Origin of the sequence: Lentzea sp. NPDC058436 (assembly GCF_042721515.1) — a bacterium.
Taxonomy (GTDB): domain Bacteria; phylum Actinomycetota; class Actinomycetes; order Mycobacteriales; family Pseudonocardiaceae; genus Lentzea.
On the sequence record NZ_JBHXLF010000002.1, the window covers coordinates 1 to 57,671 of the forward strand.

General features: G+C 70.7%; 47 protein-coding genes (1 of these 47 running past the window's edge). 22 read left to right on the plus strand and 25 right to left on the minus strand.

Annotated elements, in window-relative coordinates:
* Positions 1-338: 338 nt before the first annotated feature.
* Genes ACFWN2_RS07525 through ACFWN2_RS07540 form a run of 4 tightly spaced genes read right to left on the minus strand, consistent with a single transcriptional unit; the run spans position 339 to position 4,863 of the window.
* Complete coding sequence (locus ACFWN2_RS07525) at positions 339-974, minus strand: alpha/beta fold hydrolase (protein ID WP_382425621.1); 636 nt, start codon at positions 972-974, stop codon at positions 339-341.
* Positions 975-983: 9 nt separating this feature from the next.
* Entirely contained in the window at positions 984-3,620 is a 2,637-nt protein-coding gene (locus ACFWN2_RS07530) for an FtsX-like permease family protein (protein ID WP_382425623.1), read from the minus strand.
* Positions 3,617-4,321 carry an ABC transporter ATP-binding protein gene (locus tag ACFWN2_RS07535; RefSeq protein ID WP_382425624.1) on the minus strand — a complete coding sequence of 235 codons (705 nt, stop codon included), beginning with the start codon at positions 4,319-4,321 and terminating at the stop codon, positions 3,617-3,619. Before ACFWN2_RS07535 ends, ACFWN2_RS07530 begins: the two co-directional genes overlap by 4 nt.
* Positions 4,318-4,863: a PadR family transcriptional regulator gene (locus ACFWN2_RS07540; RefSeq protein WP_382425625.1), complete on the minus strand. Its 546-nt coding sequence runs from the start codon at positions 4,861-4,863 to the stop codon at positions 4,318-4,320. Before ACFWN2_RS07540 ends, ACFWN2_RS07535 begins: the two co-directional genes overlap by 4 nt.
* 188 nt (positions 4,864-5,051) lie before the next feature.
* Between ACFWN2_RS07540 and ACFWN2_RS07545 the strand changes: the two genes are divergently transcribed.
* A complete protein-coding gene (locus ACFWN2_RS07545; RefSeq protein WP_382425626.1) occupies positions 5,052-5,687 on the plus strand; it encodes a GNAT family N-acetyltransferase in 636 nt (211 codons plus the stop codon).
* A 120-nt stretch (positions 5,688-5,807) separates the two neighbouring features.
* Here the strand turns inward: ACFWN2_RS07545 and ACFWN2_RS07550 are convergent, their stop codons facing one another.
* A complete protein-coding gene (locus tag ACFWN2_RS07550; RefSeq protein ID WP_382425627.1) occupies positions 5,808-6,416 on the minus strand; it encodes a maleylpyruvate isomerase family mycothiol-dependent enzyme in 609 nt (202 codons plus the stop codon).
* 72 nt (positions 6,417-6,488) lie between these two features.
* Here ACFWN2_RS07550 and ACFWN2_RS07555 point away from each other — a divergent pair, with 72 nt between their 5' ends.
* The gene (locus ACFWN2_RS07555) at positions 6,489-6,914 is read left to right on the plus strand and encodes a MarR family winged helix-turn-helix transcriptional regulator (protein ID WP_382425628.1); all 426 of its coding nucleotides are present in this window, start codon (positions 6,489-6,491) and stop codon (positions 6,912-6,914) included.
* Between the two features lie 26 nt (positions 6,915-6,940).
* On the opposite strand, the gene ACFWN2_RS07560 is transcribed toward ACFWN2_RS07555, so the two are convergent.
* Entirely contained in the window at positions 6,941-8,305 is a 1,365-nt protein-coding gene (locus ACFWN2_RS07560; protein WP_382427409.1) for a bifunctional phosphatase PAP2/diacylglycerol kinase family protein, read from the minus strand.
* 116 nt (positions 8,306-8,421) lie between these two features.
* Here ACFWN2_RS07560 and pafA point away from each other — a divergent pair, with 116 nt between their 5' ends.
* A complete protein-coding gene (gene pafA / locus ACFWN2_RS07565) occupies positions 8,422-9,780 on the plus strand; it encodes a Pup--protein ligase (RefSeq protein WP_382425630.1) in 1,359 nt (452 codons plus the stop codon).
* Between the two features lie 54 nt (positions 9,781-9,834).
* Here pafA and ACFWN2_RS07570 read toward each other — a convergent pair whose 3' ends face one another.
* The 11 genes from ACFWN2_RS07570 to ACFWN2_RS07620 form a co-directional block, all read right to left on the minus strand.
* On the minus strand, positions 9,835-11,022 hold the full coding sequence (locus ACFWN2_RS07570; RefSeq protein ID WP_382425632.1) for a methyltransferase: 1,188 nt from the start codon (positions 11,020-11,022) through the stop codon (positions 9,835-9,837).
* A gap of 37 nt (positions 11,023-11,059) precedes the next feature.
* Complete coding sequence (locus ACFWN2_RS07575; protein WP_382425633.1) at positions 11,060-12,664, minus strand: FAD-dependent monooxygenase; 1,605 nt, start codon at positions 12,662-12,664, stop codon at positions 11,060-11,062.
* A 66-nt stretch (positions 12,665-12,730) separates the two neighbouring features.
* A complete protein-coding gene (locus tag ACFWN2_RS07580) occupies positions 12,731-13,564 on the minus strand; it encodes an SAM-dependent methyltransferase (protein ID WP_382425634.1) in 834 nt (277 codons plus the stop codon).
* Positions 13,565-13,584: 20 nt separating this feature from the next.
* Positions 13,585-14,202, minus strand: coding sequence for a dTDP-4-dehydrorhamnose 3,5-epimerase family protein (locus ACFWN2_RS07585; RefSeq protein ID WP_382425636.1), 618 nt, complete (start codon positions 14,200-14,202; stop codon positions 13,585-13,587).
* Positions 14,203-14,218: 16 nt separating this feature from the next.
* A complete protein-coding gene (locus ACFWN2_RS07590; RefSeq protein ID WP_382425638.1) occupies positions 14,219-15,328 on the minus strand; it encodes a DegT/DnrJ/EryC1/StrS family aminotransferase in 1,110 nt (369 codons plus the stop codon).
* Positions 15,325-16,278, minus strand: a complete 954-nt coding sequence (locus ACFWN2_RS07595; RefSeq protein WP_382425640.1) for an NAD-dependent epimerase/dehydratase family protein — start codon at positions 16,276-16,278, stop codon at positions 15,325-15,327. Before ACFWN2_RS07595 ends, ACFWN2_RS07590 begins: the two co-directional genes overlap by 4 nt.
* Before the next feature lies 1 nt (position 16,279).
* A complete protein-coding gene (locus tag ACFWN2_RS07600) occupies positions 16,280-17,701 on the minus strand; it encodes an NDP-hexose 2,3-dehydratase family protein (protein ID WP_382425642.1) in 1,422 nt (473 codons plus the stop codon).
* A gap of 15 nt (positions 17,702-17,716) precedes the next feature.
* Positions 17,717-18,535 (minus strand): SAM-dependent methyltransferase, encoded by an 819-nt coding sequence (locus ACFWN2_RS07605; RefSeq protein ID WP_382425644.1) that lies wholly within the window; start codon positions 18,533-18,535, stop codon positions 17,717-17,719.
* Entirely contained in the window at positions 18,532-19,782 is a 1,251-nt protein-coding gene (locus ACFWN2_RS07610) for a cytochrome P450 (RefSeq protein WP_382425646.1), read from the minus strand. Before ACFWN2_RS07610 ends, ACFWN2_RS07605 begins: the two co-directional genes overlap by 4 nt.
* Before the next feature lies 1 nt (position 19,783).
* Entirely contained in the window at positions 19,784-22,852 is a 3,069-nt protein-coding gene (locus ACFWN2_RS07615) for a ferritin-like domain-containing protein (protein WP_382425648.1), read from the minus strand.
* The gene (locus ACFWN2_RS07620) at positions 22,849-24,702 is read right to left on the minus strand and encodes a flavin monoamine oxidase family protein (protein WP_382425650.1); all 1,854 of its coding nucleotides are present in this window, start codon (positions 24,700-24,702) and stop codon (positions 22,849-22,851) included. The genes ACFWN2_RS07615 and ACFWN2_RS07620 overlap by 4 nt, the downstream gene beginning before the upstream one ends.
* On the opposite strand from ACFWN2_RS07620, the gene ACFWN2_RS07625 reads away from it, so the two are divergent.
* The 16 genes from ACFWN2_RS07625 to ACFWN2_RS07700 all read left to right on the plus strand — a co-directional run bounded on the left by ACFWN2_RS07625 (position 24,684) and on the right by ACFWN2_RS07700 (position 44,659).
* Positions 24,684-25,985, plus strand: a complete 1,302-nt coding sequence (locus tag ACFWN2_RS07625; protein WP_382427411.1) for a glycosyltransferase — start codon at positions 24,684-24,686, stop codon at positions 25,983-25,985. The two genes, ACFWN2_RS07620 and ACFWN2_RS07625, sit on opposite strands and share 19 nt — an antisense overlap.
* Positions 25,982-27,193, plus strand: coding sequence for a cytochrome P450 (locus ACFWN2_RS07630; RefSeq protein WP_382425651.1), 1,212 nt, complete (start codon positions 25,982-25,984; stop codon positions 27,191-27,193). Before ACFWN2_RS07625 ends, ACFWN2_RS07630 begins: the two co-directional genes overlap by 4 nt.
* Before the next feature lie 497 nt (positions 27,194-27,690).
* On the plus strand, positions 27,691-30,474 hold the full coding sequence (locus ACFWN2_RS07635; protein ID WP_382425653.1) for a LuxR C-terminal-related transcriptional regulator: 2,784 nt from the start codon (positions 27,691-27,693) through the stop codon (positions 30,472-30,474).
* A 143-nt stretch (positions 30,475-30,617) separates the two neighbouring features.
* Positions 30,618-31,628 carry a WD40/YVTN/BNR-like repeat-containing protein gene (locus tag ACFWN2_RS07640; RefSeq protein WP_382425654.1) on the plus strand — a complete coding sequence of 337 codons (1,011 nt, stop codon included), beginning with the start codon at positions 30,618-30,620 and terminating at the stop codon, positions 31,626-31,628.
* Positions 31,628-32,257 carry a uridine kinase gene (locus ACFWN2_RS07645; RefSeq protein WP_382425655.1) on the plus strand — a complete coding sequence of 210 codons (630 nt, stop codon included), beginning with the start codon at positions 31,628-31,630 and terminating at the stop codon, positions 32,255-32,257. Before ACFWN2_RS07640 ends, ACFWN2_RS07645 begins: the two co-directional genes overlap by 1 nt.
* 118 nt (positions 32,258-32,375) lie before the next feature.
* Entirely contained in the window at positions 32,376-33,167 is a 792-nt protein-coding gene (locus ACFWN2_RS07650; protein ID WP_382425657.1) for an alpha/beta fold hydrolase, read from the plus strand.
* A 61-nt stretch (positions 33,168-33,228) separates the two neighbouring features.
* On the plus strand, positions 33,229-34,194 hold the full coding sequence (locus ACFWN2_RS07655) for a helix-turn-helix transcriptional regulator (RefSeq protein ID WP_382425659.1): 966 nt from the start codon (positions 33,229-33,231) through the stop codon (positions 34,192-34,194).
* Positions 34,191-35,162: a helix-turn-helix transcriptional regulator gene (locus tag ACFWN2_RS07660; protein ID WP_382425661.1), complete on the plus strand. Its 972-nt coding sequence runs from the start codon at positions 34,191-34,193 to the stop codon at positions 35,160-35,162. Before ACFWN2_RS07655 ends, ACFWN2_RS07660 begins: the two co-directional genes overlap by 4 nt.
* Positions 35,163-35,180: 18 nt before the next feature.
* The gene (locus tag ACFWN2_RS07665) at positions 35,181-35,453 is read left to right on the plus strand and encodes a bacteriophage holin (RefSeq protein ID WP_382425662.1); all 273 of its coding nucleotides are present in this window, start codon (positions 35,181-35,183) and stop codon (positions 35,451-35,453) included.
* Positions 35,446-35,754, plus strand: a complete 309-nt coding sequence (tatA, locus tag ACFWN2_RS07670) for a Sec-independent protein translocase subunit TatA (RefSeq protein ID WP_382425663.1) — start codon at positions 35,446-35,448, stop codon at positions 35,752-35,754. The genes ACFWN2_RS07665 and tatA overlap by 8 nt, the downstream gene beginning before the upstream one ends.
* Positions 35,755-35,866: 112 nt before the next feature.
* A complete protein-coding gene (gene tatC, locus ACFWN2_RS07675; protein WP_382427413.1) occupies positions 35,867-36,775 on the plus strand; it encodes a twin-arginine translocase subunit TatC in 909 nt (302 codons plus the stop codon).
* Entirely contained in the window at positions 36,772-37,632 is an 861-nt protein-coding gene (locus tag ACFWN2_RS07680; RefSeq protein ID WP_382425665.1) for a diacylglycerol kinase family protein, read from the plus strand. Before tatC ends, ACFWN2_RS07680 begins: the two co-directional genes overlap by 4 nt.
* Positions 37,633-37,678: 46 nt before the next feature.
* Positions 37,679-39,532 carry a molecular chaperone HtpG gene (gene htpG, locus ACFWN2_RS07685; protein ID WP_382425667.1) on the plus strand — a complete coding sequence of 618 codons (1,854 nt, stop codon included), beginning with the start codon at positions 37,679-37,681 and terminating at the stop codon, positions 39,530-39,532.
* 115 nt (positions 39,533-39,647) lie between these two features.
* Positions 39,648-42,389, plus strand: a complete 2,742-nt coding sequence (locus ACFWN2_RS07690) for a DEAD/DEAH box helicase (RefSeq protein WP_382425668.1) — start codon at positions 39,648-39,650, stop codon at positions 42,387-42,389.
* Positions 42,390-42,485: 96 nt separating this feature from the next.
* Positions 42,486-43,244, plus strand: a complete 759-nt coding sequence (locus tag ACFWN2_RS07695; RefSeq protein WP_382425669.1) for a DUF4333 domain-containing protein — start codon at positions 42,486-42,488, stop codon at positions 43,242-43,244.
* A 245-nt stretch (positions 43,245-43,489) separates the two neighbouring features.
* Positions 43,490-44,659, plus strand: coding sequence for a GNAT family N-acetyltransferase (locus tag ACFWN2_RS07700; RefSeq protein ID WP_382425670.1), 1,170 nt, complete (start codon positions 43,490-43,492; stop codon positions 44,657-44,659).
* Here the strand turns inward: ACFWN2_RS07700 and ACFWN2_RS07705 are convergent.
* Positions 44,656-45,600 (minus strand): 5'-3' exonuclease H3TH domain-containing protein, encoded by a 945-nt coding sequence (locus ACFWN2_RS07705; RefSeq protein ID WP_382425671.1) that lies wholly within the window; start codon positions 45,598-45,600, stop codon positions 44,656-44,658. The two genes, ACFWN2_RS07700 and ACFWN2_RS07705, sit on opposite strands and share 4 nt — an antisense overlap.
* A 103-nt stretch (positions 45,601-45,703) precedes the next feature.
* Between ACFWN2_RS07705 and ACFWN2_RS07710 the strand changes: the two genes are divergently transcribed.
* From ACFWN2_RS07710 to ACFWN2_RS07720, 3 genes are all read left to right on the plus strand, one after another.
* The gene (locus ACFWN2_RS07710) at positions 45,704-46,825 is read left to right on the plus strand and encodes a M24 family metallopeptidase (RefSeq protein WP_382425672.1); all 1,122 of its coding nucleotides are present in this window, start codon (positions 45,704-45,706) and stop codon (positions 46,823-46,825) included.
* A complete protein-coding gene (locus ACFWN2_RS07715) occupies positions 46,822-47,268 on the plus strand; it encodes an Lrp/AsnC family transcriptional regulator (RefSeq protein WP_253327072.1) in 447 nt (148 codons plus the stop codon). The genes ACFWN2_RS07710 and ACFWN2_RS07715 overlap by 4 nt, the downstream gene beginning before the upstream one ends.
* 168 nt (positions 47,269-47,436) lie before the next feature.
* Positions 47,437-50,577, plus strand: a complete 3,141-nt coding sequence (locus tag ACFWN2_RS07720; RefSeq protein ID WP_382425675.1) for a S8 family serine peptidase — start codon at positions 47,437-47,439, stop codon at positions 50,575-50,577.
* 42 nt (positions 50,578-50,619) lie between these two features.
* Here ACFWN2_RS07720 and ACFWN2_RS07725 read toward each other — a convergent pair whose 3' ends face one another.
* The 7 genes in view from ACFWN2_RS07725 to ACFWN2_RS07755 are tightly spaced (at most 38 nt apart) and all read right to left on the minus strand, a layout consistent with a single transcriptional unit that may run on beyond the window.
* Positions 50,620-51,237 (minus strand): ATP-binding cassette domain-containing protein, encoded by a 618-nt coding sequence (locus tag ACFWN2_RS07725; protein WP_382425677.1) that lies wholly within the window; start codon positions 51,235-51,237, stop codon positions 50,620-50,622.
* Entirely contained in the window at positions 51,213-51,812 is a 600-nt protein-coding gene (locus tag ACFWN2_RS07730; protein WP_382425679.1) for an ABC transporter ATP-binding protein, read from the minus strand. The genes ACFWN2_RS07725 and ACFWN2_RS07730 overlap by 25 nt, the downstream gene beginning before the upstream one ends.
* Complete coding sequence (locus ACFWN2_RS07735) at positions 51,809-54,253, minus strand: ABC transporter permease (RefSeq protein WP_382425681.1); 2,445 nt, start codon at positions 54,251-54,253, stop codon at positions 51,809-51,811. The genes ACFWN2_RS07730 and ACFWN2_RS07735 overlap by 4 nt, the downstream gene beginning before the upstream one ends.
* A 38-nt stretch (positions 54,254-54,291) precedes the next feature.
* Positions 54,292-54,930 carry a VOC family protein gene (locus ACFWN2_RS07740; protein WP_382425682.1) on the minus strand — a complete coding sequence of 213 codons (639 nt, stop codon included), beginning with the start codon at positions 54,928-54,930 and terminating at the stop codon, positions 54,292-54,294.
* 34 nt (positions 54,931-54,964) lie between these two features.
* Positions 54,965-55,957 carry a proline racemase family protein gene (locus ACFWN2_RS07745; RefSeq protein ID WP_382425683.1) on the minus strand — a complete coding sequence of 331 codons (993 nt, stop codon included), beginning with the start codon at positions 55,955-55,957 and terminating at the stop codon, positions 54,965-54,967.
* A complete protein-coding gene (locus ACFWN2_RS07750; RefSeq protein WP_382425685.1) occupies positions 55,954-56,847 on the minus strand; it encodes a dihydrodipicolinate synthase family protein in 894 nt (297 codons plus the stop codon). The genes ACFWN2_RS07745 and ACFWN2_RS07750 overlap by 4 nt, the downstream gene beginning before the upstream one ends.
* On the minus strand, positions 56,844-57,671 hold the 3' portion of the coding sequence (locus ACFWN2_RS07755; RefSeq protein ID WP_382425686.1) for an FAD-dependent oxidoreductase. The gene runs 522 nt beyond the window's last position; only the last 828 of its 1,350 coding nucleotides appear in the window; its start codon lies beyond the right edge, outside the window; the stop codon is at positions 56,844-56,846. The genes ACFWN2_RS07750 and ACFWN2_RS07755 overlap by 4 nt, the downstream gene beginning before the upstream one ends.

The window sequence follows — 57,671 nt, forward strand, 5'->3', positions numbered from 1 at the left end:
CGGGCCACACCTGGTCAGGGGTGTCAAGCGGACGAAAAGCGTGTCCGCTTGACACCCCTGACCAGGTGCAGCAAGAGCTATGGCGCGACTCGTGATGGGACCCCACCGCCTGGCCAGCTTGCTAAGGACGGCTCGCCTGCGGCATCGCACCGATCATGCGACTCGCCTTCGGCATCGCACCGATCATGCGACTCGCCTCCGGCATCGCACCGATCATGCGGCTCGCCTCCGGCATCGCGCGATCCCCGACCGCTTGCCTTCGTTTCGCCCTGCCGGAGTGTCAGACCTGCTCTGTACGTTGGGTCGCGGGGGACCTTCCTGCGAAGGGGACCCTTGCGTCAGCGTGCGTACGCCGCCAGCAGGGTTGCCAGTTCGTCCGGTTTGCTCAGTGAGGCGCAGTGGCCCGCCGCCAGCTCCACCGGCACCACGCCGTCCAGGCGGTCTGCGATCACCTTGCGCATGAAGGCCGGGGTGAAGAAGCGGTCCTCTGTGCACAGGATGAAGTGCGTTGGCACGTCTGGCCACTTGCTCAGGGGCCACGGCTTCGCCATCGGGGCCTCGGCCATGCCTCGTTCCCGTTTCTGCGCCTCCGCTGCCAGGTCTGGTGGGACGTCGTGGAAGAACGCGTCCTCCAGGCCTGGGTCCTCGTAGCCCGTGTTGTCCCACCAGTCGCCCGGTGCCTCGCCTGGGCTCGGGATCATGGCTGACACCAGGACCAGTGCTGAGGCGTTGAGGCGTTCTGCTGCCAGTGGGGCCGGGAAGCCGCCGAAAGAGTGGCCGACCACCACCACGTCCTCTGTGGACGGGAGGGCCTCGATGAGGGTGGTGGCCCAGTCCGTCAGGTCCTTGTCCTCGTCTTCGATCGGGAGGTCGGGGGCGACTGCTGTGTGGCCCTTGGCCTGCAAGGCTTGTACTACCAGGTGCCACGACCAGCCCACGTCGCCTCCGCCGTGCGCTATCACGAAGGTCGTCATCTGTGCAGCCTATTCGCGTCGTTCGATCGGGAGGCGGGATCTGGTGAAGAGGGCCGCGCCCAGCATGGCCACCGCTGGGACCAGCAGTAGTGAGATCGCCATGTTCGGCCACGGGATGGTCAGCGGGTTCAGTTCTGGTTGGGGCCAGATGTTCGCGTAGCCGACGTTGAGGGCGGCTAGCAGTGCTAGGGCTGAGGCTGCGCCTGCCGCTGTGCCCAGGAGGCCGCCCAGGCCCGCGATCACGCCTGCCTGGCTGAGGGACAGGAGTTTGCGGAGGGTCGGGGTGGCGCCCACCGCCGCGAGGGTCGTCAGGTCTCTTCGGCCGTCTGCTGCTGCCAGGCCAGTGGCCAGGGCCGCGGCCGCCAGGGTGATCAGGCCTGCCACCAGGCCGAGGATGCTCAGGGCCTGTTGTACGTCGGACTCCGTTGGACGGTCCACGTGCACCTCGTACTCGCCGCCGAGGGCTGCTGTCAGGGCGTCCTGTTCTTGTTCTGTGGGCATGCGGGTCGTGGTGGCGTACGTGATGAACGTGGACACGCCGAAGCCCAGGGCGTGTGCGGTTTCCTCAGTCATCACGGCCAACGGGGCCGGGTGGCGTTGTGGTGTGGCGTGGCCTGGGGCCGGGATCGTGGTGGCCTGCGGGCCGGTGGCGAGAAGGACCTTGCCGTTGGAGAGCAGGGCGGGGTTGTTGACGACGATCTTGCCGTCGCGGAGTGCCTGTTGGGCCGCTGGTACGTCCTCCGGGGTCAGGTGGAGCAGGGACTGGACGGCTTCTGGCTTCGCGACGACGAGGAAGCCGTCCGGGGTGGTGTAGGTGCCGTAGTAGCGGTGGGTCTTGCCCACGCCGGCGCAGCGGGTGTCGGTGAGGGCGGACGCCTGTTCTGCTTCTGTGGGTTCTCTGCGCAGGACGTCGTGTGTGTACGGGCATTCGCGGTCCGCCGGTGGGCGGATGTGGGCGAAGCACTGGCCGCCGTCGCACGCGGGGAGCTTGAGCTCGTGGGTTTCGGCTGCCGGGGTGGTGTTGCGGATGGCGTTGGCCACCGCGGCGGGGATGGGGGTGGTGCCGGGTTTCGAGAGGTCGTCCAGGCGGAAGACGCTGACGTCGCCCATGTTTCCCGCCAGCTGGCCCGCCTCCTGCTCGGCCTGGGAGGTCAGCATGACGCTGACGGCCACCGCGCCGATGACCGCGGCCATGACCGCCGAGATCGCGGGGGCCGCCGCCGTGCGGTTGCGGGAGGCGTCGCGCAGGGCGATGCGCAGTGCCACCGGGAGCCAGCGGCCTGCCTTCGCGAGCAGGCCCAGCAGCGACGGGGTGCAGAGGACCAGGCCCACCTCGGTGAGGATCAGGGCGATCAGGATGCCGACGAACCACATCTGGATCGCGCTGAGGACGCCCACGGCCACGCCCGCCGCGACGAGCGTGAGGCCCAGGACCAGCCAGCGGCGGCGGGAGCGGGTGATGCCTCGTCTGCCTGCCAGGGCCGTCACCACGTCCTGGCGGGACGAGATCCACGCCGGGACGAGCGCGGCCAGCACGCCGGTGACGATCGCCAGCAGTGCCAGGGCGGCCAGTGCGGACGGGAAGAAGCGCTGGGCGCCGAAGCGTTCTGCCAGGAGCCATTCGACCAACGGGCGGGCGGCGGCCGCGGTCGCGACGCCGAGGACCACCCCGCCCAGTGCGGCCAGCGTGCCCATGACCACGCCGTCCGCCAGGACGATGCGGCGGACGTGCGCGGGGGAGCCGCCGACCGCCGCCACCAGGGCCAGGTCGCGTTTGCGGCGGCGGGTGCCCACGGCCATCGCCGAGCCCGCCAGCAGTGCCATCTCCAGCACGGCCAGGCCCGCCACCAGGACGAGGATCTCGGCGCCCAGTTGGTTGGAGTCGGGGAACTCCGGGTACTGCTCGGAGGCGGGTGGGAGATCGCGGAACACGGCGCGGGAGAGGGCCGCGACGCCGGACTTGTTGAGCTCCTTGACCTTCGACCACGGCAGCGGTGTCGTCACCAGCCAGGAGCGGTCGGTCTGCTCGAACGTGCCGGGCAGCGCGACGACGGTCGTGTTGTCGAGCCGGTCCGGTTCCTCGATCACGCCGACGACGGTGAACGTGCGGTCGTCCTCGGTGGTGAGGCTGCCGCCCAGCGTGGCGCCGGTGCGGTCCATCGCCTTGCGGGACAACGCGATCTCGCTGCCGGTGGTGGCGGGACGGCCCTCCAGCACGGTGATCATGCCGTGGGTGAGCGGGTTGTTCAGGTCGAGCATGCGGACTCCCGCGCGGCCGACGCCCGCCGTGGTGCGGATGTTGACGCCGCCGCGTTCGACCGGGACCAATTCGGTGCCGGGGAGCAGGGCGCGGAGGCGTTCCTCGGACGGGGCCGCGCCTTCGGTGTTCGTGGTCGGGATCGCGAAGTCCCTGGTCGGTTGCTGGATGACCGGGCCGCGGTACGGCCAGCTGACCAGGGCCTCGGCGGCGCCCATGCGGCGGGCGGCGTCCTCGTCCGGGGTGAGGGTGGTGGAGTCGTGGACGGTCGCGGTGAACGTCAGCGCGGCCACCGGGACCGCGATGAGGGCGATGACCAGCGCCGAACGGCCGGCGGACCGGCGGGCCTCCCGCGAGGCGATGCGCAGTGCTGCGCGCCATCCGCTCACGGCGTGCTCAGCAGTTCTTCTGGCTGGTCGCGGGACGAGACGTCGACGACGACGCCGTCGCGCAGGAAGACCACGCGGTCCGCCCAGGCGGCGTGGCGGGCGTCGTGCGTGACGAGGACGGCGGCGGCTCCGGAGTCCACTTTGGAGCGGAGCAGGCGCAGCACCGTCTCGCCGGTGCGGGAGTCGAGGGCGCCGGTCGGTTCGTCGGCCAGCACGAGGCGGCGCTCGCCGATCAGGGCGCGGGCGATGGCGACGCGCTGCTGCTGGCCGCCGGACATCTCGTCGGGGAACCGGTCGGCGTAGCCGTCCAGGTCCACTTCGGACAGTGCCTTCTCGGCCTGCTGGCGGGACTTGCGGACGCCGTCGAGATCGAGAGGGAGCGCGACGTTCTCGGCGGCGGTGAGGCTCGCGATGAGGTTGAGGTCCTGGAAGACGTACCCGATCCGCTTGCGGCGCCAGGCGGCGAGCTGCTTGCGGGACAACGACTGCAGGCTCGTGCCGTCGACCAGCACCTGGCCGCTCGTCGGGCTGTCGAGGCCGCCGCAGAGGTTCAGCAGCGTCGACTTGCCGGACCCGGACGGGCCCATGACGGCGACGAGCTCGCCGGGGGCGACGGTGAGGGAGATGCCGTTGAGGGCGGTGACCGCCGTCTCGCCGGTGCCGTGGATCCGGTGGACGTCGCGTAACTCAAGCGCGGTCATCTCGGCACCTCGATGTCCGTCGTCTCGGGTGCGGGCCGCGGTTCGTAGCGCAGCAGGCTCGACTCGCAGTGGTCGAGCCAGCGCAGCTCGGCCTCGGCCTGGAAGATCATCGCGTCGAGCACCAGCAGCCACGGCAGGTCGCCCGGCTGGGTCTTGAGCCGCGTGTACTCCTGCAACGTGCGCATCGTGGCCGTGCGCTGGGTCATCACGACCTTGGCGACGTCGACGCCCGGTGTGGTGATCGCCAGGGCGAGCTTGATCGCCACCTCGTCGCGCGGCCGGTCGCCGCGCTGCACGGGCGTGGCGAACCACTTCTTCAGCTCGGCGCGGCCCGTCGTGGTGATCTCGTAGGGCCGCTGGCCCTCGTTCTCGGGCAGCGCGGCCACCAGGTCGTCGCGCTCCAGGCGCGACAACGTCGTGTAGACCTGCCCGATGTTCAACGGCCACGTGCCGCCGGTGGCCGAGTCGAACGCCACTCGCAGCTGGTAGCCGTACATGGGCCCGCGCTCCAGCAGCGCGAGCAGACCGTGTTTGACCGACATACCTACTGAGTATGCATACCGAGTATGTTCCTGGCAAACGGTGACGGCGAAACACGCGTGCGAGCCGGGCTTGCATCCGGAACCCTGGTGGGTGCCGGGTGGACGAGGCGAGGTGGGGAAGCGTGGTCGGCGCCGCGCGCGGGAGAACGGGAAGGCTGAGCTTGCTGGGGGCGTGGGAGAGACCCGAGGTGCGCCGTGATCCGGGACGGCAGGAGGTCCGCGACTACGAGCAGGCGGACGAGCCGTCGTGGCTGCGCTGCCGGGTGCTCGGGTTGCTGGGAACGACCTGCTACGACGACGTCTGGCCGGCCAAGCGCCGCGCCGACCTGGAACTCGTCGCGGTCGGCGGTGAGGTGACCTGTGGCGGGGTGGCCGGTGGTGAGGTGGCCTGTAGTGGGGTGGCTGGTGGTGGGGTAGCCGGTGGTGGGGTGACCGGCGTGCTCGACGTGTCGGTGCCGGGGGAGGAGGCGACGGTCGAGACCGTCGTCGTGCACCCGGACCACCGGGGGCGGGGGATCGCAACGGCGTTGCTGGCTGAGGCCGTGCGGCGGCTGGAGCGGTGCGGTGTGCGCCGGGTCGACGCGTGGACGCGCGAGGACGAGCCGGCGCTGAAGTGGTTCGCGCGCAACGGGTTCGTCGAGGACTGCCGGTATCTGCAGGTGTACGCGTCGCCCGCCGAGGTCGGCACGGTGCTGAGCGCGAAGTACGGGCTGGAGCCGGTGGGAGCGTTCCTGCACGCCCGGATCGAGCGGGAAGCCGAGATGCGCCAGCGGTTCGAGCGGGTGCACGTGTGCCGGAGGATGGTGCGCGAGCTCGGGGGGTGATGCCGGGAGAGCGCGAGTTCGGGTGTGACCGGCTGGGGGGCGCGAACTCGGGTGTGATGCCGGGAGGGCGCGAAGTCGGGGCGTGACGCCGTGGGTGGGCCGCGACCTCGGGCCGTGGGCTCAGGCCGTGATGCCGGTGAGACGCGGGATCGTCGCGGTGCGCCCGGCGAGCAGCATGACCAGCGCCTCGATCGGCCCGCTGATCTCGGCGCCCTCGCCGGCGGCCCAGTCGGTGTCGGTGGCGACCAGCCGGTGTCCGGCGAGGCGGCGGCGCGCGTGGAACGGGAAACCCATGCGCCACAGGTCGTCGGCCGCGACCACGGCGGCGTCCAGGGGCATGTGGCGCTCGATGCCCAGCGGCACGGCGATGTCCTGGGTGTGGACCAACGTGTCCATCAGCGCGTTCTTCAGTGTCTGGCCGGGGGCCAGGCGGTGGAGTCCGACGGCGCCGCGCAGTTCCGCGACGAGGTCGGCGGGTGGTCTGCGTGCCTCGTCTCGTGCGGTCTGGTCGACCATGCGGTTGAAGCTGCCGCGGGCCCGCACGAACGCCCTGAACGCCGTGCCTGCCTTGATGCGGTGTGCCAGCGACAGGTGGGCGGCCACCTCGCGCACCGTCCAGCCCGCGCACAGCGACGGGTGTGACCACTGCTCGTCGGTGAGGCCGGTGAGCAGGTCCGCCGTGGCCGCGCGTTCGGAGTCGATCGTCTGCCAGGTTCTCGTCTCGTCCATGGCCGGGCTCCCTTGATTTAGTTCGAGAGGCTGACTACTTTAGTCAGAGGATCTGACCAGAACAAGGGGGCCGTGCGAGTGAACATCGGGCTGCTGCTCTTCATCCCGAACCGCGACGTGGAGAACCGCGTGCTGGCGGCGGTCAACGCGGCGGGCTTCGAGGTGACGCAGGCGCAGGCGCGGGTCTTCATGCGCGTCGGCGCGGACGGGTCGCGGCTCACGGAGCTCGCCGAGGCGGCTCAGGTGACCAAGCAGACCGCCGGGTTCCTGGTGGACCAGCTCGTGAAGGCCGGGTACGTCGAACGGGTGCCCGATCCGGCGGACGGCCGGGCGCGGCTCGTGAAGGTCACCGAGAAGGCGCTGGGGGCTGTGCCCGTCGCGAACGCGGAGCTGGCCAAGATCGAGGCGGAGTGGGAGCGGCACCTCGGCAGGCGCCGCATGGCGCAGTTGCGGGAGGCGCTGGAGATGCTCGGTGAGATCACCGACCCGTACCGCTGAGCTGCGGTACGGGTCGGCGCCGGTGGTCAGGGGCGGTAGATGCCCAGGGCCGCCGCCCGCGAACGGAACTTGAAGTGGTTGGCCCGCTCGCGGACCTCGCCGTCGGTCGCGATCGAGATGGGCGCGCCGTGCACCTCGACGTTCAGCGAGGCCACCTCGAAGTGCTTGTACATGCGCGAGTGCTCCAGGGCGCCGAGCAGCGCGCCCAGGAAGAACCTGGTCCGCGAGTACTTCCGGTCCGCCCGGACGTACCGGACGTCGAGCAGGCCGTCGTCCAGGCGCGGGCGCATGGTCGGCGCGAAGCCCTTCGGCCGGTACGGGCCGTTGCCCACGAACAGCATCCACACCAGGTGCTTGTCGCCGTCGATGGTCATGTGCAGCGGCTTGGCGCGCTGCAGGACGCGGAACATCGCGATCGCCGCCGCCGGCCACTTGCCCCAGCGCTTCTCCAGCTTCTCGCGGATCCGCACCATGTCCGGGTAGCCGCCCAGCGAGGCCGTGTTCACGAACCACTGGTCGTTGACCTGCGCCAGGTCGACCCGCACGCCCACGCCGTCGGCTACCGCCTGCGCCGTGTCGTGCAGCCCGGTGATGCCCACGTCCCGCGCGAAGTGGTTCAGCGTGCCGGACGGGATGAGCACCATCGGCAGGTCGCGCTCGGCGGCCACGGCGGCCACCGCGGCGACGGTCCCGTCACCGCCGGCCACGCCCAGCGCCTTCGCGTCGGGCAGGTCGTCGAGCTCCTCGACCGACACGACCTGCGCCTTCGGCCACTCCTCCGTGATCAGCGGCGTCGGGTCGGGGCCGAACCCGGAGAACGGGTTGACGACCACGACCAGGCCGTCGCCGTCCTGCAGCGACGTCAGGTCTGCGTGCTCGTAGGCCGACGCGGGCTCGTTCATCCCGAGCGGCCACCACCGGCGCGTCAGGAACGCGGCACCGACACCGACGGCCGCGCCTGCCGCGACATCCGACGGCCAATGAACGCCCGTGTGCACGCGTGAATAAGCCACGGCGGCGGCGATCGGCGCCACCACAACGCCCGCTCTGGGCGATTCCATGGCCACGGCCGTGGCGAAAGCGGCCGCTGACGCGGAGTGACCGGACGGGAATGACGACGACGTCGGACGTTTGGACAGGCGGCGGTCCATCCCGATCAGATCCGCGGCGGGGCGGCGGCGCGGGAAAAGTGACTTCCCGACCAGGTTCGCGCTGGCAGAGGCCCCGGCGATGGCCGCGAGCCCTCTCAGCGCGCCACGCCGGAACGGCCCTTTCCCCGTTGCCAGAATTGCCGCGATGACGAACCACAGCACGCTGTGGTTGGCGGCTTTCGAAAGCCTCTTCAAACCCCTGTCGAGCCTGCTCGGAGGCAGTCCGGCCGAGGAGCCCATGAGCTTCTTGTCGAGAGCGCTGACCCGTTTCCACACACCTCCGACACTAAACCGCAACCGGCGTGCCGCCCGAACGGATCACCCTGCTCCGCCGTGAAGTCGCCTACTGTTGAGGGATGCAGCGGCGGATCTTCGGCATTGAGACAGAATTCGGGGTGACCTGCACCTTCCACGGGCAGCGTCGTCTGTCCCCGGACGAGGTCGCGCGGTACTTGTTCCGCCGGGTCGTCTCCTGGGGGCGTTCTTCCAACGTCTTCCTGCGCAACGGCTCCCGGCTCTACCTGGACGTCGGCTCTCACCCGGAGTACGCCACGGCCGAGTGCGACGACCTGGCCCAGCTCGTCACGCACGACAAGGCGGGTGAGCGGATCCTCGAGGACCTGCTCGTCGACGCCGAGCGCAGGCTCGCCGACGAGGGCATCGGCGGCGACATCTTCCTGTTCAAGAACAACACCGACTCGGCGGGCAACTCCTACGGCTGCCACGAGAACTACCTGGTCGCACGGGCCGGCGAGTTCTCCCGCATCGCGGACGTGCTGCTGCCGTTCCTCGTCACCCGCCAGCTGATCTGCGGCGCCGGCAAGGTGCTGCAGACCCCGCGCGGCGCCGTGTACTGCCTCTCGCAGCGCGCCGAGCACATCTGGGAGGGCGTGTCGTCGGCGACGACCAGGTCCCGCCCGATCATCAACACCCGCGACGAGCCGCACGCCGACGCCGAGCGCTACCGGCGCCTGCACGTCATCGTCGGCGACTCGAACATGTCCGAGGTGACGACGCTGCTGAAGGTCGGCAGCGCGAACCTGGTGCTGGAGATGATCGAGCAGGGCGTCCAGTTCCGGGACTTCTCGCTGGACAACCCGATCCGCGCGATCCGCGAGATCTCCCACGACCTGACGGGCCGCCGCACGGTGCGCCTGGCGGGCGGCAAGGAGGCCTCGGCGCTCGACATCCAGCGCGAGTACTTCGAGAAGGCCGTCGAGCACTGCGCCAAGCGCTCGCCGGACCCCATGGCCGACCGCGTCCTCGAACTGTGGGGCCGCACGCTCGACGCCGTCGAGTCGCAGGACCTCACCAAGATCGACCGCGAGATCGACTGGGCCATCAAGAACCGCCTGATGGAGCGGTACATGGCCAAGCACAACATGGACCTGTCGAACCCGCGCATCGCCCAGCTCGACCTCGCCTACCACGACATCCGCCGCGGCCGGGGCATCTTCGACCTGCTGCAGCGCAAGGGCCAGGTCGAGCGGGTGACCGACGACGGCGAGATCGAGGCCGCCAAGGACACCCCGCCGCAGACCACGCGGGCCAAGCTGCGCGGTGACTTCATCGCCGCCGCGCAGGCCGCCGGTCGCGACTTCACCGTCGACTGGGTGCACCTGAAGCTGAACGACCAGGCGCAGCGCACGGTGCTGTGCAAGGACCCGTTCCGGGCGGTCGACGAGCGCGTGGAGCGCCTCATCTCCTCGCTCTAGACGACAGACGACGAGGGGCGCGCTCCGGCCTGGAGCGCGCCCCTCGTCGCGTTTCTAGCGTGCGACCGCTTCGAACAGGTACAGCGAATCAGTCGCCGTCGACGCGCGGTACTCCAGCCCGGCCCGTTCGAACAGGCCCGCGTACTCGGCCTCGGTGCGCGCTCTTGGCTGCCGAACAGCACGAACATGCCCATGTCGGCCATCGCGGTGTACGCGTCGGGCGAACCGGGCCGGGCGGCGCGCACAGGACCGAAGGATCCGCACGCAGTCCTCGTCACCCCAGTTGTGCAGGACGAACCGCAGCAGGTAGAGGTCCGCGCCCTCGGGAACGGCGGTCAGCGCGTCCCCGGCGACGGTCTCGCAGCGCGACGCGAGCGGGTCGCTGACCAGCTCGGGCAGGGCGTCGGCGATGACCCCCTCCACGTCGAACAGCACGCCGTGCAGCTCAGGGCGGGCGCGCAGGACGTCCCTCAGCAGCGCGCCTCGGCCGCCACCGACGTCGACCACGAGGCCGGTCGCGGGCAGGCCCAGCGCGGCGATCACGTCGCCGTTGTCCTCCTCGGTCGCGTTGCTCATCGCCTGGTGGAAGTCGGCGGCCTGCTCGGGGTCGTGCTCGCTGACGTAGCTGTAGAAGTCGGTGCTGTGCACGACCGCGAACGGGCCGCGGCCCTCCTTCGTGGCGGCCGCCAGGTTGCTCCAGGCCTGCCACGAGGCGTCGTTCTTGAGGTCCTGGGTGAGGATGCGGCCCACCGGGTGCGTGGAGCACATCGTCCGCGAGAGCGCCGTGTGCGCGTACCGACCGTCATCGGTCGGTGCGAACACACCGGTGCTCGCCAAGGCCGCCAGCAGCCTGCTGAGCACGCCGGAATCGGTGCCCGTGCGCGCGGCGAGGTCCGCCGCGGAGAGGGCTCGTCCTCCAGCACGTCCGCGAGGTCGAGCAGCACCGCCGCGCGCAGCAGGTGCGCCGAGCGCAGCAGCACGAGCATCCGGCTGACCGCGTCGTCCGCCGGAGGTCCTTCGTGGGTCCGCGTCATCTCGTTGCTCCTGGCCGGCGGGGTGCAGGACGACGGGCCCGTCCAGGTCGTCCAGCAGCGCCCCGGCGAGCTTCGCGACCCGCTCACCCCAGTCCGGGACCTTGCGGGCGCGAAGAACCTCGCGTGCAGCTGCCGGGTCCGGGTGCTCCTCGCCCTCGCTCATCACCATCGCCTTGGCGACCTCGGCGCGCGGCTGGGCGTCGGGCACCGCATCCACTCCGGTGCGAGCGCCTCCAGCGGTTCCCTCACCCGTTCGCCCCGCGCACCGTGTCCACGAGGGTGGCCGGGTCGTCCGGCAGGGCGTCGCCCCGCCACGCGACGTGACCGTCCGGCCGGACCAGGACGAACGACCGCTCGTAGAGCTTGACCAGGTCTTCCGCTCCGCCGTGGACGGTCAGCGGCACGCCACGTGCGGCGAACGCGGCCTGGAAGCCCGCAAGCCGTTCGTCCTCGGCGAACCGGAGCAGGACGAAGCCGTCGCCGAAGAGGTCGAGCGTCGACGTCGTGCTGTCCCACCACGCGTGTGCCGCCCGCCTGCCCGGTTCACCGCCGGGACGCCAGGCCGCGTCCGGCACGGTGATCTCCTCGGACTGGCCGGGATCGTCGACGATCACCGGCGACCGGTAGCGGAGTCCGAAGTGGATCTCCGGCGCGTCGAACTCCCGGTGCGCGCCGCTGGAGGCTAGCCGTTCGGCCATGGCCCTGCGGGCTCCTTCGCCGCCGGGGCTGTCGAGGTCGATGTCCTGCGGCACCTCGCGGTCCATCGTGCGCCGCAGGTTCACGTTCGCCTCGTTCAGGCTCGCCTCGGCGATCGGCCTGCGCTCGGCCTCGTAGCTGTCGAGCAGGCCCGGTCCCGCCCAGCCGCCGAGCGTGGCGGCGATCTTCCAGCCGAGGTCGGCCGCGTCGGCGATGCCGGTGTTCAGGCCGAAACCGCCGGAGGGGGACAGGGTGTGCGCGGAGTCGCCCGCGAGGAACACCCTGCCGTGCCGGTAGCGGTCGGCGACGCGGTGCGTGAGGTGCCAGTCGCCGTCGCTGAGCACCTCGACCGGGGTGTCGAACGCGATGGCGTCGCGGATCAGCTCCAGCGCGTCTGTCCTCTCCGCGGACTCGTCCTGGACGCCGACCACCATGTTGAACAACGCGTCGCCGTCCAGTGAGCGCAACGGGAAGCGCAGCACGGGCGAGCGGACGAGGAAGTGCACCAGCGCGGTGTCGGCACCGAGCTTTGCCCGCAGTTCCGGGGCGCGGAACAGGATGTTGCGGAAGATCTGGGGCTGGAAGCGCGCAGGGGAGTCGATGCCGCACGCCTGCCGGATCGGGGACGACGCGCCGTCGCACGCGACCAGGTACCGGGCCTGGACCTCCGTCTTCGCGCCGGTTTCCAGATCGGTCAGCACGGCGTGCACGTGGTCGCCGGTCTGCGTCACGTCGCTGAGCGAGGTCCGCAGCCGCAACGGTGCCCCGGTCGCCCTGGCCAGCACGGGGTTGAGCCAGTGCGCCGGGCAGATCTGGTCGGGTTCGGGGGTGTGCTGGAACACCGGCCGGTCGGCGGCGGTGCCCCGGCGGTAGCGGTGCAGCTCGTACCCGCCGATCTTGGTGACCCAGGCGATGTCGAGCGGGTGGTCCGCAGGCCACCCCGCGCCGCGGATCGCGTCCGCGAGTCCCCAGCGCCGGAACAGTTCCATCGACCGGGGGCCGATCGTGCTCACCTTGGGGTGGCGCACCGCGCCGTCGCCGGCCTCGGCCACCACGCAGTCGATGCCGCGGTGCGCCAGGTCGATCGCCAGTGCCATCCCGACCGGGCCGCCACCCGCGATCAGGACGTCGGTCCGCTCAGTGTTGCCTGTCATCGCGTGCGCGCCCTTCGTCGGAAACGAGGGCAGGGCGGCCGGAACCGCCCTGCCGCTTCAGTGCGTTCAGGGACGGACGGCCACGGCCAGCAGGCAGCCGAAGTCGTCGGCACCGGTCAGGTCGCCCGGCTTGAACGCGTCGTCGGAGAACTCGAAGTTGCCCTCGTCCATCGCCACGGGCCGCTCGTCGAAACCGGCCAGCTTCTCGATCTCGTCGGCCAGGCGCAGCGTGCTCTGCTCGGTGATGTCGGTGATGTTGTGCAGCCGCAGGCCCGCCCGGTGCAGCATCGGGACGTAGTCGTCGATGTCGGCCGTGGTGCACATGAGGTCGCGGCAGAACTTGTCGATGCCGGGGCTGCGCACCTCCTTGCGCGGGTAGCGGTCGAAGATGTCGGTCAGCACGACCCGGCCGCCGGGCTTGAGGACGCGGAAGATCTCGCGGAAGACCTGGTCGCGGTCGGGGATGTGGCAGATCGACTCCAGCGCCATCACCGCGTCGAACGACTGGTCGGCGAACGGCAGGTTCATCGCGTCGGCGTGCTCGAACACGGCCCTGGCGGCGAGACCGCGCTCGGCCGAGAGCTTGTTGGCGGTCTTGATCTGCTCCGCGCTGATGCTGACGCCGGTGACCCGTGCGCCGGTCTTGTCCGCCAGCCGCAGGCCAGGGCCGCCCACACCGCAGCCCAGGTCGAGCACGTGCGACTTCTCGCTCACCTTGAGGTGCCCGATGAACACGTCGGTCAGCGCGTCCATCGCCTCGTCGATCGTGGCGGTGGACTCCGGCGAGTCCCAGTAGCCGATGTGCACGTTGGTGTTGAAGCTGCCGTCGCGCATCGCGCTCAGGGTCAGCTTGTCGTAGAGCGCGCCGACTTCGTGCGGCTGCGGCAAGGTCTGGGTCATGGCGAGCTTCTCCTGGTGGGTCAGAGGGAGGGGACGGTCTGCGTGAGTTCCTGCTCGATCCGCCGGCAGACGTCGTAGTCCGGCAGCAGGCCCTCCTCCGCGGCCTGTGCTAGGCGAATCGCCACACCGTCCCTTTCGGACAGAATGGGCGGGACGTCCTGGGGGATCGGCAGGCCGAGCGCGGGGTCGAGGACGTCGAGGGCCAGTTCGTTCGCCGCGACGTAGGTCGTCGACACCATGTACGACATGACGGTGTTGTCCTGCAGCGCGACGAACGCGTGGCCGACGCCGACCGGGAAGTACATGGTGCGGTGGTGGTCCTGGTCCATCAGCACGGCGTCCCACCTGCCGAACGTGGGCGAGCCGACGCGGATGTCGACGACGATGTCGATCGCCGACCCCGCCGCGCAGTAGACGTACTTGGCGCACCCCGGCGGCGTGGTCGTGTAGTGGATCCCGCGGACCACACCGCGAGCGGAGACGCTGTGGTTCGTCTGCCGCACCGGGAAGAGCGGTGCGCCGTGCGCCTGGGCGAACGCCTCCTCCTGGAACGGCGACAGGAACCGGCCCCGGTCGTCGCCGAACACCTGCGGGCTGAACTCCAGGGCGCCTTCGACTGCGAGCGTGCGGACCTTCATGTGGGCTCCTGCGATCTCAGAGTGCGGCCAGGACTTCGCGCAGCGCGTGGACGACCTTGTCCTGCACGTCGGGCGACAGCGACGGGTACATCGGCAGCGAGAAGATCTCGCCGGCCAGCGCCTCGGTGACGGGCAGCGAGCCGGTGCGCTCGGCGAGGTGCGCGAAGCCGCTCATCGTGTGCGCGGGCCACGGGTAGCTGATGTTCAGGTGGATGTCGTACGACTTGAGGCGCTCGATGATGTCGTCGCGCCGCGGGTGCCGGACCACGTAGACGTAGTAGACGTGCTCGTTGCCCTCGGTGGTGGCCGGCAGCTTGAGGTCGGTGTCCCGCAGACCTTCCACGTACCGTTGCGCGACAGCCCTTCGACCGTCCACATAGGCGTCGAGCCGCGTCAGCTTGCGCCGCAGGATCTCCGCCTGGACCTCGTCGAGACGACTGTTGTGCGCCGGCGTCTGGACCGTGTAGTAGATCTTGTCCATGCCGTAGTAGCGCAGCCTGCGCAGCTGGGCGGCCACGGTGTCGTGCGGGGTCAGCACCGCGCCGCCGTCACCGTAGGCGCCGAGGACCTTGGTGGGGTAGAAGGAGAACGCGGCCGCGTCACCCGTCGAGCCGGCGATCCTGCCGTGCTGACGGGCACCGTGCGCCTGCGCGCAGTCCTCCAGCACGCTGAGCCCGTGCTTGTCCGCGATCGTCTTCACGGCGGCCATGTCGACGCACTGCCCGTAGAGGTGGACCGGCACGATGCAGCGGGTGCGGTCGGTGATCTTCGCCTCGATCTGCGTCGTGTCCATGAGGAAGTCCTCCTCGCGCACGTCGACGAAGACCGGCGTGGCTCCCGCCGCGTCGATCGCGACGACGGTCGGCGCCGCGGTGTTCGACACCGTGATCACCTCGTCGCCCGGCCCGACTCCCAGGGCCTGCAACGCGAGGGTGATCGCGTTGGTGCCGTTGTCGACGCCGACGCCGTGCGGAAGTCCGTGGTAGGCCGCGAACTCCTCCTCGAACCCCTGCACGCTCGCGCCGAGCACGAGTTGCCCGGAGTCGAACACCTTCTCCACCGCGGCCAGGATGTCGAGCCGCTCGGTCTGGTATTCGGCGAGGTAGTCCCAAACGCGCGTGGTCATGGGTGAGCCTTTCGGGCCAGTGCTTCTACGGTTCGGTGGATCCCTTCCCCCAGCGGCATCTCCGGGCGCCAGCCGGTGACGGCCCTGAACGCGGAGGAGTCGATGGTCACGCTGCGGAAGTCGGTCACGGGGGCGTGTGAGGGCGCCTGCACCGACGTCACCTCGACCGGCGGCGCCCCGGTGTGGTCGGACGTCACGGCGGCGATCAGGCGGAACACGTCGCCGAGCGCGTCGCCCCTGCCCGCGCCGAGCAGCCAGTGCCCGCCCGCGAGCTGGTCGGGGTGGTCGAGCGCCGCGGCGAACGCGGCGGCGATGTCGTCGACGTGGACCAGGTCGCGGCGCACGGTGCCGTCGTGCCACATCGTCAGCGGCTGGCCGTCGAGCGCCCTGCGCGCCATCGCGGACACGACACCGCGATCGCCGCCACCGCCCGGTGCGCTCTCCCCGAACACGGTGGGCAGCCGCAGGGTGATGCCCCGCACCCGGCCGGCCGCGGTCGCCTTCTCCAGCAGCTGTTCGGCGCGCAGCTTCTGCCGGTCGTACGCGGTCTCGGGCCTGTCCGGCTCGCTGCCGTCGAGCGGTTCCCGTTGCGGCACACCGACCTGCGAGGCCGCGCCGCCGTAGACGACCACGGTGCCGCTGTCTCCCAGCACGTCGAGCAGGTCCTGCATGACGCCGACGTTGACGCGTTCGGCGGAACCCTCCTCGGCCGCGCGCCACCCGCCGTCGCCGAGCAGCAGGTACACCACGGCGTCCGAGCCGTCGACCGCCTTCGCGAGCGCCTCGCGGTCGGTCAGGTCGGCGGTCACCACCTCGACCTCGGCGGGACCCGGCGGGACCACGGCCGGTTTGCGCGCCACGGCCCGCAGCTGGACTTCTTTCTGCGCCAACGCCTTCAGCACCGCCGAGCCGATGAAGCCCGTAGCGCCGAGCACGGTGATCCTCTTCATGTCACACCACTCCCCGAGGCCAGGCGGAGGCGGCGTTCATGCACGCGAGCAGCGTGCGCGCCTCCACGTTGAGGTAGTGCCCGTGCCGGGCCAGCGTCGTGAGCTGCGCCGGCGTGGCCCAGACGAAGCCGCGCGGCGGTTCGGACGGCACCAGCGAGGGGTCGGCCTCGACGATGAGGTAACGGCACTTGGTGTTCAGGAACCGGCCGCCCTCCTCGGAGTGCACCGCCTCGTACCGGATCCGCGAACGCCCCGCCCGCAGCACCACGTCGAGGAACGGCGGGCGCTCGTCGTGCGGGAGGTGCTCGTAGTTGCGCGGCGTGCACTGGACCGTGGGCGCCAGCTCGACGGTGTCGAGGAAGCCGCCGTCGGCACGGGCGTGCACCAGCACGTGCCGCACACCACCGAAGTCGCGCACCAGGAACGCCGACACGCCCATGTCGACGGACTTCAGCAGCGGCTGGGTCCAGCTGACCTGCTCGCGGTTGCTGCCGTGCACGGCGACTGCCACGACCTGGAAGTACCGGCCGTCCTCGTGCTCGACGGCGTCGGGCCCGCGCTTCCAGCCCTCCACCGACTCCAGCGGGATGCGCGTGGTCCGGATGTCGTGCCGCGCCCGTTCGCCGGTGAACCACGACAGCAGCTGGACGTCGGAGTGCAGCGCGCCGGGATTCGTGTCGTAGTAGGGAAGACAGGACAGAACGCTGCGCGCGTTCATGTTCACCGTCAGGTCCTCGTGCAGCAGCTCCGCGATCTGGCCGAGCGTGAGCCAGCGGAAGTCCTCGTCCTCGGGGATGTCCGCGGTCGTCTCGACGATCATGTTGCGGTTGGACTTGCGGAAGAACCACGACCCCTGCTCGGCCTGCAGCACGTCCACGACGACCTGGTCGCGGTCGAGGTCGACGAAGTGCTCCAGCAGCTTCACGCCCGAACCGCCGTGCGCTCCGGTGTAGTTGCTGCGGGTCGCCTGCACGGTCGGGGACAGCTGCACCAGGTTGGGGTTGCCCGGCTCCATCTTGGCCTGCATCAGGAAGTGCAGGACGCCGTCGATCTCCTTGCACAGGATGCCGAGGATCCCGACCTCGGGTTGCCGGATGACCGGCTGCTGCCACTCGCGGTACGGGCCGTCGCCGTGCGGGCCGTCGTGCTCCACCACGTGCAGGCCCTCGATCGCGAAGAACCGGCCGCTCGCGTGCACGAGGTCCCCGGTGGACTTCACGAAGTGCCACTGGTCGAGGTCGGCGAACGGGACGCGGTCGACGCGCAGGACGTTGGCCTGACGGCGTTCCGCGAGCCAGGCGCGCACGCCGGCGGTGCGCATGTGCGCGCCCTCACGGGTCGCGGCGGACAGGGCGACGCGGTCGGTGTGGGCGGGCCACCCGCGCGGGCGGATGGCGGTGGGCAGGCTCAGGTGGGGCGTCATGGCAGGAACCCCCTTCTACAGCCGTTGTGCGGTGATCAGGACGTAGCCGCTGCTCGGGTTCTCCCCGAACGCCGACATGAGGTTCGCCGCCGTGAGGATCTCCTCGGCCGCGAACGGGGGCAGCGTGGCGGCGATCCCGCGGAACGCCGTGGCGGCGTGCTCGTAGCTCGCCCGCACGTTCTCGCCGACGTCGACGAAGTCGAGCACCTGCCAGCCCGCGCGTTCGAGACCGGACCGGTGCTCCTGCGGGGAGTTGATCCCGGCGATCTCCAGCGTGCGGACCATCCCGGCCAGCACCTCCTCGCCGGCGCCGGTGAACGGCTCGCGCTGGCACAGGTCCGCGATGACGAGCCGGCCTCCCGGCCGCACGAACCGGCGCAGCCGCTGCAACGCGCGGGTCTGGTCGTTCAGGTGCAGCAACGACTCGATGGCGAACACCGCGTCGAACGTGCCGAGATCGGCGGGCAGGTCGGCGGCGTCCGCGAGCTGGAACGCGACGCGGTCCGCCACCTCCGACTCCGCCGCGAGCTCCGTCGCCCTGGTGACCTCCTGCGGCGACACGGTGATGCCGGTGACGTGGACGTCGTGGGTCTGCGCGATGCGCATGGCGGGGAAACCGTTGCCACAGCCCACGTCGAGCACCCGCTGGCCGGGCTGCAGGGCGAGGCGCTCGGCGACCAGGTCGGTCAGCCGGTCGGTCGCGACGGCCATCGGGACGTCCTCGGCGCCGGGGTCCCAGTAGCCCGCGTGGATGTTGCCGCCCAGGGCCTCCGTGGTGCCGGCCTCTGCGAACTGGTCGTACTTGCCGCCGACGGCGTCGGTCTGCGATGTCACGGGTGCGTCCCTCCCGGGCTGGTGGTGGACAGGTCGAGGAGCAGGCGGGCCGGACCGTGGAAGACCATGTCGTCGGCGTACTCGACCCGGTGGTCCGCCTTCTCCCAGCCGGGAAGCCCGTCGAGCAGGGCGTGCAGTCCGATCTCCAGCTCGGCGCGGGCAAGGGTCGCGCCGAGGCAGTAGTGGATGCCGATCCCGAAGCCGAGGTGCCGGTCGGCGGGCCGGTGCACGTCCACGGCGTCCGGTCGCGGGAACCGGGCGTCGTCCCTGTTCGCCGAGCCCAGCAAGGCGATCACGCGGCTGCCGGCCGGAACCGGCACGCCACCGACGACGGTGTCCTCGCGGGCCCATCGCGTCACCGCCTGCACCGGCGGGTCGTGGCGCAGCAGTTCTTCCACGGCGGTGGGCACGAGTTCGGGGTAGTCGCGCAGGTCGGCGAGCAGGTCCGGGTGCGCGCGCAGAGTCAGTGCGGCCTTGGCCAGCGAGTTGGTCGTCGTCTCGTGGCCCGCTGTCATGAGATGGATGCACGTGCCCACCACGCGGTCCGTGCTCAGCGGGGCGCCGTCCTGCCTGATGCCCACCAGCAACGCCAGGAGGTCCTGGTCGCCCGGCTCGCGGCTCGCGGCCTGGTCGCGGAAGTAGTCCGTCAGCTCCCGCGCGGCGACCTCGGCCCTGGTGAACCTGTCGCCCGCGGACCGGGTGGAACTGGCTCCCTGCAACACGACCGCCCGGTCGCGCAGCCACTCGCGGTCGTCGGCGGGGATCCCGAGCAGTTCGCTGATCACCAGGATCGGGAACGGTGCCGCGAACCCCTCGACGAGGTCCACCTGCCGCTGTCCGTCGAGCCGCGCGAGGAGGTTCCGCGCGATCTGGGCGATCCGCGGCCGCAGCGCCGTGACCACCCCGGCGGAGAACTCCTTCTGCAACGGGGAACGCAGCCGGGTGTGCTCGGGCGGGTCCAGGAAGACGAGCCAGTTCTCCACGACCGTGCGCAGGGCGGTGAACTCCGCGGGAACCGGCACGGACGGCACACCGTCCGAAGTGGAGCGCGTCCGTCCGAAGTTCCGGTCGGACAACACCTTCACCACGTCGTCGTAGCCGAAGACGTAGAACGTGCGCGGGCCGTCCTCCGCACCCTCGTGCACGGAACCGGCCTCGCGGTAGCGCCGGTACACCGGGTACGGGTCGGCGATGTCCTCGCGCGGCCAGCCCTGCAGGCTGAACCGCGGCAGCGTCACGGAGCGCATGTCACATCCCCTCTGCCTGCGCGCGGAAGTGGTCGGCCCAGAACGTGCTCAGCTCGCCGACCCGCGCCGGGACGAGCGCGCACTTGGCGCACTGCGCGGCGATGTCGTCCAGCCGCATCGCGATCGCGCGCCTGGCCACGTCGGGCCGCGAGATCGCGGCGGGCACCTCGGACAGCTCGAACGACGGCCCCGCCGTGGTGCCGCGCCGGCCGGACGGCAGCGTCACCAGCAGCTCGCCCAGCGGGCGCATCAGCCCGGCCATGAGGTCGATGGCGCCGTTCATGAGGTCGGACCGGCGCAGGCTCCCGTCCGGGCGTTCGCCGAAGTGCTGCGCCATCAGCTGCAACGTCATGGAGTACGACTGGTTGAAGATCTTCATGACCGTGCGGGCATCTGGGTCGGACACCGACTCGACGGCCGGGCTCGCGGGGTCGAGCGACGGGTTGCGCACCACCGGGTACGCGGGGCTCCACAGCTCGCCGTGCGGGCCCGTCACCGGTGCCGTGCGCAGCAGTTCGCCGATGCGCAGGAACGACGTGTAGTGCGAGTCCTCGGTGGCGTCCTCGTCCAGCACACCGCCCTCGCCCTGCTCGGTGATCACGTCGATCGCGTACAGGGCGCTCGGGAGGTCGTCGACCTCCAGCTGGTAGTCGGGGTGCTCGTGGTTGATCGACTCGCGCAGGAACAGGTGGTGCTCGCCGCCGCCGCGGCCCTTCTTCACCAGGAACAGGTCCGGGATCTGTTGCAGGGCCTCGCGGATGTCGGCGTAGAGCTCGCTCAGCGACGCGTAGCCGTGGTCGGCGTGCTCACCGGTGGGCTCGCCGTCGCGCGAGCGCAGATCGCTGACCTGGTGCTCGGGCTTCTCGATCTGGGTGAAGCGCTCCACGCTGCCCAGGTTCAGCCGCTCCAGGGCGAAGTCCAGCGGTACCGGCAGCTCGTGGTTGATGGTGCCGAAGTCGACCTTCGGCACGTGGAACGGCTCGCCCAGCGCCATCAGGATGTTGTTGACGAGCAGGAAGTGGATCATCTCCTCGCGGGCGATGCCGATCAGCATGCTGCGGATGCCCTCGTCGAGGGTCTCCCCGCCGTCACCGCAGGCGAGCTGGAGCTGTTCGGGCGTCCACAGACCCCGCCGCACGTACTCCAGGCCGGCGCCGTGGGTGGGCACCGAGTAGGCCGCGTAGAGGTACTGGAGCATCACGGCGAGCTCGACCATCGCCGCTTCCCGCAGCACCGCGATCAACCGGTCGCGGGTGGCGATCCGCGTGCGGGGGAGCACCTCCGGATCGGAGGGCAGCAGCAGGTGGCCGGGAACCTGTTGCTGCCGCAGGAACTTCAGCAGCAGCCGCGCCTTCGGTTCGGACAGGTCGCGGGTCGGGGGCATGTAGTACGTCCGCGACTTGTTGCGCGGGTCGCACATCTGCCAGATCAGCTTGGCGTAGGTCTCGGTGCGGCTGCGGTTCGCGAGGCTGAAGACCTCCCTGTCCATGAAGGAGAAGAGGTGCTCGTAGTAGGCGAAGACCTCGCGGTACACCACGTCGTAGTCCACCTGCTCGACCTCGTCGAGGTGCCAGTCGTCCGGGAGCACGCGCACGCTGAGATATCCGGCGCCGGCCCAGAAACCGAGCCTGTCCTCGTTGTCGTGGTCGAGTCCGGAGGGGTCGGGTTCGGACGTCAGCAGAACTCGTGCCGTGCCCGCCGCCTTGCCGCGCAGGGTGAACCGGCCGTGCCCGGTGTCGTCCGTCTCCAGCACGGCGGCGCTCGGCGAGACGATCTCCTCCACGGGACCACTGGGCCGCGCCGCCGGGTTCGCGAACTGCCGGACCTCGATGTCGCGCACAGCCGCCGGACGGCCGCGGACGAACGACCGCACGACGACCTCGACGTCGTGGTCGGCGTCTTCAGCGGAACGGGGGTGCTCCACGATGACGCTCGCGTCGTCGACCTGGAGGTTGATCTCCTTCTCCTGAGCCAGGAGCACGCCGTCGGAGGCGACCAGCCGCAGGCCGGTGACGTCCTCTTCGGACAGTGCGCCCGCGACCGTGATGACGCCGGACGTGAGCGCGGCGTCGTCGCCGGTGTACGCGTGGGCGGGGATCCGGGCGACGAGCCGGTCGGCCGTGCGCAGCTCCAGATCCCGTGCCGCGGCCGCCGGTGCGGGCGCGGTGATCATGTTCAGCGTGACCTGGCCGTCCGCGGCCGCGACGGTGAGGTTGCCCATGCGGTTGCGGCCGGTGGCGTCCGGGACGAGCAGCCGTCCGGACGGGTACGTGCGCAGCTCTTCCGGCCGCCACGGCGCGATCGTGCCGTGCAGCCGCCACGCCGAGGGCTGGTCCGGTGCCTGCGGGGCCGACTGGTCCTCCAGCGCGAACTGCACGACGAGCCCACCGGTCCTCGCGGCGCGCAGCAACCCGGCGACCGGGGACGCGTCGGCCTCGTCCAGCCACCGCAGGTCCTCGTCGGTCACGACGAACTGGTGCACCACCGAGCGTCCCAGCCGCCAGTGCCCGCACCCGCGGCCGGTGGTGTGCCAGCGCGGCGGCGAGAAGCCCCTGACCGAGCCCGTCGCCATGTAGCCGACGTCGTGCGACCGTCCGTCACGGCCGAAGCCGAGCTGGCCGACCATGAGGGTCGTCGTCCAGTCGGAGGCGGGGTCCACGTCGAAGATCCGCGCCCGGTTGACCGTGGTGGCGAGGTACTCGTTGTAGTGGCCCCAGAAGTCGACGGCGCGACCGACCACGGGGTCCGTCGTGTCGGGCGTGCCCGCGACGCGTTCGGCGCTGACGATCCGCGCGTTGATGGAGAAGTGCCCGTTGCCGGCGAAGTCACGGCCCAGGGCGCCGCTGAACGGCCCGGCGGGCGCCTCGCGGCCCTCGCTGTCGTAGCGCGGCCCGGTCTCGTCCAGGTGGGCGTGGTACTCCGAGGGCGGGCGGTGCACGGGGAACGGCTCGCCGTCCGCGGTCAGCGCGGTGTTCGTCGCCAGGTCGACGAGACCGTTGCGCGGGCCGGTGGGCAGGCGCGTGGAGGCCGAGCCGCGGAAGTGCAGCCGCGGCAGGTCGAAGACGCTCATGCGGACTTCTCCGTGTGCGTGAGCCGCCGGACGGGGACCATCGCGCCGGTGCGCTGCTCGGACCACTCGATCTCGTGCGCCGCGTCGATCGCCGACTCGATCGCGCCCTCGATCCACGCGGGCTTCGAGGAGCAGTGCTCGCCGGCGAAGAAGAGCCCCTTCTGCGGCCGCGTCGCCTCCCGGCGTTGCGCCTCGCGCAGCGCGGAGTCCTGCTCCCAGCGGATCGTCGCCGCGCCGAGGGACCAGCGGTGCTCGCCCCAGGCCTTCGTGGCGACGTCCAGGACCATCCCCGGCTCGCCCAGTTCGGGGTGCATCACGCCCAGCTCCTGCGCGATCAGCGCGACCCGCTCGCGTTCGGTGAGCTCGCTGAGCGCGTCGGCGTCGGGACCGATGCTGTAGCTGGCGAGCATCACCGCGCCGTGCGCCGGATCTCCGTCGACGGGCGGGTAGTAGGTCTGCCGGACGTGCCCGCCGGTGAACGAACCTCCGCCGCTGATGCCGTCCTTCTGCCAGAACGCCTCCCGGCAGTGGAACGCGACCTTGGTGGCGGGCCAGTACTTCGTCTCGTGGACGATGTCGAGCTTCTCGTCGTCGAACCCGCTGAGCCGCATGCCGCGCAGCACCGTGAACGGGACCGTGCACACCACGTAGTCGCAGGTCCTGGTGAACGACCTGGTGCCCTGCTTCAGCGTCAGCACCACGTTCTTGTCGCGGACGTCGATCGCGGTCACCTCCTGCCCGGTGCCGACCCGGCCGAGCAGGCGTGCCGCGAGGGTGCGGGGGATGAGGTCCATGCCGTCGCGCAGCCGCACGATGGACGAGCTGGTCTCGTCGAGCACGTCGTCGAGGAAGCGCTCCAGATGCGCCGGCACGAGCGAGCGGATGCGCGGGTTGCCCGCGTAGAAGGCGTGCAGGTCGATCATCGTGCCGTTGTGGCCGCGGCGGTACGGCGTCATGTCGACCTGTTCGACGAGGTCGAGCAGGCCCACACCGATCTCGCCGTGCATCCCGTTGTAGAACTGGCGCGGCGCGATGGCCCTGATGGTCGCGTCCAGCCACGCGCCGAAGAGCAGCGTGCCGTCGCAGTACCGCCCGGCAGGGACCCCGGAGGCGAAGTCGCTCACCAGCACGTCGTGGGCGTCGCGCACCCGCAGGTAGCCCGACGAGCTCGGCAGGTACGCGGCGTCGTCGGAGAAGATCGTGTGGAACGGCAGCACCTGGTCCTGCAGGCCGAGCTCGGCGATGTAGTGCAGGGTCAGCCGGTGCTCGGAAGGAATGCGCATCGCACCGAGCTCGGCGAACGGCCCGGTCTCGCCCGCGAAGCGGTGGGTGTGGACGCGGCCACCGATCCTGTCACTGGCCTCGACGATCTCGACCTCGTGGCCGAGCCGTTCCAGCTCGTAGGCCGTGACCAGGCCGGCGACGCCCGCGCCGATGACGGTGACCTTCTTCCGGTCGCCGACGGCGTCGAGACCGTTGACCTCATGCAACCTTGTCACCGCGGACTTCCTTCCGGTGCGCGTTGGTGCTCCAGGAGGGTGACGTGAGAGCGCTACCACGAATCGCGTGGTCGCCTGTCCGAAGTTCTGGTTTTCGCCACCGCGGCCATTGTTCGTGCGGGGACGGTGCGCCCGTATCCCCCGACAGAGCCGGTCCCGAACGACCTCCCGCCACCCATCTGCGACGCCGGGACGCGACAAATCGGACCCGCCCCACTCATGTGCGCGGGTTCTGTCTCGACACGGTGGTCCGCGCGGTGAACCAGGTGATGCTGACGCGAGCCGCTCAGCGGCCACACACGAAGTTGCTGCGGGAGGCGACGTTGACCCGAGTGCTGATCGCGACGACACCGGCCCCAGGACATGTGGTCAGCCTGTTCGAGATAGCCGCCGAGCTGACGCGGCGCGGGCACGAGGTGCGCTGGTACACCGGGGAGGTCTTCCGGGAACAGGTCGAACGGACCGGCGCGCGCTTCGAGCCGATGACCGAGGGGCTCGACTTCGGCGGCCACAGCCGTGAGGAGGCCTTCCCCGACCACGCGGGGCTGACGGGGCTGAAGAGCTTCAAGGTCGGTGTGCGGGACATCTTCTACCGCACGGCTCCCGGTCAGATGTGGGACATCCTCGCGCTGCTCGAACGCTTTCCCGCGGACCGGATCCTGTCCGACGACATGTGCTACGGCGCGTGCTTCGCCAGTGAGGTCACGGGAATTCCCCTGGTGTGGCTGGCGAACTCCATCTACATCCTGGGCAGCAGGGACACCGGCCCGCTGGGGATGGGGTTGCCGCCGAGCACCACGCCGCTGAACCGCGTGCGCAACGCGGCGCTGAGGTTCCTGGGCGACCAGGTGTCGATGCGGGACCTGCGCGCGGAGGCCGACCGCGTGCGCGCCGGGGTCGGGTTGCCCAGGCTGAGGAAGCGGGCGATGGAGAACATCTCCCGTTCACCCGACCTGTACCTGGTCGGGTCCGTGGCGTCGTTCGAGTTCCCGCGCCGTGACCTGTCGCCGGGAACGCACTTCATCGGCGGCTTGTTCGGCGTGCCGCCGAAGCACTTCGAGCCGCCGGACTGGTGGGACGAGCTGGAGGGTGAACGGCCCGTCGTCCTGATCACGCAGGGCACCACGGCCAACGACGTCGAACGCATGCTCGTGCCGGCCGTGCGCGCCCTCGCCGAGGAGGACGTGCTCGTCGTGCTGACCACCGGCAGCAAGCTCGACGTGGAGCGCCTGCTTCCGTTGCCGGGCAACGTGCGCATGGAGCGGTTCGTGCCGTACCACCACCTGCTGCCGCACGTGGACGTGATGATGACCAACGGCGGCTACAACGGGGTCAACGCCGCTCTCGCGCACGGGGTGCCGTTGGTCGTCGTTCCCGCCACGGAGGAGAACCCCGACGTGGCCGCGAGAGTCGAGTACGCCGGTGTCGGCGTCGTGGTCAAACCGCGTGCGGTGACCGAAGCCAGCCTGCGCGCGGCCGTGAAGACCGTGCGCACCAACGAGAGCTACCAGCGTCGTGCCGCCGAACTGGCGGTGGACCTCAACGACAACCACGCGCCGCAGCGGGCCGCCGACCTGATCGAGTCCGCTGTCGTCTTCCAGGATCAGATCCCGACCGGAGGTATCGCACGGTGAACGGCACGACGAAGACGGGGCTGCAGGCCCCGGAGACGACCATGCCCATCGATCCCGGTCCCTTCGACTGCATGCCCGACCTGCTCGCGGCCGCGCGGGTGGCCCCGATCGTGCGGATCCCGTACCTCGGGCAGCACGCGTGGGTGGTGTGCGACCGCGAGCTCGTCAAGCAGGCGCTCGCGCATCCCAAGATGGGCAAGGACATCACCCTCGTCCCGGACTTCATGAAGCAGCCTGGCCTGATGGTGGGCTCGCAGCCGCCGCCGGAGTACGCGCGGGCCATGATCATGAGCGACGGTGAGAACCACGCGCGGATCAGGCGCCTGCACGCGCCGGTGCTGAGCCCCCGCAACACCGAGAGGTGGGGCGAGCGGGTCAGCGTCAAGGTGGACGGCTTCCTCGACGAGCTGGAGAACCTCAGCGGCGAGGTCAACGTCGTCACCGACTACACCCACAAGATCCCGCTGGCGTTCATCTCGGAGATGCTGGGGCTGCCGGAGGAGGCCGAACGGCAGCTGCGCAGCATCACCGACGTGATGCTCTACTCGTCGGACTACGAGGCGCGAACCCTCGCCGTCCGCGCGCTGTACGGGGCGGTCGAGGGGTGGGTCGAGAACCCGGAACCGTTGCGCGACGGCGTGATCACCGGCCTGCTGGCCTCGTCCAACGGCATCGACGCCGCCGTGACGGAGGGCGAGGTGATCGTGTGGACCCTGGGCATGATCATCACGGGCTACGAGACGACCGGCAGCCTGATCTCCGCGTCGCTCTTCGAGGCGTTGCGCCGTCCGGTGGACGAGCGGCCGACGACCGACGAGGGGATCAAGGCGTGGATCGAGGAGGCGCTGCGCGTCCACCCGCCGTTCCCGCACCCGACCTGGCGCTTCCCGCTGGAGGACATCGAGCTCGGCGGCTACCTGATCCCCAAGGGAGCCCCCGTGCAGGTCAGCATCGCGGCGGCCAACCGTGAACCGGGCGAGGAGGCCGACAGCTTCGAGGCCTCGCGGGGAGGCCACGGCCACCTCTCGTTCGGGCTCGGCGCGCACTACTGCATCGGCGCGTCGCTGGTGCGGCTCGAAGCCCAGATCGCGGTGAGCGGCTTCCTGCGCCGCTTCCCGGAGGCGCGTCTCAGCGCCTCCACGCCGGTCGAGTGGGAGTCCGAGTGGATGATCCGCCGGATGAGCGTCCTCCCCGCGGCGCTGCGCTGACCGGTGGCGGCGGGCCGGGACCCCCGGCCCGGCCCGCCGCTGTCAAAGTCAACCGCGGTGGTTCAACCCGTCCGGAGCAATCACCGATTTCGTGAATCTGGTAGTCGTGTTTCCCGTGACCGGCCAAATGAGACGTGGGCATACCCGGAGTTTCTCAGTCGGGCCGGAACTGGGCGTCTCAATTCGGGCGCACTTCTTCGGGTTTTCCGGTCAGCGGCTGGTGGAGCGCTATTCCACGCGTGGTCGCGGCGAAACCGTGCGGGCTAATGTGAAGATCTCTCTGGTCCTGGTCTGTGCTGGGTGTTGACATGGTGGGCGGCATCGCGCGAGTCTCCAAGCCGATGAGGTGGGGAGGTGCCCGGATGCAGCCGGCAGGTAGTCGATCGAACCGCGAATTAATTTTCCGCGTCGTGAAGACTTCACTTTGCGTCAATTCCCGACTGTGACAACAGGGCAGGATAAAAGTGTCGTGCACACCTCTCGGCGAGAATGTCGCGGTGTGGGACCGGTCGCCGGACGCGTCCGTCTCGCTCCCGTTGCGCGGGCGTGAAGGGGAAACCCGCAGGATCAAGCAGTTGATGCTGGCCGTGATGGAGTCCCGGCGGGCGCGGATGCTGGTCGTGGCGTCCCCCGCGGGCACCGGCGCCACGAGACTGGTGGCCGAGAGCGCGTCCCTGGCGGACCTGCGCGGCCTGTCGGTGGTGGACCTGACCCCCGGTGCCGGCGGGTCGAGGACCGACCACCCGCACGTCGTCAGCGTCAGCTCGCCGGCCGCGCAGATCGAACAGCGCCTCGTCCAGGCGTTGCGGCGCGGGCCCGTGCTCGTCACCTTCGACGACGCCCACCGCTCGCCCTCGGTGCTCGGCGCCGCGAGCGCCGTGCTGGCGAAGTTCGCGCAGCAGCCGGTGTGCTGGCTGTTCACTGTCCACAACGAACACTTCGCGTCCTCCGCGAGCGCTGTGCTGCACGACATGGCGCGCGTGCTCCCCTGCGACTGGGTCGAGCCGCTCACGCCGTTGCCCGACGACGCCGCCTTCGACCTCGCCGCCGACCTGCTGGGCGCGGCGCTGGACCAGGACGTCGCCTCACTGGTCGGCAGCGCGGGAGGAACCCCTCAGGGCGTCGTCGACGTCGTCACGGGACTGCTGCGGGAGCACCACGTCCAGGTCGTGGAGGACGTCGCCCGGCTCACCCCGGGACCGCTGGACCGTGGTGTCGCCTGTGCCGTGTCACCGGAACCGGCCGCGCAGCTGCCCCGGTCGTTCCGGCGGATGGTGGGGGAGAGGCTGCACCGGCTGTCCCCGCGCGCCCAGGACGTGCTCCAGGTCGCGGCGGTGCTCGGCAGCGGGTTCGCCCCCGACGACCTGGCCGAGGTGCTGGGAGAGCCCGTGGCGGTGCTGCTGCGGCCGCTCGGCGAAGCGCTGACGGCGGGGTTGCTGCGCGGCGACGGCGCCGAGTTCGTCTTCCACCGGGAACCGGTGTGGCGCGCGGTGCTCGGCTCCGTGCCGCGCCCGATGCGGGCGGCGTTGCACCGGCAGGTCGTGACGATGCTGCTCGCCCGCGAGCACCGCGACGTCGTGCCGATCGCTGTGCACCTGGTGCACTGCGCCCGCAGCGGCGACGCCCAGGCCGTCAGCACCGTCGACGAGGCGGCCAAGGCCCTGCTGCCCGACTCGCCGGACGCGGCAGCGGCACTCGCGATCAACGGCCTGCGGATCACCGCCCAGGGCGAGCCGAACCGGATCGCGCTCGGCGTCACGGCCGCCGCCGCCCTCGTCCGGATGGGCAGGCTCAGCCAGGCCGTGGAGCTCTCGCGGGAGCTCCTGCACCCCGACGACCCGTGCCACGTGAAGTCGGCGTCCGTGCTGCGCACCTGGCAGACCATCGCGCAGATGCTGCGCGGCGATGCCACCACGGTGTGCACCGTCGGCCTGGAGGTCACCGAGTCCGCGGCGGCAGACCAGTCGCCGGAGCTGTTGCTGCTCAACATCCTCTCGCTGTACAACCTCGGCGCCGCGATCGGGATGGCGGACCAGGTGCTGGCGCAGTCCGGCGGCTACAGCGCCGACGTGCTGGCCGCCGCGCTGACCGTGCGGGCGATGGCGAACTGGCGGGAGGGAAGCCTCGACGCGGCACTGGAGTCGGCGGAGGCGGCCGTCGTCGTGCGCGACGAGCTGACCAGGATCTGGCAGAGCGATCCACTGTGGACGAAGGTGTGGGTGCTCACCAGGCTCGGCAGACTGACAGAGGCGCTCGACGCGGTGGACGAGGCGTGCGGCACGGCCGAAGCGCACGGAACCGGTGTGATGACGTCGGTTCCGCTCACGCTGCGCGCGGCAGTCCTGCTGGCACAAGGCGACCTCACCGCGGCCGAGGCCGCCGCGACCACCGGCCTGGCCGCCTCGGAACTGGCCGAGATGCCGTTGTTCCAGCCACAGCTGGGCGCGGTCCTCGTCCTCTGCTCGCTCCGGCGGGGTGACCTGGTCGCCGCCACCGACGGCCTGCGCAGGCTGGAGGAGACGGTCGTCGCCGGCCACCCCTGCGCCGTGACCCTGCGGCTGGTGGCGGGCCAGGTCGCCGCGGCCAACGACGGCCCGGAGGCGGCGATCGACGAGATCCGCCCGTTCACGGACGACCTGGGACTGCGCACGGAACTTCTGCTCGAAGCACCCACCGCCACCGCCTGGTGCGTGCGCACGGCCCTGGCCGCCGACGACCAGGCCCTCGCCGAACTGCTCGCGAGCACCACCGAGGACCTCGCCCGCGCGAACCCCCGGCACGACTCGGTGGTGTTCGCCGCAGACCACGGCCGCGCACTGGTGAAACAGGACACCGCCACGCTCTCGGACCTCGAAGCAGCGTGCACCGACCCGTGGACGAAGGCCTCTCTCGCGGAGGACATCGGGACGGTCCACCTCGACACCGACCGCGAGCAGGCCGTCCTCGAACTCAACCGCGCGCTCTGCGGCTACGACGAGATCGAGGCCGAGCTCGACTCCGCCCGCGTGCGCAGGGTGTTGCGGCGCCTCGGTGTGCGGCGCAGGCGGAGCATCGTCCGGCGGCAGGAGGAGCCCGAGCTCGAACCCCGTCCGCGCACCGGGTGGGACAGCCTGACCGGGACCGAGGAGAAGGTCGCGCGGCTCGTCGCGGACGGGCTGACCAACCGGCAGGTGGCGAAGGAGCTGTTCATCTCGCCGCACACGGTCGGGTTCCACCTGCGGCAGATCTACCGCAAGCTCTGCATCCAGTCGCGGGTGGACCTGGCGCGGATCGCGCCGTGACCGGCCGGTGGGGGCGTGGCCGGTGGGCGGCGCCGTGTCCCCGCTCGCACCCATGACCGCCCGACGGCACTACGTCCCCCTCGCACCCATGACCGCCGTTCGGGGCTGGTGAGCCCGTTCCCGGCTGCACCAGAGTGACCCGCATGAGGATCATCGCGGCGGCACTCGCCGCTCTTCTGGTTCTTCCCGCCCTGGTTCTTCCCGGGGTCGCCTCGGCTGACTCCTACTGGGACCTGAAACCGACCGGCACGGACGCGCGGTTCCGCGGCCTGTCCGCCGTCAGCGCGCAGGTCGCGTGGGTCAGCGGCTCGAAGGGCACCGTCCTGCGCACCACGAACGGCGGCCGGACCTGGGACTCCGTCGGCCCGCCCGGCACCGAGGAGCTGGAGTTCCGCGACGTCGAGGCGTTCGACGCGCGCAACGCCGTGGTGCTGTCGATCGGCGAGGGCGAGTCGTCGCGGATCTACCGCACGTCCGACGGCGGCAGGAGCTGGCAGGAGGAGTTCCGCAACACCGACCCGAAGGCGTTCTACGACTGCGTGGCGTTCTTCGACCGGTTCCGCGGCCTCGCGCTGAGCGACCCGGTCGACGGCAAGTTCCGCGTGCTGCGCACCTGGGACGGCGGCCGGTCATGGCACGTCAACGACCCCAAGGGCATGCCGGACGCGTTGCCGGGCGAGTTCGCGTTCGCGGCGTCCGGGCAGTGCGTGACGACCAGCGGCAACCACGCGTGGATCGCGACCGGCGGCGGCGCGAAGGCACGGGTGCTGGAGTCGCGCGACGGTGGGCGTTCGTGGAAGGCGAGCGACGTTCCCCTGCCGTCCGGTGAGGCGGCCGGGGTGTTCGCGGTGGCGTTCAAGACGCCGTGGCGCGGTGTCGCGATCGGCGGTGACTACCTCAAGCCGACGGATCCGACGCCGGCGTTCGCGACCAACGACGGCCGTGGCTGGAAGGCCGGGTCCCGGGCGCCCGTCGGCTACCGGTCCGGCATCGCCTACCGCGGGGACGGGCTGGTCGCGGTCGGACCGTCCGGGACGGACACCTTCAGGGACCGGAAGTGGAAGGTCGCGGACACGGGGAGCTTCGACACCGTCGACTGCGTGGGCCACACCTGCTGGGCCGCCGGCGAGAAGGGGCGCGTCGGGCGCACCTGATGCGACTGCACCCCGGAGAGACCGAGGCCGCGTGGCGGGTCGTGAAACTGGCTGACGTCGTGCGGCGACTGCGCGAGGAGGCGCCTGCGGGGCGTCCCCTCGTCGTCGCCGTCGACGGGCGCGGCGGGGCCGGGAAGTCCACCGTCGTCGAACGGCTGCGGCGGCACGTCCCGCGGTCCGGGGTCGTGCACACCGACGACATCGCCTGGAACCAGGCGTATTTCGACTGGGGCGGCCTGATCGCCGGGAACGTCCTCGCGCCGCTGCACCGGGGCGAGGCGGTGGCGTTCCGGCCGCCGGCGTGGGCGGAGCACGGCCGACCCGGCGCGATCCGCGTCCCCGCCGGCCTGGACGTCGTGTGGGTCGAGGGCACCGGGATCCTCCGCGAGGAGCTCGCCGCGTGGATCGACGCCTCGATCTGGGTGCAGGGCGACCTGGACGAACAGCAACGCCGCCTGGTCGCCCGGGACGGCGACTCCGCTGAGCAACGGCGGCACGTCGCCGCGTGGCTGGCGGAGGAACTTCCCTTCCTGCTCCGCGAACGGCCGTGGGAGAGGGCGACGGTCGTCGTGGCGGGCACGACCGGCCTGCGACATGATCCCGCCCACGAAATCGTCGTCGGGGTGTAACGCCCGCGCCCCCTGCAGCGAAATGGGACGTGTCGGCCGCACTCCACAGGGGTAGCCGAAGGGTGTGTTCGAGGGTTTCTCGTTGCGTTGCAGGGACGTCGGCGAGGCCGTGTTACGGGTGAGGACCGGTGGTGCAGGGCCACCGGTCCTTCTCCTTCACGGCCACCCTCGGACTCACACCACCTGGCACCGCGTCGCGCCGTTGCTCGCGACCGACCACACCGTCGTGTGCCCCGATCTGCGCGGCTACGGCGAGTCCAGCAAACCCGGTGACTACTCGAAACGCGCGATGGCGCGCGACTTCGTCGAACTCATGCGCCAGCTCGGCCACGAGCGGTTCGCCGTCGCCGGGCACGACCGGGGCGCCGCCGCCGCGATCAGGCTGGCGCTCGACCACCCGACCAGGGTCACCCACCTCGCCGTCCTCGACGGACTGCCGATCGGCGCCCACCTGAGCAGGGCCGACGCCCGGTTCGCGCAGAGCTGGTACCACTGGTTCTTCCTGGCGCGCCAGGAGCTCGCCGCCGCGATGATCAACGAGAACCCCGGCCTCTGGTACGGCGGCCGCTACCACGACACCCCGCTCGCCATGGGCGTCGAGAACTGGGCCGACTTCCAGCGGGCGATCCACGACCCCGAGACCGTGCTCGCGATGTGCGGTGACTACCGCGCCGGCCTGGAGGTCGACCGCCTGCACGACGACGAGGACAGAGCCGCCGGAAACAGGATCAGGTGCCCCGTGCTGGCGCTCTGGTCGGCCAAGGACGACCTGGGGGAGCTTTACCCGGACCTGCCGGGGATCTGGGCCGAGTGGGCCGATGACGTGCGGGTTCGGTCCCTCGACTGCGGGCACCACATGGCCGAGGAGGCACCCGTCGAGCTGGCGCGCGAACTGCGGACCCTGTTCTGAACGGACCGTTGACGACAGGTGGTGATGAGGTTTCGGCGCGCGCACGCGTTAGGGTCTGTCCGTGGCCATCGCACGTGCCGAACGCCTCGTCAACCTGGTGTTGTGCCTGCTGTCGACCCGTCAGTACCTGACAGCGGAGCGCATCCGCGCCATCGTCCCCGGCTATCACGAAGCGCCGACGGACGAGGCGTTCTTCCGCATGTTCGAACGGGACAAGTCCGAGCTGCGGGACCTCGGCGTGCCGCTGGAGACCGGACGGCAGTCCAACGCCGAGGGCGCGGAGGACGGGTACCGGATCGCGCGGCGCGACTACGAGCTCGGGGACATCGACCTCGAACCCGACGAGGCCGCCGCCGTGGCGCTCGCCGCCCGGCTGTGGGACTCGCCGCAGCTCACGGGCGCGGTGCACGGCGCGTTGATCAAGCTGCGGGCCGCCGGGGTGGACGTCGACCAGGACACGCCCGCGGCCGTCGAGCCCAAGGTGCGCGCCAACGAGCCCGCGTTCCCGCCGCTGCTGCAGGCCGTGCAGGCGGGGCAGGTCGTCTCGTTCGACTACCGCAAGCCGCCGCCCGGCGGGCAGAAGGAACGCACGGTCGAGCCGTGGGGCGTGGTCGCGTGGCGCGGCAAGTGGTACCTCGTCGGCTGGGACCGTGAACGCGACGACACGCGCTGTTTCCGGCTCTCTCGCGTCGTGGGCGCTGTACGGACCGTGGGCAAGCCAGGCGCGTTCACCGTTCCCGAGGGCACGGACCTGATGAGCCTCATCGCGCGCACGCAGGCCGATCCGCACCAGACGGCGCCCGCCAGGATCTGGGTGGCGAAGGACAGGGCGCAGGGCGTGCGGCGGCACGCGAAGGTCGTCGAGGAACGCGACGGCGGCGACGTCGTCGAGATCGACCTGAAGTTCCCCGACTCGGCGGCCAAGTGGCTCGCCGGGTTCGGGCCCGACGTCGTGGTGCTGGAACCCGAGGTCCTGGCCAAGTCGGTCCGCGACCGCCTGCAGGGCGCACTGGAAGGAGCGCGGTGACCGCGTCGAACGAACGGCTGCCGCGCCTGCTCGCACTCGTGCCGTACCTGCTCAACCGGCCCGCCATCACCGTCAAGGAGGCCGCGGCCGACTTCGGCATCACGCCCAAGCAGCTGCGCAAGGACCTCGAACTGCTGTGGATGTGCGGCCTGCCCGGCTACGGCCCCGGCGACCTGATCGACCTGTCGTTCGAGGGCGAGACGATCACCGTCTCGTTCGACGCGGGCCTCGACCGGCCGTTGCGCCTCACCGCGGCCGAGGCGGCGTCGCTGTTGGTCGCGCTGCGGGCGCTGGCCGACACACCCGGCGTCGTGGACACGGACGCCGTGCAGCGGGCGCTCGCGAAGATCGAGGCCGCGGTCGGCAAGGCCCAGCCCGCGGGCATGGTCGTCGGTCTCGGCGGGTTCGAACGCGGGGAGACCGCGGAGATCCGCGCCGCCGTGCAGGACGCCGTGAAGCGCGAACGGGCCGTGCGCATCCGCTACTACTCGCAGTCGCACGACGCGATGAGCGATCGAGTGGTCGACCCGATGCGCCTGCTGCTCGTCGAAGGACGCGGCTACCTCGAAGGATGGTGCCGTTCGGCGCTCGGCGTGCGGCTGTTCCGGCTCGACCGGATCGACGACGTTCAGGTGCTGGACGAGCCGTCGTCGCCTCCGCCGCACGCCCAGCCGACCGATACGTCGGAGGGGTTGTTCCACTCCCGCGACGACCAGAAGATCGCCGTCCTCCTGCTCGAACCCGACGCGCACTGGGTGGCCGAGTACTACCCGGTGGACCACGCGGCGGAGCTGTCCGACGGCCGCACACGTGTCCTCATGCGCTACGACGACCCGTCGTGGATGGTCCGCCTGCTCCTGGGGCTGGGCGGCGACGTGCACGTAGAGCAGCCGGCGGAGCTCGCGGACGAGGTGGTGCGCCAGGCACGCGAAGCATTGCGGCGGGCAGATCACCTGTTGTCCACCTAAGACGTATAACGTGTGACTGTGCCGTCCACACCGACCCTGGCGCTGATCGCGCTCGGCCTCGTCGCGTTGATCGTGATCGCGGTCCGAGTCCTCCGATCCTTGCGCCGAATGGCCTCTGCCCGCACTCTGGTGGGGAACAGGTTCGGAGACGGCGTCGGTCTGCTGAAGGCGCGATCCGCGGCGCTGAAGGTGGCCCTCGCCGAACGGCGGTCGAACGAACAGGCCCGGACCAGGGCGAACCCCGCGTACGATCGTCGTCGCGGGGGAGACAGGAGGACCACCAATGCCTAACCTCGGACCCACCGAGCTGATCATCATCGCTGTGGTGATCATCCTGTTGTTCGGTGCGAAGAAGCTTCCCGACATGGCCCGGTCGCTGGGCAAGTCGGCCAAGATCTTCAAGGCTGAGACGAAGGGCCTCCGCGACTCCGACCCGGACGACGCGCCGGTCCAGCAGCAGCAGCCCGTGCAGCAGCCCGTGCAGCAGCCGGTCCAGCAGCTCCCCCCGGCCCAGCCGCAGGTGCAGCCGCAGCAGCCCCAGGTCGCTCCTCCCATCGAGCAGACCACGCAGAACAAGGCCACCGGCAACTGACCTCCCGGTCTCCTGACTTGTAAGGACGGTCGAAGCGGTGGCAAGTCCGTTCCGGTGGGTCGCGCAACGCCGGGAACGCGGCAGGCGCCGTCGGGGCAACGCCGACGGCACGATGTCGCTCAAAGAGCACCTCTACGAGCTGAGGTACCGGCTCGGTCTAGCGATGCTGGTCATCGCCGTGGGTGCGATCTTCGGCTTCATCTGGTTCCAGGTGCGGCTCGGCCCGATCCCGTCGCTCGGCGACATCCTGACGGGGCCGTACTGCCAGGACGACCTGGCGCCGTACCGGGCCGACATCACCAAGGACGGCCGCTGCGCGTTGCTGCAGACCGAACCGTTCGAGATCTTCCTCGTGCAGCTGCAGGTCGGCACGGCGGCGGGCGCGGTGCTGCTCAGCCCGTTGTGGCTGTACCAGGTCTGGGCGTTCATCACCCCCGGCCTCTACCAGAAGGAACGCAAGTTCGCGCGCGTCTTCGTGGCGGCCGGCGCGCTGCTGTTCGTGGCCGGCGCGGTGCTCGCCTACCTGGTGGTGCCGGAGGGCCTGAAGGTGCTGCTCGGCTTCGGCAGCGGCAACTGGACCACGGCGCTCACGGGTAGCAAGTACATCAACTTCGTCATCACGATGTTGTTCATCTTCGGCGTGAGCTTCCTGATCCCGCTGGTCGTGGTGATGCTCAACCGCGCGGGCGTGCTGTCCTACGAGCGGCTGGCCAAGTGGCGGCGCGGCCTGACGATGGGCCTGTTCGTGTTCGCCGCCGTCGCGACGCCGGGCACCGACCCGATCTCGATGGTCGTGCTGGCCCTCGCGCTGGTGCTGCTGTTCGAGATGGCGATCCAGATCTCCCGCGTCCACGACAAGCGCAAGGCCAAGCTCCGTTCGGCGGAGGGCTGGGACCAGCTCGACGACAACGAGGCGGCGCCGTTCAACTACGTCGCGTCCGACGCCGAGGGCAACGACCCCGGTGAGAAGGCCGTCGCTTCGGAGCCCACGAAGCGCGTCAACTACGACGACGCCACGTGACGCGGGCCGCTTTACTGGTCGTTCCCGCGTCGGGAAAGGGGCGGGCGGCCAGGATGGCCGGGTCGACCGCCGCGGCGCTGCGGCCGCACGTGTCGTCGTTGACGCAGCTGGTCGCCCACGACGCCGAGGGCACGCTGGCGATGGCCCGCGAGGCCGTCGCGTCCGGGGTCGACCTGCTGGTCGTGCTCGGCGGTGACGGAGCCGCCCACCTGGGCATCCAGGCGGTCGCGGGCACGTCGACCGCGCTCGGCATCGTCCCCGCGGGCACCGGCAACGACCTGGCGGCGGCCATCGGCTCGCAGTCGGTCGAGGACGTCGTGCTCGGCACCCGCAGGACGCTGGACCTGGGCCGGTTGTCGACGGGGCAGTGGTTCGCGACGGTGCTGTGCGCCGGGTTCGACTCGGCGGTGAACGAGCGGGCGAACGCGATGCGCTGGCCCGCCGGTCCGCGCCGCTACGACCTCGCGATCGTGGCCGAGCTGGCGTCCCTGAAGTCGGCGCCGCTGGTGGTGACGACCGAGAGCGAGACGTTCTCGCTGGACGCGACGCTCGTGGCGATCGGCAACACGCCGAACTACGGCGGCGGCATCCCCGTGTGCCCCGGCGCGGACGCCCACGACGGGCTGTTCGACGTCACGGTCGTGGAACGCGCCAGCCGCACGATGCTGATGCGCATGCTGCCGACGCTGCGCACGGGCGCGCACACCGACCATCCGGCCGTGCGGACGTTCCGCGCGCGTGAGGTTTCTCTGGCCGGTGGTAACGGCTGGATCGCTTATGCCGACGGTGAACGTCAGGAGGCACTTCCGGTGTCTGTTCGGACAGTTCCCGACGCCCTCACGGTCGTGGGTCGCTAAGTTGTAGGGCTGTTCGGTTCGTATTTCGGTTCTTCGGTAGGGATTTATGGAGACTCTGCAGTTTCAGTCCGAGGCGCGCCAGCTGCTGCAGCTGATGATCCACTCGATCTACTCGAACAAGGACACGTTCCTGCGCGAGCTGGTCTCGAACGCCTCCGACGCGCTCGACAAGCTGCGGCTGGAGTCGTTCCGCGACAAGGACATGCAGGTCGACGTGGACGACCTGCACGTCGTGATCGAGTCCGACCCCGCCGAGCGCACGCTCACGGTGCGGGACAACGGCATCGGCATGACCCGCGAGGACGTCGTGCGCCTCATCGGCACGATCGCGAAGTCCGGTACCGCGGAGTTCCTGAAGCAGCTCAAGGAACAGCAGTCCGGCAGCACGTCCGATCTGATCGGCCAGTTCGGCATCGGCTTCTACTCGTCGTTCATGGTGGCGGACAAGGTCACCCTCGTGACGAAGTACCCGCACGCCGAGAAGGGCGTGCGCTGGGAGTCGTCCGGCGAGGCCACCTACACGATCGACGACGTGGACGACGCGCCCCAGGGCACCTCGGTCACGTTGCACCTCAAGCCGTCCGACGACGAGGACCGGCTGCCGGACTACACCGAGCCGGCCAAGATCAAGGAGATCGTCAAGCGCTACTCGGACTTCATCACCTGGCCCGTGCGCCTGGGCGGCGAGGAGATCAACTCCCGCAAGGCCCTGTGGGCGCGCCCGGCCTCCGAGGTGACGGAGGAGGAGTACGCCGAGTTCTACCGGCACATCAGCCACGACTGGAACGCGCCGCTGGAGACCATCCGCATGCAGGCGGAGGGCACGTTCGAGTACCAGGCCCTGCTGTTCCTGCCCGCGCAGGCGCCGATGGACCTGTTCATGCGCGACGGCAAGCGCGGCGTCCAGCTCTACGTGAAGCGCGTCTTCATCATGGAGGACTGCGCCGAGCTGATGCCGGAGTACCTGCGCTTCGTGAAGGGCGTCGTCGACGCGGCGGACCTCTCGCTGAACGTGTCGCGCGAGATCCTGCAGCAGGACCGCCAGATCCAGCTGATGCGCCGCCGCCTGGTGAAGAAGGTCCTCTCGTCCATCAAGGCGCTGCAGTCCTCGCGCCCCGACGACTACGCGAAGCTGTGGGGCGAGGTCGGCGCGGCGCTGAAGGAGGGCCTGCTCTCCGACGCGGACAACCGCGACGCGATCCTGGAGGTCTGCTCCTTCGCCTCCACGCACACGGAGGAGTCGTCGAACGCGCTCACCACGCTGGCCGACTACGTCTCGCGCATGAAGGACGGCCAGGAGCACATCTACTTCATGACCGGCGACTCGCGCGTCGCCGTCGAGAAGTCGCCGCACCTGGAAGCGTTGCGCGCCAAGGGCTTCGAGGTGCTGATCCTCACCGACACGATCGACGAGATGTGGGTCGACTCCGTCCCCGCGTTCGACGGGAAGACGTTCCAGTCGGTCGCCAAGGGTCAGGTGGACCTGGAGACCGACGAGGAGAAGTCGGCCAACGAGGCCAAGGCGGCGGAGTTCGGCGACCTGCTCACGTGGATGAAGGAGCAGCTGGAGGACACCGTCAAGGAGGTCCGCCTCTCCTCGCGCCTGACGACCTCGCCGGCGTGCGTCGTCGGTGACTCCTACGACATCACTCCGACCCTGGAGAAGATGTACAAGGCGATGGGGCAGGAGCTGCCGAAGATCAAGCGGATCCTGGAGCTCAACCCGTCGCACCCGCTGGTCGAGGGCCTGCACAAGGCGTTCGCGGCGGGTGAACGCGACTCGCTGGCCGACACCGCGGAGCTGATCCACGGGCTGGCGCTGCTGGCGGAGGGCGGCGAGCTCGCGGACCCGTCGCACTTCGTGAAGCTGGTGGCGGACCGGGTGCAGCGCACGTTCTGACATAACCGCAGGTGGAGGGCGATGTCCAGGGGACATCGCCCTCTGTCGTTTCAGTGTTGATTGAAGTTAATCTATCTCGACGGCAATTGTCGGTGCGATGTGAAAGCCTGGAGGGGTGTCAAGTGCTTCGCGGTCTCCGGCCGAGGCCTACGCCCACTCCCGGCGCAACGCCCAGCGGCCCAAGCTGACCGACTTCCTGTCCGTGATCTCGTTCGAGCTGGACCCGTTCCAGCGCCAGGCCTGCGAGGCCCTGGAGGACGGCCACGGAGTGCTCGTCTGCGCCCCCACCGGTGCCGGCAAGACGGTGGTGGGCGAGTTCGCCGTGCACCTCGCGCTGACCGAGGGCCGCAAGTGCTTCTACACGACGCCGATCAAGGCGTTGAGCAACCAGAAGTTCGCCGACCTCACCGCGCGCTACGGGGCGGAGAACATCGGCCTGCTGACCGGCGACACGAGCGTGAACGGCGGTGCGCCGGTCGTCGTGATGACGACCGAGGTGCTGCGGAACATGCTGTACTCGGGTTCGTCCACTCTGGACGGACTGGCGTACGTCGTGATGGACGAGGTGCACTACCTCGCCGACAGGTTCCGCGGTCCGGTGTGGGAGGAGGTCATCCTGCACCTGCCCGAGCACGTGCAGGTGGTCGGCCTGTCCGCGACGGTCAGCAACGCCGAGGAGTTCGGCGAGTGGCTGGTCGCGGTGCGGGGCGACACGACCGTGGTCGTCGACGAGCACAGGCCCGTGCCGCTGTGGCAGCACATGCTGGTGGGCAACCAGATGCTCGACCTGTTCGAGGGCGACCAGACGCACGCGCGGATCAACTCCCAGGTGCTGCGCAAGACCGAGGAGCTCGCGCGCTACCACGTGCCGTTCAGCCGCGGGCGCAACCGCTCCGGCGGCACCGGGCGGCCGTCGCGCAACAGCGGGTTCAAGCCGCCGTCGCGCACGGACATGATCCAGCGGCTCGACAACGCGTCGCTGCTGCCCGCGATCGTGTTCGTGTTCAGCCGCGCGGGATGTGACGCGGCGGTCGCGCAGACCGCGCGCGCCGGGTTGCGGCTCAACACCCCGGAGGAGACCGAGGAGGTCCGCCGGATCATCGACGAGAAGACCCGCGACCTGCCCGAGTCCGACCTGGGCGTGCTGGGCTTCTGGGAGTGGCGGGAGGCCCTGGAGCGGGGCATCGCGTCGCACCACGCCGGCCTGCTGCCCGCGTTCAAGGAGACGGTCGAGGAGCTGTTCGTCCGCGGGCTGTGCAAGGTCGTCTTCGCGACCGAGACGCTGGCGCTGGGCATCAACATGCCCGCGCGCACGGTCGTGCTCGAAAAGCTCGTGAAGTACAACGGCGAGGCGCACGTCGACCTCACGCCGGGCGAGTACACGCAGCTCACGGGCCGTGCGGGGCGTCGTGGCATCGACATCGAGGGGCACGCGGTCGTCGTCTGGCAGCCGGGGATCGACCCCAAGGCCGTCGGCGGGCTCGCGTCCACGCGCACGTACCCGCTGCGCTCGTCGTTCCGGCCCGGCTACAACATGGCCGTCAACCTCATAACCCAGCTCGGGGCCGAGTCCGCGCGCGTCATCCTGGAGCAGTCGTTCGCGCAGTTCCAGGCCGACAGGTCGGTCGTCGGGCTCTCCCGCCGCGTCGACCGCAACAAGGAGGCGCTCGCCGGCTACACCGAGTCGATGACGTGCCACCTCGGCGACTTCACGGAGTACGCGACGCTGCGCCGCCGCATCGGCGACCGGGAGAAGCAGCTCTCGAAGCAGAACACGAACGCGCGCCGCATCGAGACGGCCAAGTCGCTCGAACGGCTGCGCAAGGGCGACGTGATCGCGGTGCCGTCCGGGCGCCGCAGCGGTCTCGCCGTCGTCGTCGACCCCGGCCTGGAGCCGATGGGGGAGGCGAAGCCGCTGGTCGTCACCGAGGACCGCTGGTCGGGCCGCCTGACGTCGGCGGACTTCCCGTCGCCGGTCGAGGTGCTCGGCCACATCCGGCTGCCCAAGCAGGTCGACGTGCGGTCGCCCAAGTCGCGGCGCGACCTGGCGTCCACGATCCGCAACACGGGCATCACCGTGCCGTCGCGCGGCCGCAGGCAGACCACGGCGGACGACGACCCCGAGCTCGCGACGCTGCGCCGAGCCCTGCGTTCGCACCCGTGCCACGGCTGCGACCAGCGCGAGGACCACGCCCGCTGGGGAGAGCGCTACCACCGGCTGCTGGCCGAGAACCAGCAGCTGGAACGCAAGGTCGCCGCGACGACGCACTCGCTCGCGCGCCAGTTCGACCGCATCCGGGCGCTGCTGCGCGAGCGCGGCTACCTGAGCGAGTCCGAGGAGGTCACCGCCGACGGCAAGCGCCTGACCAGGCTCTACAGCGAGTCGGACCTGCTCGCGGCCGAGTGCATCCGCAACGGCGTGTGGAAGGGCCTCAAGCCGGAGGAACTGGCCGCCGTCGTGTCGTCGCTGGTCTACGAGGCGCGCAGGGACGGCACCGTCGAGGCACGCCTGCCGCAGGGCCCGGTGGCCGACGCGATGCTCAAGACCGTGCGGCTGTGGGCGGAGATCGAGGACGACGAGCGCCGTCACAAGCTCGAACGCATCACCCGCCAGCCGGATCCGGGTTTCGCCTGGCCGGTGTACCGGTGGGCGCGCGGCGAGTCGCTGGAGAAGGTGCTGAGCGCCGCCGAGGCCGGTGGCAACGAGCTCGGCGCCGGCGACTTCGTGCGCTGGTGCCGGCAGGTGATCGACCTTTTGGACCAGATCCGTGAGGTGGTCGGCCGACAGGACGCCGTCGGTTCGGCCGCAGCCAAGGCCGTCGACGCGCTGAGGCGCGGAGTTGTGGCGATGATGTGACATGGGCCTGACGAAGGTTTTGCGAGTCGGAGTAAAGACTGACGTCAACGGTGTGATTGGATTTCGCCGCAACGTCGTACACACGGAGGTCGACAGATGAGCAGCCCGTACGGACCGTCCGGAGGGAACGATCCGCAGCAGCCCTGGGGCCAGCAGCCGCAACCGCCGCAGCAGCAGCCCTATGGAGGCGGTTTCCCTCCTGGCACGCCGTCAGGCGGCTTCCCTGCCCAGCAGCCGGGGCAGCAGAACCCGTACGGCCCGCCGCAGCCCCAGCAGGGCCAGCAGCAGCCGTATCCGGGCTTCGACCCGTCGCAGCAGCAGACGCAGCAGTACGGCGCGCCCGGACAGCAGCCGCAGTCGAACCCGTACGGCACTCCCGCCCAGGACCCGTACGGCCAGCAGTCGAACCCGTACGGCACCCCTGCCCAGGACCCGTACGGCCAGCAGACCCAGCAGTACGGCATGCCGGGCCAGCAGCAGCCCAACCCGTACGGCCAGCAGCCGGGCTACGGCCCGCCGATGCCGCCGAAGAAGAAGTCCAGCGCGGCCATCTGGGTGGCAGCGGTGGTCGTCGTCCTGCTCGTCGGTGGCGTGCTGTTCACCGGGTTCGTGTCGCCGGCGTTCTTCAAGAAGAAGATCTTCGACAACACGGCCGTCCAGAACGGCATCGTCCAGATCCTGAAGGACGAGTACAAGATCTCCGACGTCGGCGCCGCGACCTGTTCCGGTGAGAACGAGGTCAAGCCCAGCACCTCGTTCGAGTGCAAGGTGCAGGTCGGCGGCAAGGACAAGAAGGTCAAGATCAACGTCAAGACCGCTGACGGCGAGTACGAGGTCGGCCAGCCGTCCGGCTGATCTTCCTCCGCTTTGCCGCTAACCTCCCTCAAGGACTTCATGACCTTGGGGGAGGTTTTCGTTTCCAACCGCTGCTTCGTCTTCGCCACGCAGAACCACGACCACCCGATCTGCCCGCACGCGGTGGTGCTTGGGTCTGGACGGCGCGCCGAGGAGGTGGGGGAATCCGTCGTCGCCGGCCCGCGAGGTCTGCCGACGCGGAAACTGAGGTGCGTTCGCGCGCGGCCTGAGACACGATCGCGGGCGTGACCGAGATTCGCGTACTCAGCGACGAGGCGCAGTATCGCGCCCACAGCACGCTCTTCCGCCGCGCGATGCACTGGGGCCCGCCCACCGACGAGCAGTGGCCCGTCGTCCTGCCCTCCTACGAGCCCGGCCGGGTGCTCGCGGCGTACGAGGGCGACGAGATGGTCGGCACGACCCAGTCGTTCGGCGGCACGATGCGTGTCCCCGGTGGTGCCGTGGTGCCGCACTCAGCCGTGTCGCGCGTGGGCGTTCGTGCGGACTACACGCGCCGTGGCGTGCTGAGCGCTCTCATGCGAGAACAACTCTCCACGACCTCGGAGCCCGTCGCGACGCTGCGCGCGTCCGAGGGCCGCATCTACGGCCGGTTCGGCTACGGACTGGCCGGGCGCGTGCGGTTCCTGCGGATCGACGCGAAGAGGGCCGTGATCCCGGGCGCGCCGGTCGGCAGGGTGCGGATGGTCGACCCCGACACCTCGGACAAGCTGCTGCCGGAACTGCACACCGCGTTCGGCCTCGACCGCCCCGGCGAGATCTCCCGCTGGCCGGGCTGGTGGGCGAGGGCCCAGGACCGCAAGACCAGCGCCGAGAACCTGGTGACCGTCGTCCACAGTGGACCGGACGGCGACGACGGCTACGTGTGCTACAAGGTGTCCGAGGACAAGGACTTCAAGCACACCATGGACATCGAGGACTTCGCGTGGGCCAACGCCGACGCGTGGCGCGACCTCTGGATCTACCTCACTCGCCTCGACCTGATCGACACCATCAACGTCGACGCGGCCCTCGACGACCCGCTGAGCTGGCTCTTCGAAGACCCGCGCGTCGTGTACACGAAGGACGTCTACGACCAGATCTGGCTGCGGCTGGTGGACGTGCCGCGCATGCTCGCCGCCCGCACCTACAGCGGTACCGAGTCCGTCGTCATCGAGGTGCGGGACGCGCTGCTGCCCGCCAACGATGGCAGCTACCGGATCTCGCCTGACGGCGCCGAACGAGTCGACGCGCCCGCCGACATCACGATCCCGGTCGACCTGCTCGGGGCCGTGTACCTCGGTGACACGCGGTTCTCGGACCTCGCCGCGGCCCGTCGCATCGAGGGGTCGCGGTTCGCCGAGGCCGACGCGTTGTTCGCCGGCCCCGTCGCCCCGCTCTGCTCGACGTTCTTCTAGGGACGCCGCTCCATCGCGTTCACCAGGCGAGGCACCGAACTCCCCAGACCCCAGCGCTGCGTCAGCTCCCGCAGCCGCTCGGGGTCGGCGGGCACGCGCGGCACGTCGTCGGCGCGGTCCAGCACGACGGGGGCGTCCAGCGCGGTGCGGACGACCACGGGTGCCACCGCCAGGTACTCCTCGGCCGCGATGAGCGCGTTGCGGGCCTTGGTGGTGAGCTTGCGGTCCATCGGGTCGGTCACGGCGGCCAGCACGGCGTCGAGCGAGCCGAACTCGGTGATGAGCTTCGCCGCGGTCTTCTCGCCGATGCCCGCGACGCCCGGCAGGCCGTCGGACGGGTCGCCGCGCATCACGGACATGTCGGCGTACGCGGAACCGGCGTTCTCGACGGGCAGCGAGTACTTGGCGGCGAGCTCCTCCGGGCCGAGGACCTCCGCCTTGTTCCAGCCGCGGCCGACGTACACGACGTGCACGGGCGTGGGCTCGAACCGCACGACCTGGAACATGTCGCGGTCGCCCGTGACCACCTCGACGGGCGACTTGGTCTCGCGGTGGGCGAGTGCGCCGATGACGTCGTCGGCCTCGTAGCCCGCCGCCTCGCCCGTGCAGATGCCGGCGGCGTCGAGCACGTCGAGGATGATCGGGATCTGCGGCGTCAGCGTGTCCGGGACCTCCTCGGACCCGTCCGTCGCGTCCTCGGCGACCCGGTGCGCCTTGTAGGACGGCAGCGCCTTCACCCGGAACTCGGGTCGCCAGTCGGCGTCGAGGCAGGCGACGAGGCGGGCCGCGCCGCGTTCGGTGATGACGCGGGCGATCGTGTCGACGAACCCGCGCACGGCGTTGACGGGCGTGCCGTCGGGCGCGGTCATCGAGTCCGGCAGCGCGTAGTACGACCGGAAGTAGAGGCTCGCGGAGTCGAGCAGCACCAGGGGAGAGCTCACGAACGGACAAGCTACTAGGGCCTGGACCACTCGTGCCCGTCAGGCGCGCCGGGGTGCCGAACGCGCCCGGCGCGGATCGCGGGCAACGCACTAGGCTTCGACCATGGCAACGATCACCGGGCCCATCGACGTGTCCGCGCTGCGCGCGCGACTCGACCGCGCTTCCGCCGCCGCCGAGCAGGCGGGCGTCGACGCCCTCCTCATCTCGCCCGGCTCGGATCTGCGGTACCTGATCGGTGCCGGCGGCGACTCGTTCGAGCGCCTCACCTGCCTCGCGCTGCCCGTGGGCGGCACGCCGACGCTGGTCGTGCCGAAGCTGGAGCAGCCCGGTTACGCGGGCATCCCGACCGACGAGCTGGGCGTCGAGGTTGTGACGTGGGTAGACGGCGAGGACCCGTACGCGCTGGTCAAGGCCGCGCTCAAGGGCACCCGCACGGCGGTGGCGGACATGATGCCCGCCCTGCACACCATCAAGCTCGGCAATGCGATCGGCGGCGAGCAGTCGCTGGCCGGGCCCATCATCCGCGAGCTGCGCATGCGCAAGGACACCGCCGAGATCAACGCCCTGCGCAAGGCCGGCCAGGCGATCGACCGCGTGCACGCCCGCATGGGCGAGTTCCTGCGCGTGGGCCGCACCGAACGCGAGGTGGCGCGTGACATCGCGGCCGCGATCGTGGAGGAGGGCCACACCGTCGCCGACTTCGTGATCGTCGGCTCCGGCCCGAACGGCGCGTCCCCGCACCACCGCGACTCCGACCGCGTGGTGCAGGCGGGCGAGGTCGTCGTCATCGACATCGGCGGCCCCGTCGCCGAGGGCTACAACTCCGACTCGACCCGCACCTACGTGATGGGCGAGCCCACTTACGACGACGTCCGGGAGACCTACGCGGTCCTCCAGGCGGCGCAGAAGGCGGCCGTCGAGGCCGTCAAGCCGGGCGTGACCTGCGAGGAGATCGACAACGTCGCCCGCACCGTCATCGCGGACGCGGGCTTCGGCGAGTTCTTCGTCCACCGCACCGGCCACGGCATCGGTCTGGACGTGCACGAGGAGCCCTACATCGTCAGCGGCAACTCCCTGCCGCTCGAAGCGGGCATGGCCTTCAGCGTGGAGCCCGGCATCTACCTGCCCGGCCGCTGGGGCGCGCGCATCGAGGACATCGTGGTCGCCACCCCGGACGGCGTCGAGTCCTTCAACAACCGACCTCACGACCTGGTGGTGCTTTGACCCTCGAGCAGATCGACAGAGCGATACTGAAGGAACTCGCCTCGGACGGCCGGTGCAGCTTCACCGACCTGGCCGAGCGCGTGGGCCTGTCCGTCTCGGCCGTGCACCAACGCGTGAAGCGCCTTGAGCAGCGCGGCATCGTGAAGGGCTACGCGGCCCGTCTGGACGGCGCGGAGATCGGCCTGCCGATGTCCGCGTTCATCTCGCTGTTCCCGATCAACCCGTCCGAGCCGGACGACTACCCGAAGCGCCTCGAACACCTCCCGGAGATCGAGGCCTGCTACTCGGTGGCGGGCGACGCCTCGTACGTGCTGCGCGTGCGCGTCGGCTCGCCCGTGGCGCTGGAGGAGCTCCTCCAGAAGATCCGGGAGTCGGCCAACGTGTCGACCCGCACGACCGTGGTGCTCTCGACGCCCTACGAGGACCGGCCGCCCGCGGTCTGAGAGACGGGCTCCGCGTGCCGCGGCGGGACGATCCCGCTGCGGCAACGCCCGGAACTCCTTTCCCCACGCACGATTCCCCCGGCGTCCCGTCTTTCGGCGGAGGCGCGGCAACGTTCTGTGTCGCTAGCGTTACCTATGTAACGTTACTTCCAGAGCGGAGGAATTCCCGTGAGATCAGGACAGCGAGGTGTCCGCAGGCGGATCACCGCGCTCGCGCTGTCGGCAGGCCTCGTCACCACGACGACGGCCGCTGTCGCACACGCGGAGGAGCCGTCGCCGGAGAAGTGGGACCGGAGCGTCACGCTGATCACCGGCGACCGGGTGGAACTTGCGGGTGACCGCGTCGCGCGGTTCGTGCCGGCACCGGGCAGGGAGCACCTGCCCGTGCGCATGCACGTGCGGGACGGGCATCAGCACGTGGTGCCGTTCGACGCGGCCGCGCTGGTGGACAGCGGAAAACTGGATCCGCGCTTGTTCGACGTCACGTCGCTGGCCGGGTTCGGCTACGACGACGCGCGTCGTGACACGGTGCCCCTGATCGTGCGGCCGGCGGCGGGCGCACGATCGGGCATCACCGCGTTGCGGAGCCAGAGGTCCGTCGCGGGACTGATGACCGGAGCGGTCGCGAAGTCGGGCGCCTCCTGGGAGTCGCTGCGCGACGGCGCGTTCGAGAAGGTGTGGCTCGACGGGATCCGCGAGGTGACGCTCGACCGCAGCACGAAGCAGATCGGCGCTCCCGAGGCGTGGCAGGCGGGTGTCACCGGCAGGGGCGTGAAGGTCGCCGTGCTCGACACCGGCGTGGACGAGAACCATCCCGACCTGCAAGGAAAGCAGGTCGGGGAGAAGGACTTCACCGGTACCGGCAGCACCGACCGGGTGGGACACGGCACGCACGTCGCGTCCACGATCGCGAGCAGGGGCGAGCAGTACCGCGGTGTCGCTCCGGACGCGGAGATCCTCGACGGCAAGGTCTGCGAGTCGTTCGGCTGTGCCGAGTCGTGGATCCTCGACGGCATGCAGTGGGCGGCCGACCAGGGCGCGAACGTCGTCAACATGAGCCTGGGCGGCCCCGACACGCCCGCCGTCGACCCGCTCGAAGAGGCGGTGAACCGGCTCTCGCGGGAGTCCGGCGCGTTGTTCGTGATCTCCGCGGGCAACAACGGGCAGCCGGAGAGCATCGGCTCGCCCGGCAGTGCCGAGTCCGCGCTGACGGTCGGGGCGGTGGACCGCGACGACAGCATCGCGGCGTTCTCCAGCCGCGGCCCGGCCGCCGACGGATCGCTGAAGCCGGATGTGACCGCGCCCGGCGTCGGCATCGTGGCCGCCCAGAACGGCACGACGGGTCACGTCGCGAAGTCCGGCACGTCCATGGCCGCTCCGCACGCCGCGGGTGTCGTCGCGTTGCTCAAGCAGCAGCACCCCGACTGGACCGGTGCGCTGCTCAAGGCGGCCGTGATGGAGTCGGCGAAGGCGAACCCGGCGCTGACGGTGTTCGACCAGGGAACGGGCCGGGTCGACGTGCCGAAGTTGTTGGCGCAGAAGGTGGTCGCCGAGCCGGGCACCATCGACTTCGGTCTGCACGAGTGGCCGCACGAGGACGACGAGAAGGTCGTCCGCGAGGTCACCTACCACAACTCGGGCACGGCGCCCGTGACGCTGGACCTGGGCGTGGACGTCAAGGGACCGGACGGCAGGCCCGCGCCCGCCGGTCTGTTCACGGTGTCCCCGGCGACGGTCACGATCCCCGCAGGCGGCGTCGCCAAGGCCACGATCACCGCCGACACCGGTGTGGCCGCGCCCGACGGCGCCTACCGAGGTTCCGCCGGCGCGCCGAACGGCCCGCGCACGCTGGTCAGCGTCAACCGCGAGCCCGAGAGCTACGACACGCCGATCTCGGTGCTCGACTTCGACGGCAAGCCGGCCGCACCGGGGAAGTTCCTCATCTCGCTCACGAACATCGCGACCGGCAAGAGGTACTCAGGGCTCAGCGGGAACGTCCGCCTGCCCAGGGGCGAGTACGTCATGGACAGTGCGGTGATCAGTGCCGACTTCAGGATCGCGTTCCTGGTGGCGCCGAACGCCGTGGTGAAGGGTGAGGGGCCGGTCACGGTCGATGCCCGCACGGCCAAACCCGTGGCGCTGAAGGTCCCCGACACCGGGACCACGAGCATGGTCGGCTCGGTGTCGTACACCACCGAGGTGGCCGGCAGGACCTACGACGCGGGCTGGGCGGTGGACCAGAGCCTGAACGGGAAGGTCCTCACCGCCCAGGTCGGCACAGCCGCGCCGGGGTTCACGACCACCTTCGCCGAGCACGTCAACGGCACGCCGCGGGACGAGAAGACCCCGGTCCGCTACAGCCTGATCTACACCGAGAAGGGCATGCCGACCGGCTACCAGCGCACAGCTCAGGCGAAGGAACTCGCCGAGGTGTCGACCACCGCCCGGCCGGCCGGTGCGGACAAGAGGCACCTCATCAGGTCCGTTCCGCACCCGAACACCGGCCTGGCCGGTCTGGGCTGGTACCAGGAGGTGTTCGAGGGTGGTCGTGCCGTCGAGTACGTCACGGCTGCGGGCGGCAAGTGGAACTGGGAGTACATCCTGCTGGGCTCGACCACCGAGTACAGCACCACGACGCTCCAGCGCACCTTCCAGCCCGGCAGGAAGTACACGCAGGTGATGGGAGCGGCGGTCTTCGGCCCGTCCGTTCCGGAGGCGCCGGGCTACGGCCTCGCCAGGACCGGCGACCAGCTCTCGGTCAAGGTCCCGCTCCTCACCGACGCCAACGGCGGCGAGGCCGTGGTCGCGGGTGGCACCGCGAAGACCTCGTTGTCCCGCAACGGAACCAAGCTCGGCGAGGTGGCCCGCGCCGGCGGGGTCTTCGGCGTCCCCGCCGAGGACGGCACCTACCGGGCGGAGATCGAGCACAGCCGTGACGCGGAGTTGTCGGGCAAGGTGAGCGGCGCTTGGACGTTCCAGTCCCGGCGCACCGACGGACTCACGCACCTCCCGCTCACGGTCGTCCGCTTCCTGCCGACGCTCGACGACCAGAACGCCGCGCACGGCCGTGTGCAACTCCTGCCGCTGAAAATCGAGCAGGCGCGCAACACACCGAAGGTCAGGCGCATCACCGTCGAGGTGTCCTACGACGACGGTGCGAGCTGGAGGCAGGTGCCGGTCATCGGTGACAGGGCGGTCCTGAACCACCCGAAGAACGCGAAGTTCGCCTCACTGCGTGCCAAGACCACGGACGCAGCGGGCAACACGGGCGAGGTGACGATCATCCACGCCTACCGGATCGCGAGCTGACCGGGGGACGTGCGGGCGGGGTCGGCGCCCCGCCAGCACGTCTCAGCGAACCTGCCCGTCGGCCAGCACCAGCACCCGGTCGGCCACCTCGTGCACGGCGTCGTGGTGCGTGGCGATCAGCACCGCGGCTCCCTCGTCGGCGACCCGCCGCAGCAACCCGACGGCGGCGACCGCGCTGACCGCGTCCAGGTGCGCGGTCGGCTCGTCGGCCAGCAACGCGGCAGGACCGGCGACCACCGCCCGTGCCAGCGCGGCCCGCTGCTGCTGCCCGAACGACACCTCTCCGGGGAACCGGCGCCCCAGCCCGGCGATCCCCAGCTCCGCCAGCAGCTCCGCGACGCCGGTGACCTCCCGCCCCGCCAGCCGCAACGGCAGCGCGACGTTCTCCTCCAGCGTCAGCTCGGACGCCAGCCCGAGCGACTGCGGCAGCACCGCGCAGGCCGACCACGAGGCCTGCCCCGGCGACACCGACCCGCTGTCCGGGAAGTCGAAGCCGCACAACAGGGACAGCAGCGCGGTCTTCCCCGACCCGGACGGCCCGCTCAGCGTCACCAGCTCACCGGCGGCGACCGCCAGGTCCACCCCGCGCAGCACGGAGACCCCGCCGAAGGACCGGTGCACCCCGTCCGCGCGGATCACGACGCGGCCAGCGGGATGCACAGGTCCGCCAGCGACACCAGCCGCGGGTCGTGCGACGCGACCACGGCCGGTACCGGCAACGCCCCCAGCGTCTCCAGCACGAGGTCGGCGGAGCGCACGTCGAGCTGCGAGGTCGGTTCGTCCGCCACCACGACGGAGGCGCCGCGGGCCAGCGCGCACCCGAACGCCAGGCGCTGCTGCTGCCCACCCGACAGGGCACCGATCCGCCAGGTCGCGGACCCGCCCAGCCCGAGCTGGTCCAGCAACGAGAGGTCGTCCGCCCCGGCGGCGCGGAGGTTCTCGCCGACGGTCAGGTGCGCGATCAGGTTGTCGGCCGGGTTCTGGAAGACGACGGCGATCTCCCTGCGCCGCAACGTGCGCAGCTCCGACCACGACAACGACGAGGTCGGCACGTCGCGGATGAACACCTCGCCGGCGGAAGGGCGCTCCACCAGTGAGAGCACGCGCAGCAGCGTCGACTTGCCGGAGCCGGACGGTCCGGACAGGACGGTGAGGCCGGGGGCGATCGACAGCGACACGTCCGTGACGGCGCGCACGGAACCGTAGGACACCCCGATGCCACAAGCGCGGATCACCTGAGCAGTTCTCCCATCCGCGCGGTTCGCACGCCGCGCAACGCGAGCCAGGCCGCCACGACCACCACGAGGGCGCCGCAGGTGACCATCGAACCCAGCAACGGCACCAGGTCCGGCAGCATCGGGGCCGGGGTCAGCCACGGCGCGGGGTCGAGGCGCGGTACGGCCGCCCCCGCGCTCATGAACGACGCCAGAGCGCCGATTCCCAGTGCCAGCAACGCCAACGCGCCCACTTCCAGCAGATGACTCGACCACAGCACGGCCGGGCGCATGCCCATGCGGGTCGACAGGGCACCGGAGACCGCGTTCTGCCGGCGGCGGACCTCGACGGCCAGCAGCAGCGCCACGGCGGCGACCACGGCCAGGACGACACCGATCGCCGCCACGAAGCCGAAGGTCCACTCGACGGTCAGGAACGGCAGGCCGTCCAGCACGCGGGCGCGGTCGGCGACGTTCGTGTAGTGGATGCCCTCTGCCTGGAGCGCGGAAGTCAAGGCGGGCAATGGAAGTGACGACCACAGGTGCCACGAGCCGACCTGTTCGGCGGCGGGCACCGACTCACGGCTGATCACGTAGCCGCGCGTGCCGAGCTTCGGGAACGACGGCAGCGACGCCACGGGCTTCAGCAGCGGCAGCCCGGGGACCTGGATCTCCTGGTTCGCAGACCTGCCGATGCGCACGGCGGGCGCGGTCTCGCCGTCCCGCCGCAGACCGGAGAGCAGGGTGCGCACCGAATCCGGGTCGTCCAGGACGGCCGCGGTGGTGAACGTTGCGGGGTCCACGACCAGCGCGCCCGTGCTCATCCCGACGAGGGTTGTGTTGCCCTGCAACGAGGAGGGCAGCGCGACCCGGCCGAGCGCGAGGTCCTGCGACACCTGGACGGTGCTGTTGGCGCCGACGAGCACCCCCGACTTCGAGTCCAGCGCCGACTGCTGCGCGCCCGCCACCGCGCTGCCGACGGCGATGGTGCCGACCGCCAGCACACCCACGAGCAGCACACCCGTCACGGGACCGGCGGCCGCGGCGAGGCGGCGCAAGGCCAGTTGGGCGGCCGGGACCTGCCACCACTGCACGCGGTGCGACCAGCCGAGCGACCAGCGCAGCAACCGGGTCGCGAGCAACGCCGCCGTCAGCACCACGAGCAGCGGGAACGCCAGCGCGGCCACGTCCACGCGCGGGAGCGTTCCGGCCTTCAGCGCGGTGCCCAACCCGTTGTGGGACAGGCGAACCCACGCCAGCACGGCCAGTCCGGCGACGATCAGCTCCCACGGCACCCACGCGAGCCGTCGTGCTCGTGCCTGCTTCTGGAACGTCCGGTGCACCCGCCAGGACGCCACCAGCACGGTCACCGCCAGGCTCAGCACCACGACGGCCAGCACGAAGCCCAACGCCGCCCACAGCGTTCCGGCGGCCAGCACGACACCGGGCGCGTACAGCGGCAGCAGCAGCCGCGCGGCCACCAGCCCCAGCACACCGCCCACGACCAGCGGCAACCCCAGTTCCAGCACCCCGCGCACGCCCAGGGCCAGCGGACTCGCTCCACGCACCCACAGCAACCGCAGCTCGGAATGCCGGCGCTGCGCCCACTGCACGGTCACGGTGCCCACGCCCGCGAGCCCCACCAGCACGCTGATGATCACCAGCGGCAGCAGCGCCGACGAGACGTTGCGCTCGGAGGTCCGCGCCGCCGTGACGGCACCGGACAGCAGGTCCGTGCGCGTCAACGGCAGTCCGAGCGCCGCCAGCCGCGCGTTCCCGTTGTCCCGCAACGCCTCCGCCTCGGCGAGCGTCTCCGGCGGTTCACTCAGGAACCGCAACGACACCGTGGCACCGGACGAGAACTCCTCCGGGAGCGAGGAGAGGTCCGCGGGTGAGGCCACCCAGATCACCGACGTGCTGGCGCCGTCGCCGCCCAGCGGGTTCGGCACCACCGTCTGCGCCTCGGAACACCACCACCCGGACACGGGCTGCGCGAGGTCGGCGTAGATCGCGGTGACGACCAGCGGCGACCCGGTCAGCCGGTCGCCGACCTCCACCTTCGCTGCCGTCGCGATCGTCTGCGGCACCCAGAGTCCGGTGCCGCCGCCCTGCACGACGGTGAGGTGCGTCAGCGCGTCCGGCCGGTAGCCGAACCGGCCCCAGGTCGCGATGCCGTTGAAGTCGGGCCTGCCGATGCGCGTGTAGGCCCCGCCCACGTCGCCGCGCGCTGCCATCGACACCGCCGACGGCAGCGGAAGACCGTCCCCATCCAATGACGGGTGCACGGACTGGGGGCACATCCGGCTCAGCTGGTAGGCGAGCGCGGCACTGCCGGCGGAGGAGGAGTGCAGGGCGGCCGCGGCCACGACGAAGCCCAGCAGCAACGTCGTCGCGATGCTCACCAGCAGCGTGAGCGGGCTCGACAGCGCTGCCCTGGGCGCGGCTCTCCACGGCAACTGCACCTGCGCACGCTAACCGGCGGGTCCCGGTTTGGGGAGCTTTATGAGGTAACGGAACGCATGACGCCGAACCGTGCCCCGAACGGGTCCACGAGGACCGCGATCCGTCCGACGTCGTCCAGGTCGTGAGGGGCGAGGAGCACCGGCGCCGATGCGGCGGCCCTGTCGACGTCGGTCACCTCGAAGTAGGGCAGCCAGAACGCCTGCGCGTCCGCGACGATCGCGCCGAACATCCTGCCGGGACCGGTGCCCGCCGGCCGCAGGAACTGGCCGGGAGCGCCGGTGATCAGCTCGATCTCCCACGAGAACAGCGAGCGGTAGAACGCGGCCGACGCGCTGGGAGCCGGGGAGTGCAGCTCGAGCCAGGTCAGCGAGCCGGGGACCGACACCGCGCCGAGCCCGGCCGGCCCCTGCCACATGCCGACCTCCACGCCGTGCGGATCGGTCAGCGGCACGTCCGGCCCGTCGCCCGCGAAGTGGACCGTCCACGAGCTCGACTGCGACGTGACGTGCCCGGCGACCGTCCGGCCGGCGTGGGTGAACACGCCGGTACCGGGCGTGTCGAGCGGCCGGTACTCCCAGCCGAGCACACCGCTGTAGAACTCCGCCGCCTTCGCCTCGTCCGAGGTGCCCAGGTCGATCCAGGCCGGCGCTCCTGGCACGTACTCAGTGGTGATCATCGGGCCCACCTCCAGCGGATAGCTACCCGCGGAACTAAAGCACGAACCCCTCCGGGAAGGGGTCGGTCTCGTCCAGGAGGTACTGGCCCATGCCGGTGATCCACGCGCGCCCGGCCACCGTGGGCACCACGGCGGTGCGGTCGCCGAGCGGGACCTCCTCCAGCAGCCGGCCGATGAACCTCGTGCCGATGAACGACTCGTTGACGTAGTCCTCGCCGATCCCGAGCTCACCGCGGGCGTGCAGCTGGGCCATGCGGGCGCACGTGCCGGTGCCGCACGGCGACCGGTCGAACCAGCCGGGGTGGATCGCCATCGCGTTGCGCGAGTGGGCGCCGTCCTGGCCGGGCGCGGTGAACTGGACGTGCTTGCACCCGCCGATCGCCGCGTCCACCGGGTGCACCGGGCGGTTCACCGCGTTGATGGTGTCCATGATGGACAGACCGGCCGCGAGGATCCTGTCCTTCTCGGCCCTGTCGAACGGGATTCCGAGGTCTTCCAGCGGCACGATCGCGTAGAAGTTGCCGCCGTACGCCATGTCGTAGCGGACCTCGCCGAGTCCGGGCACGGTGACCGTCGCGTCCAGTTCGTGGGCGTACGCCGGGACGTTGCGGATCGTCACGAGCTTCGTGCGCGTGTCGTAGTCGGCGAGCACCAGCCCGGCCGGGGTGTCCAGCCGCACCGTCGTGACGGGCTCCGTCCGTTCGACCATGCCGGTCTCGACCAGCACCGTCGCGACGCCGATCGTGCCGTGCCCGCACATCGGCAGCAGCCCCGAGACCTCGATGAACAGCACGCCCCAGTCCGCGTCCTGGCGGGTCGGCGGCTGCAGGATCGCGCCGCTCATGGCCGCGTGCCCGCGCGGTTCGTTGACCAGCAGCCGCCGGATGTGGTCGTGGTTCTTGATGAAGTTGAGCCGCTTCTCGGCCATGGTCTCGCCGGGGATCACCCCGACCCCGCCCGTGATCACCCGCGTCGGCATGCCCTCGGTGTGCGAGTCGACGGCGCTGAAGTACTTGGCGAACCTCATGACGTGGCCAGCTTCATGTCCGCGTCGACCTGGGCGAGCTGTTCGGCGCTCAACGGCCCGCGCGGAGGCCGGCACGGACCGCCGTAGCGGCCGACGTAGTCCATCGAGCGCTTGATGGCCTGCACGAACTCGGTGCGCGAGTCCCACCGGAACGCGGGCACTAGCTTCTCGTAGAGCGCGCGCGCCTCGTCCAACTTGCCTTCGCGCGCGAGGGTGAACAGCTCGACGCTCTCGGCGGGGAACACGTTGGGGTAGCCCGCGAACCAGCCCGTCGCGCCCATCAGCAGGCTCTCCAGCACGACGTCGTCCGCACCCGCCACGACCGTGAGGTGAGGGGCCGCGGCCCTGATCTCCAGCACCCGCCGCACGTCGCCGGAGAACTCCTTGACCGCCACCACGTTCTCGATCTGCCCGATCTCGGCGAGCAGGTCCGGCGTGAGGTCGACCTTGGTGTCGATCGGGTTGTTGTAGACCATGATCGGCAACCCGGCCTTCGCGACCTCGCGGAAGTGGTGCACGACCTCGCCGCGGTTGGCCCGGTACATCGTCGGCGGCAGGCACAGCACGCCGTCCGCCCCGTCCTCGGCAGCGACCTCGGCCCAGTACCGCGCCTGGTGCGCGCCCACCCCGTGCACACCGATGACCGCGATGCCCTTGCCCTTCACAGCCGCGATGGCGGTCCGCGCGACCTCACGGCGTTCCGCGTCGGTCAGCGACGAGTACTCGCCCAGCGACCCGTTCGGCCCGACCCCGCGGCAGCCGTTCTCAACGACCCACCGGCAGTGCTCGGCGAACTTGTCGAGGTCGGGCCTCAGACCCGCCGGTGCTTTCGGGTCCTCGGCGTAGGGGAGTGCGGTGGCGACGATGACGCCGTCGAGGCGTTCGGTCATGGCTGCTCCTCGGGGAGTTCGGCTAGTTCGCCCAGGGGGATCGGGACCGCGATGACGCGGCGCTGGCCGTCGAACGGGACACCGGTCAGCTCGGAGGCGTTGCGGGCGCAGATCCGGCCCTGGCACCGCCCCATCGCGACACGGCTGGTGAGCTTGAGCTCGCGCATGGTCTTGGAGTCGTTGAGGTCTTCGAGGCGGACTTCTTCGCACCGGCACACCGTCGTGTCCGGCTGCAGCCACGACTTCCAGCCGGGCTGGACGGCGTGTGCTCTGGCCAGCGCTTGTCCGAAGAGCCGGCCCCTGCGCACGGACTCCAGTGCCTTTGCGGGCGGTGTGTGGTGTGCTGCGGCCGCACCGGCGACTACTCCCTCGGCTTCGGCCAGGTCCGCTCCGCCGATGCCCGTGACCTCGCCGGCCGCGTAGACGTTCGCGATCGACGTTCTCTGGTGGTCGTCGACGTCGTAGAAGCCGTCGGTGCGGCTCGCGTCCGGGACGAGGTCCGTGCGGGGCAGGAAGCCGTAGCCGACGCAGACCAGGTCCGCGTGTTCGGTGCGGTGGCTGACCGGACGCCACTGGCTGTCGAGCTTCGCGACCGTGACGCGATCGCCGTGCTTGGCGATGACGGCGGTGCGGGTCTGGAGCCTGGGCAACACCGTTCGGTAGGCCGCCAGCTCCCGGATCTTGTGCCGGTTGGCGGCGATCGCCTTCGCTTCGCGCAGCCAGCGGGTGGGGGAGTTGGCCTCGTAGACGCCTACGAGGGTGGCGCCCAGGTCTTGGAGGGCGGTGGCGACGGGCAGGAGGAACGGGCCGGTGCCGGTGACGAT

Excerpts from the sequence above, each read along its gene's own strand:
- ACFWN2_RS07535 (WP_382425624.1), bottom strand. The coding sequence starts at position 4,321 with ATGACCGCGCTTGAGTTACGCGACGTCCACCGGATCCACGGCACCGGC.
- tatC (WP_382427413.1), top strand. The coding sequence starts at position 35,867 with ATGTCGCTCAAAGAGCACCTCTACGAGCTGAGGTACCGGCTCGGTCTA.
- ACFWN2_RS07550 (WP_382425627.1), bottom strand. The coding sequence starts at position 6,416 with ATGGACGAGACGAGAACCTGGCAGACGATCGACTCCGAACGCGCGGCC.
- ACFWN2_RS07750 (WP_382425685.1), bottom strand. The coding sequence starts at position 56,847 with ATGACCGAACGCCTCGACGGCGTCATCGTCGCCACCGCACTCCCCTAC.
- ACFWN2_RS07710 (WP_382425672.1), top strand. The coding sequence starts at position 45,704 with ATGGCAACGATCACCGGGCCCATCGACGTGTCCGCGCTGCGCGCGCGA.
- ACFWN2_RS07590 (WP_382425638.1), bottom strand. The coding sequence starts at position 15,328 with ATGACCACGCGCGTTTGGGACTACCTCGCCGAATACCAGACCGAGCGG.
- ACFWN2_RS07600 (WP_382425642.1), bottom strand. The coding sequence starts at position 17,701 with ATGACGCCCCACCTGAGCCTGCCCACCGCCATCCGCCCGCGCGGGTGG.
- ACFWN2_RS07645 (WP_382425655.1), top strand. The coding sequence starts at position 31,628 with ATGCGACTGCACCCCGGAGAGACCGAGGCCGCGTGGCGGGTCGTGAAA.
- ACFWN2_RS07585 (WP_382425636.1), bottom strand. The coding sequence starts at position 14,202 with ATGAAGGTCCGCACGCTCGCAGTCGAAGGCGCCCTGGAGTTCAGCCCG.
- ACFWN2_RS07595 (WP_382425640.1), bottom strand. The coding sequence starts at position 16,278 with ATGAAGAGGATCACCGTGCTCGGCGCTACGGGCTTCATCGGCTCGGCG.
- ACFWN2_RS07740 (WP_382425682.1), bottom strand. The coding sequence starts at position 54,930 with ATGATCACCACTGAGTACGTGCCAGGAGCGCCGGCCTGGATCGACCTG.
- ACFWN2_RS07640 (WP_382425654.1), top strand. The coding sequence starts at position 30,618 with ATGAGGATCATCGCGGCGGCACTCGCCGCTCTTCTGGTTCTTCCCGCC.
- ACFWN2_RS07540 (WP_382425625.1), bottom strand. The coding sequence starts at position 4,863 with ATGTCGGTCAAACACGGTCTGCTCGCGCTGCTGGAGCGCGGGCCCATG.
- ACFWN2_RS07525 (WP_382425621.1), bottom strand. The coding sequence starts at position 974 with ATGACGACCTTCGTGATAGCGCACGGCGGAGGCGACGTGGGCTGGTCG.
- ACFWN2_RS07575 (WP_382425633.1), bottom strand. The coding sequence starts at position 12,664 with ATGACAGGCAACACTGAGCGGACCGACGTCCTGATCGCGGGTGGCGGC.
- ACFWN2_RS07560 (WP_382427409.1), bottom strand. The coding sequence starts at position 8,305 with ATGGGCTCCTCGGCCGGACTGCCTCCGAGCAGGCTCGACAGGGGTTTG.
- ACFWN2_RS07695 (WP_382425669.1), top strand. The coding sequence starts at position 42,486 with ATGAGCAGCCCGTACGGACCGTCCGGAGGGAACGATCCGCAGCAGCCC.
- ACFWN2_RS07745 (WP_382425683.1), bottom strand. The coding sequence starts at position 55,957 with ATGAGGTTCGCCAAGTACTTCAGCGCCGTCGACTCGCACACCGAGGGC.
- ACFWN2_RS07610 (WP_382425646.1), bottom strand. The coding sequence starts at position 19,782 with ATGCGCTCCGTGACGCTGCCGCGGTTCAGCCTGCAGGGCTGGCCGCGC.
- pafA (WP_382425630.1), top strand. The coding sequence starts at position 8,422 with ATGCAGCGGCGGATCTTCGGCATTGAGACAGAATTCGGGGTGACCTGC.
- ACFWN2_RS07615 (WP_382425648.1), bottom strand. The coding sequence starts at position 22,852 with ATGAGCGTCTTCGACCTGCCGCGGCTGCACTTCCGCGGCTCGGCCTCC.
- ACFWN2_RS07580 (WP_382425634.1), bottom strand. The coding sequence starts at position 13,564 with ATGACCCAGACCTTGCCGCAGCCGCACGAAGTCGGCGCGCTCTACGAC.
- htpG (WP_382425667.1), top strand. The coding sequence starts at position 37,679 with ATGGAGACTCTGCAGTTTCAGTCCGAGGCGCGCCAGCTGCTGCAGCTG.
- tatA (WP_382425663.1), top strand. The coding sequence starts at position 35,446 with ATGCCTAACCTCGGACCCACCGAGCTGATCATCATCGCTGTGGTGATC.